At 60.0% G+C, this 57,671-nt stretch carries 52 protein-coding genes, 1 tRNA gene, 2 rRNA genes and 1 pseudogene (1 of these 56 running past the window's edge); 9 read left to right on the top strand and 47 right to left on the bottom strand.

Translation table 11 applies throughout. The annotated features are described in order from the left end of the window. The 34 genes from hisB to ACTQV4_RS02615 form a co-directional block, all read right to left on the bottom strand. Window positions 1-99: the 5' end (the start) of an imidazoleglycerol-phosphate dehydratase HisB gene (hisB, locus tag ACTQV4_RS02780; protein WP_427795451.1), read on the bottom strand. It extends 489 nt beyond the left edge of the window; the window shows 99 of its 588 coding nt (coding positions 1-99); it begins with the start codon at window positions 97-99; the stop codon falls past the left edge of the window. Continuing rightward, window positions 100-1,215: a histidinol-phosphate transaminase gene (hisC, locus tag ACTQV4_RS02775; protein ID WP_441540183.1), complete on the bottom strand. Its 1,116-nt coding sequence runs from the start codon at window positions 1,213-1,215 to the stop codon at window positions 100-102. Window position 1,216: 1 nt separating this feature from the next. Next, window positions 1,217-2,653, bottom strand: coding sequence for a histidinol dehydrogenase (hisD, locus tag ACTQV4_RS02770; protein ID WP_152067999.1), 1,437 nt, complete (start codon window positions 2,651-2,653; stop codon window positions 1,217-1,219). A 105-nt stretch (window positions 2,654-2,758) separates the two neighbouring features. Beyond that, entirely contained in the window at window positions 2,759-4,474 is a 1,716-nt protein-coding gene (hisG, locus tag ACTQV4_RS02765) for an ATP phosphoribosyltransferase (protein ID WP_441540182.1), read from the bottom strand. Window positions 4,475-4,938: 464 nt separating this feature from the next. Next, a complete protein-coding gene (locus ACTQV4_RS02760) occupies window positions 4,939-5,775 on the bottom strand; it encodes a sugar phosphate isomerase/epimerase family protein (protein ID WP_441062947.1) in 837 nt (278 codons plus the stop codon). Window positions 5,776-5,848: 73 nt separating this feature from the next. Beyond that, window positions 5,849-6,910: an SIS domain-containing protein gene (locus ACTQV4_RS02755; protein WP_441560743.1), complete on the bottom strand. Its 1,062-nt coding sequence runs from the start codon at window positions 6,908-6,910 to the stop codon at window positions 5,849-5,851. A gap of 170 nt (window positions 6,911-7,080) precedes the next feature. Continuing rightward, window positions 7,081-8,295 (bottom strand): MFS transporter, encoded by a 1,215-nt coding sequence (locus ACTQV4_RS02750; RefSeq protein WP_441540180.1) that lies wholly within the window; start codon window positions 8,293-8,295, stop codon window positions 7,081-7,083. Window positions 8,296-8,386: 91 nt separating this feature from the next. Further along, complete coding sequence (locus tag ACTQV4_RS02745; protein WP_427719852.1) at window positions 8,387-9,220, bottom strand: PTS system mannose/fructose/sorbose family transporter subunit IID; 834 nt, start codon at window positions 9,218-9,220, stop codon at window positions 8,387-8,389. Further along, the gene (locus tag ACTQV4_RS02740) at window positions 9,201-9,974 is read right to left on the bottom strand and encodes a PTS mannose/fructose/sorbose/N-acetylgalactosamine transporter subunit IIC (protein WP_035137735.1); all 774 of its coding nucleotides are present in this window, start codon (window positions 9,972-9,974) and stop codon (window positions 9,201-9,203) included. Before ACTQV4_RS02740 ends, ACTQV4_RS02745 begins: the two co-directional genes overlap by 20 nt. Window positions 9,975-10,199: 225 nt before the next feature. Continuing rightward, a complete protein-coding gene (locus tag ACTQV4_RS02735) occupies window positions 10,200-11,090 on the bottom strand; it encodes a DMT family transporter (RefSeq protein WP_427719853.1) in 891 nt (296 codons plus the stop codon). A gap of 88 nt (window positions 11,091-11,178) precedes the next feature. Beyond that, a complete protein-coding gene (locus ACTQV4_RS02730) occupies window positions 11,179-12,012 on the bottom strand; it encodes a PTS system mannose/fructose/sorbose family transporter subunit IID (RefSeq protein ID WP_427719852.1) in 834 nt (277 codons plus the stop codon). Beyond that, the gene (locus ACTQV4_RS02725) at window positions 11,993-12,766 is read right to left on the bottom strand and encodes a PTS mannose/fructose/sorbose/N-acetylgalactosamine transporter subunit IIC (protein WP_427794525.1); all 774 of its coding nucleotides are present in this window, start codon (window positions 12,764-12,766) and stop codon (window positions 11,993-11,995) included. The genes ACTQV4_RS02730 and ACTQV4_RS02725 overlap by 20 nt, the downstream gene beginning before the upstream one ends. Before the next feature lie 60 nt (window positions 12,767-12,826). Then, complete coding sequence (locus ACTQV4_RS02720) at window positions 12,827-13,309, bottom strand: PTS sugar transporter subunit IIB (RefSeq protein ID WP_427719850.1); 483 nt, start codon at window positions 13,307-13,309, stop codon at window positions 12,827-12,829. 57 nt (window positions 13,310-13,366) lie between these two features. After that, complete coding sequence (locus ACTQV4_RS02715) at window positions 13,367-13,786, bottom strand: PTS sugar transporter subunit IIA (protein ID WP_427719849.1); 420 nt, start codon at window positions 13,784-13,786, stop codon at window positions 13,367-13,369. Between the two features lie 46 nt (window positions 13,787-13,832). Further along, entirely contained in the window at window positions 13,833-14,894 is a 1,062-nt protein-coding gene (locus tag ACTQV4_RS02710) for an SIS domain-containing protein (RefSeq protein ID WP_441540179.1), read from the bottom strand. A gap of 60 nt (window positions 14,895-14,954) precedes the next feature. After that, window positions 14,955-16,070: an SIS domain-containing protein gene (locus ACTQV4_RS02705; RefSeq protein WP_441540178.1), complete on the bottom strand. Its 1,116-nt coding sequence runs from the start codon at window positions 16,068-16,070 to the stop codon at window positions 14,955-14,957. Between the two features lie 193 nt (window positions 16,071-16,263). Further along, a complete protein-coding gene (locus tag ACTQV4_RS02700) occupies window positions 16,264-16,977 on the bottom strand; it encodes a GntR family transcriptional regulator (RefSeq protein ID WP_427719867.1) in 714 nt (237 codons plus the stop codon). Next, window positions 16,962-17,729, bottom strand: coding sequence for a GntR family transcriptional regulator (locus ACTQV4_RS02695; protein WP_441055349.1), 768 nt, complete (start codon window positions 17,727-17,729; stop codon window positions 16,962-16,964). Before ACTQV4_RS02695 ends, ACTQV4_RS02700 begins: the two co-directional genes overlap by 16 nt. 38 nt (window positions 17,730-17,767) lie before the next feature. Then, on the bottom strand, window positions 17,768-18,256 hold the full coding sequence (locus tag ACTQV4_RS02690) for a hypothetical protein (RefSeq protein ID WP_441540177.1): 489 nt from the start codon (window positions 18,254-18,256) through the stop codon (window positions 17,768-17,770). A gap of 219 nt (window positions 18,257-18,475) precedes the next feature. Continuing rightward, a complete protein-coding gene (locus ACTQV4_RS02685; RefSeq protein ID WP_441560749.1) occupies window positions 18,476-19,150 on the bottom strand; it encodes an SGNH/GDSL hydrolase family protein in 675 nt (224 codons plus the stop codon). 53 nt (window positions 19,151-19,203) lie between these two features. Beyond that, window positions 19,204-20,733 (bottom strand): FGGY-family carbohydrate kinase, encoded by a 1,530-nt coding sequence (locus ACTQV4_RS02680; protein WP_441540175.1) that lies wholly within the window; start codon window positions 20,731-20,733, stop codon window positions 19,204-19,206. Window positions 20,734-20,744: 11 nt separating this feature from the next. Beyond that, window positions 20,745-21,554: a BtpA/SgcQ family protein gene (locus tag ACTQV4_RS02675; protein ID WP_441540174.1), complete on the bottom strand. Its 810-nt coding sequence runs from the start codon at window positions 21,552-21,554 to the stop codon at window positions 20,745-20,747. Window positions 21,555-21,630: 76 nt separating this feature from the next. Then, the gene (locus ACTQV4_RS02670; RefSeq protein WP_441540305.1) at window positions 21,631-22,059 is read right to left on the bottom strand and encodes a secondary thiamine-phosphate synthase enzyme YjbQ; all 429 of its coding nucleotides are present in this window, start codon (window positions 22,057-22,059) and stop codon (window positions 21,631-21,633) included. Beyond that, window positions 22,059-22,922, bottom strand: coding sequence for an amidohydrolase family protein (locus ACTQV4_RS02665; protein ID WP_441540173.1), 864 nt, complete (start codon window positions 22,920-22,922; stop codon window positions 22,059-22,061). The genes ACTQV4_RS02670 and ACTQV4_RS02665 overlap by 1 nt, the downstream gene beginning before the upstream one ends. A gap of 12 nt (window positions 22,923-22,934) precedes the next feature. Continuing rightward, window positions 22,935-23,735 carry a fructoselysine 6-kinase gene (frlD, locus tag ACTQV4_RS02660; RefSeq protein ID WP_441540172.1) on the bottom strand — a complete coding sequence of 267 codons (801 nt, stop codon included), beginning with the start codon at window positions 23,733-23,735 and terminating at the stop codon, window positions 22,935-22,937. 56 nt (window positions 23,736-23,791) lie between these two features. After that, the gene (locus ACTQV4_RS02655) at window positions 23,792-24,664 is read right to left on the bottom strand and encodes a PfkB family carbohydrate kinase (RefSeq protein WP_441540171.1); all 873 of its coding nucleotides are present in this window, start codon (window positions 24,662-24,664) and stop codon (window positions 23,792-23,794) included. A gap of 100 nt (window positions 24,665-24,764) precedes the next feature. After that, window positions 24,765-25,733, bottom strand: a complete 969-nt coding sequence (locus tag ACTQV4_RS02650; protein WP_441540170.1) for an SIS domain-containing protein — start codon at window positions 25,731-25,733, stop codon at window positions 24,765-24,767. Between the two features lie 101 nt (window positions 25,734-25,834). Further along, entirely contained in the window at window positions 25,835-26,692 is an 858-nt protein-coding gene (locus ACTQV4_RS02645; protein WP_441540169.1) for a sugar phosphate isomerase/epimerase family protein, read from the bottom strand. A gap of 17 nt (window positions 26,693-26,709) precedes the next feature. Continuing rightward, the gene (locus tag ACTQV4_RS02640; RefSeq protein ID WP_441540168.1) at window positions 26,710-28,272 is read right to left on the bottom strand and encodes an amidohydrolase; all 1,563 of its coding nucleotides are present in this window, start codon (window positions 28,270-28,272) and stop codon (window positions 26,710-26,712) included. Between the two features lie 10 nt (window positions 28,273-28,282). After that, complete coding sequence (locus tag ACTQV4_RS02635) at window positions 28,283-29,746, bottom strand: YfcC family protein (protein ID WP_441540167.1); 1,464 nt, start codon at window positions 29,744-29,746, stop codon at window positions 28,283-28,285. Window positions 29,747-30,042: 296 nt separating this feature from the next. Continuing rightward, window positions 30,043-30,777, bottom strand: a complete 735-nt coding sequence (locus ACTQV4_RS02630) for a GntR family transcriptional regulator (protein ID WP_441560753.1) — start codon at window positions 30,775-30,777, stop codon at window positions 30,043-30,045. 67 nt (window positions 30,778-30,844) lie between these two features. Continuing rightward, on the bottom strand, window positions 30,845-30,988 hold the full coding sequence (locus tag ACTQV4_RS02625) for a hypothetical protein (RefSeq protein ID WP_441540165.1): 144 nt from the start codon (window positions 30,986-30,988) through the stop codon (window positions 30,845-30,847). Window positions 30,989-31,181: 193 nt separating this feature from the next. After that, window positions 31,182-33,710: a phosphoketolase family protein gene (locus ACTQV4_RS02620; RefSeq protein WP_441540164.1), complete on the bottom strand. Its 2,529-nt coding sequence runs from the start codon at window positions 33,708-33,710 to the stop codon at window positions 31,182-31,184. 204 nt (window positions 33,711-33,914) lie between these two features. Further along, a complete protein-coding gene (locus ACTQV4_RS02615; RefSeq protein ID WP_118388843.1) occupies window positions 33,915-34,943 on the bottom strand; it encodes a LacI family DNA-binding transcriptional regulator in 1,029 nt (342 codons plus the stop codon). Window positions 34,944-35,126: 183 nt separating this feature from the next. Here ACTQV4_RS02615 and murB point away from each other — a divergent pair, with 183 nt between their 5' ends. Continuing rightward, on the top strand, window positions 35,127-36,089 hold the full coding sequence (murB, locus tag ACTQV4_RS02610) for a UDP-N-acetylmuramate dehydrogenase (RefSeq protein WP_441559433.1): 963 nt from the start codon (window positions 35,127-35,129) through the stop codon (window positions 36,087-36,089). Between the two features lie 218 nt (window positions 36,090-36,307). Here the strand turns inward: murB and ACTQV4_RS02605 are convergent, their stop codons facing one another. After that, entirely contained in the window at window positions 36,308-37,513 is a 1,206-nt protein-coding gene (locus tag ACTQV4_RS02605; protein WP_152067824.1) for a coiled-coil domain-containing protein, read from the bottom strand. A gap of 266 nt (window positions 37,514-37,779) precedes the next feature. On the opposite strand from ACTQV4_RS02605, the gene galE reads away from it, so the two are divergent. After that, on the top strand, window positions 37,780-38,841 hold the full coding sequence (gene galE / locus ACTQV4_RS02600; protein ID WP_441569244.1) for a UDP-glucose 4-epimerase GalE: 1,062 nt from the start codon (window positions 37,780-37,782) through the stop codon (window positions 38,839-38,841). Window positions 38,842-38,955: 114 nt separating this feature from the next. On the opposite strand, the pseudogene ACTQV4_RS02595 reads toward galE, so the two are convergent. Beyond that, window positions 38,956-39,804 (bottom strand): annotated as a pseudogene (locus tag ACTQV4_RS02595) (ABC transporter substrate-binding protein). A 274-nt stretch (window positions 39,805-40,078) separates the two neighbouring features. Further along, window positions 40,079-40,798: a GntR family transcriptional regulator gene (locus ACTQV4_RS02590; RefSeq protein WP_441031405.1), complete on the bottom strand. Its 720-nt coding sequence runs from the start codon at window positions 40,796-40,798 to the stop codon at window positions 40,079-40,081. Between the two features lie 224 nt (window positions 40,799-41,022). Here ACTQV4_RS02590 and ACTQV4_RS02585 point away from each other — a divergent pair, with 224 nt between their 5' ends. The 5 genes from ACTQV4_RS02585 to ACTQV4_RS02565 all read left to right on the top strand — a co-directional run bounded on the left by ACTQV4_RS02585 (window position 41,023) and on the right by ACTQV4_RS02565 (window position 44,081). Further along, window positions 41,023-41,238, top strand: coding sequence for a hypothetical protein (locus ACTQV4_RS02585; protein WP_441569243.1), 216 nt, complete (start codon window positions 41,023-41,025; stop codon window positions 41,236-41,238). 139 nt (window positions 41,239-41,377) lie between these two features. After that, a complete protein-coding gene (locus ACTQV4_RS02580; RefSeq protein ID WP_441569242.1) occupies window positions 41,378-41,782 on the top strand; it encodes an HAD family hydrolase in 405 nt (134 codons plus the stop codon). A 128-nt stretch (window positions 41,783-41,910) separates the two neighbouring features. Beyond that, window positions 41,911-42,924 carry a polyprenyl synthetase family protein gene (locus ACTQV4_RS02575; RefSeq protein WP_441031409.1) on the top strand — a complete coding sequence of 338 codons (1,014 nt, stop codon included), beginning with the start codon at window positions 41,911-41,913 and terminating at the stop codon, window positions 42,922-42,924. Between the two features lie 138 nt (window positions 42,925-43,062). Beyond that, window positions 43,063-43,968 (top strand): peptidoglycan-binding domain-containing protein, encoded by a 906-nt coding sequence (locus ACTQV4_RS02570; RefSeq protein ID WP_195838517.1) that lies wholly within the window; start codon window positions 43,063-43,065, stop codon window positions 43,966-43,968. Window positions 43,969-44,006: 38 nt separating this feature from the next. Beyond that, window positions 44,007-44,081: transfer RNA gene (locus ACTQV4_RS02565), tRNA-Gln, on the top strand. Between the two features lie 517 nt (window positions 44,082-44,598). Here the strand turns inward: ACTQV4_RS02565 and ACTQV4_RS02560 are convergent. Together ACTQV4_RS02560 and ACTQV4_RS02555 are read right to left on the bottom strand one after the other, a co-directional pair. Beyond that, entirely contained in the window at window positions 44,599-46,761 is a 2,163-nt protein-coding gene (locus ACTQV4_RS02560; RefSeq protein WP_441569241.1) for a hypothetical protein, read from the bottom strand. Between the two features lie 183 nt (window positions 46,762-46,944). Further along, entirely contained in the window at window positions 46,945-48,834 is a 1,890-nt protein-coding gene (locus tag ACTQV4_RS02555; RefSeq protein WP_441033601.1) for a carbon starvation CstA family protein, read from the bottom strand. A gap of 593 nt (window positions 48,835-49,427) precedes the next feature. On the opposite strand from ACTQV4_RS02555, the gene ACTQV4_RS02550 reads away from it, so the two are divergent. Both ACTQV4_RS02550 and ACTQV4_RS02545 read left to right on the top strand, forming a co-directional pair. Next, the gene (locus tag ACTQV4_RS02550) at window positions 49,428-49,703 is read left to right on the top strand and encodes a type II toxin-antitoxin system Phd/YefM family antitoxin (protein ID WP_441569240.1); all 276 of its coding nucleotides are present in this window, start codon (window positions 49,428-49,430) and stop codon (window positions 49,701-49,703) included. Next, window positions 49,594-50,085, top strand: coding sequence for a type II toxin-antitoxin system RelE/ParE family toxin (locus ACTQV4_RS02545; protein WP_441569239.1), 492 nt, complete (start codon window positions 49,594-49,596; stop codon window positions 50,083-50,085). The genes ACTQV4_RS02550 and ACTQV4_RS02545 overlap by 110 nt, the downstream gene beginning before the upstream one ends. A 164-nt stretch (window positions 50,086-50,249) precedes the next feature. On the opposite strand, the gene tsaD is transcribed toward ACTQV4_RS02545, so the two are convergent. From tsaD to ACTQV4_RS02505, 8 genes are all read right to left on the bottom strand, one after another. Beyond that, window positions 50,250-52,634 (bottom strand): tRNA (adenosine(37)-N6)-threonylcarbamoyltransferase complex transferase subunit TsaD, encoded by a 2,385-nt coding sequence (gene tsaD / locus ACTQV4_RS02540; protein WP_441569238.1) that lies wholly within the window; start codon window positions 52,632-52,634, stop codon window positions 50,250-50,252. Then, window positions 52,621-53,127 carry a tRNA (adenosine(37)-N6)-threonylcarbamoyltransferase complex ATPase subunit type 1 TsaE gene (tsaE, locus tag ACTQV4_RS02535; protein ID WP_427794389.1) on the bottom strand — a complete coding sequence of 169 codons (507 nt, stop codon included), beginning with the start codon at window positions 53,125-53,127 and terminating at the stop codon, window positions 52,621-52,623. The genes tsaD and tsaE overlap by 14 nt, the downstream gene beginning before the upstream one ends. A gap of 12 nt (window positions 53,128-53,139) precedes the next feature. Continuing rightward, window positions 53,140-53,760 carry a uracil-DNA glycosylase gene (locus ACTQV4_RS02530; protein ID WP_154515160.1) on the bottom strand — a complete coding sequence of 207 codons (621 nt, stop codon included), beginning with the start codon at window positions 53,758-53,760 and terminating at the stop codon, window positions 53,140-53,142. A gap of 8 nt (window positions 53,761-53,768) precedes the next feature. After that, window positions 53,769-54,914, bottom strand: a complete 1,146-nt coding sequence (gene alr, locus ACTQV4_RS02525; protein ID WP_441033609.1) for an alanine racemase — start codon at window positions 54,912-54,914, stop codon at window positions 53,769-53,771. A gap of 2 nt (window positions 54,915-54,916) precedes the next feature. Next, window positions 54,917-56,533: an NAD(P)H-hydrate dehydratase gene (locus ACTQV4_RS02520; protein WP_441033612.1), complete on the bottom strand. Its 1,617-nt coding sequence runs from the start codon at window positions 56,531-56,533 to the stop codon at window positions 54,917-54,919. Further along, entirely contained in the window at window positions 56,534-57,073 is a 540-nt protein-coding gene (acpS, locus tag ACTQV4_RS02515) for a holo-ACP synthase (protein ID WP_154515166.1), read from the bottom strand. 175 nt (window positions 57,074-57,248) lie between these two features. After that, window positions 57,249-57,364: ribosomal RNA gene (gene rrf / locus ACTQV4_RS02510) — 5S ribosomal RNA — on the bottom strand. A 145-nt stretch (window positions 57,365-57,509) separates the two neighbouring features. Next, window positions 57,510-57,671: ribosomal RNA gene (locus tag ACTQV4_RS02505) — 23S ribosomal RNA — on the bottom strand; the annotation flags it as partial.

Below are 57,671 nucleotides of genomic sequence, written 5' to 3'. Positions count from 1 at the left end.
TCCGGTCGAGATATCGCACACGCCGCATCCGTCCAGGTCGAGTTTGACAACAATATCGGTCTCCCCCGTCTTGCGGGTCACCTCGGCATAACGGCTCATCTACATCTCCTCCTTCACCAGCGCGGCAAACGCAGCCAGCACCTCATCGTTTTCCTGCGGGGTGCCCACGGTAATGCGCAGACAGTCCGCAAGCCCCGGCGCGTAGCTAAAGTCGCGCACCAAAATCGAATACTCGTCGCGCAGGCGCTCACGCACGCGCGTAGCATGCGGCGTGCGCACGAGCACAAAGTTCGCTGCACTCGGCCATGCCTCCACGGGCAGACCCCCGGCAGCCATTGCGCGCAGGGCACACAGTTCGCGCTCGCGCTCGGATGCGACCTGTGCCACCACGGGCGCATACGCATCGCGGGCGCGCACGCAGGCAAGCGCCGCCGCCTGGCTCAGCACGTTGACCGAATAGATCTGGCGAATCGCCGCGAACACGTCGATGACCTCGGGCGCCGCAATCACATAGCCCAGACGCGTGCCGGCGGCGCCAAACGCCTTGGACAGCGTATGCAGGATCACCAGGTTGGGATGCTCGGAGATAAGTCCCTGCGCTGTGGTGGCCGCGCCAAACGAATCATCGGCAAACTCCACGTAGGCCTCGTCGACCATCACCATGCCGGGGCACGCATCGCACAGGGCCGCGACAAAGTCGAGCGGCGCCACATCACCCGTGGGGTTATTGGGCGAGGTCACAATGGCCAAGTTGCACTCGGGCACCGCCGCGAGCACGGCAGCCTGGTCGAGCTCAAAGGTCGCCGGGTCGCGCCACACGTCGCGCACCTCGGTCTGGCAGAGCGACGCAAAGAACGCATACTCGCTAAAACACGGTGGGCAGTTGAGCAGGGTCCGCCCCGCGCCGCCAAACGCCAGCAGGTAGTTATAGAGCAGCTCGTCGCCGCCGTTGCCCACGCAGATATTCTCGCGCGCCACGCCATGCCAAGCGGCAAGCTCGTCGCGCAGGTCGTTCGACATGGGATCGGGGTAGCGGTTGAGCGGCGTGGCAGCCAGGGCGGCGTCGACCGCCTCGCGCACGCCAGCCGGCACGGGATAGGTGTTCTCGTTGGCCGAAAGGTTGATGCGCGTGGGCGTAAAGTTGGGGTTGTAGGGCTCAATGCCAGCCAAGTAGGGCTGGACGAGCTCCTTCATGCGAGACGTCAGCTCGGCCATATTAGGCCTCCTCGCCGGTCGCGCCAGCGCCATCCGCGCTTGCAGCCGCTAGGTCCACACCCTCGGCGACCGTCGCCACGGCGTCGCCCGGCCAGGCGACCTTGGTCAGGTCGGCCGCGGCCAGAGACTCAGCACTCACGGCACCCTCGCCCTGCTCCAGCACACGGCGACGCAGCGCGGCGGAAAGCGCGTGCGCCCACAGGCCCTCGGCCTCGGCCAGGCGCTGCGTCGCGGGAGCGTCCGAGAGCAGGCCCTCGGGCGTATAGCAAATGACGCTCGAGCGCTTGACGAATTCTTCGACCGAAAGCGGGTTGGAGAACATGGCCGTGCCGCCGGTCGGCAGCGTGTGGTTGGGGCCGGCAACATAATCGCCAAGCGGCTCGGAGCTCCAAGCGCCCACAAAGATGGCGCCGGCGTTGCGAATGCCGCCGAGCAGGCCCATCGCATCCTTGCAGTGCAGCTCCAGGTGTTCGGGCGCCACGGTGTTCACCGCCTCGACGGCAGCAGCCATATCGGCGGCCACCACGATGGTGCCCTCGTTGTCGAGCGAGGCGCGCGTGATCTCGGCACGCGGGGACTGTGCCACCAAAATGTCGATACCCGCCTCGACCTCGCGCGCAAACTGCTCGTCGCAGGTCACCAGATAGCAGGCTGCTAGCGGATCGTGCTCGGCCTGGGCCATCAGGTCGGCCGCGACCACCATGGGCTTGGCCGTGGCATCTGCCAGCACGCAGACCTCGGAGGGACCGGCGACCATGTCGATGCCCACGTCGCCCGAGACAATCTGCTTGGCCGCGGCAACAAAGGCGTTGCCCGGACCGGTGATTTTGTCGACGCGAGGAATGGTCTCGGTACCGTATGCCAGCGCGGCCACGGCCTGGGCGCCGCCCACCATATAGATTTCGTCCACGCCGCCGAGCTTTGCCGCCGCGAGCGTGTAGGGACTGATCAGGCCATCTTTTTGCGGCGGGGTCACCATGACCACGCGCTCGACGCCGGCGACCTTGGCGGGAATGGCATTCATGAGCACCGTGGAGGGATACTGCGCGCGACCGCCCGGCACGTAGATGCCGGCCGCCGCAAGCGGGGTCACCTTAACGCCGAGCATGGTGCCATCTGCACGCGTGGTAAACCAGCTCTGCTCGACCTCGCGCTGGTGGAACTCGCGAATCTGGCGCGCAGCCTTCTCGAGCGCCGCGACAAAGGCCGGATCGAGGCCCTCGAGCGCGGCATCGATCTGCTCTTGCGGCAGACGGAAGCTCTGCAGCTCAACACCATCAAAACGCTGGCAGTAGTCGCGCACCGCGGCATCGCCGTTGGCGCGCACGTTGGCCACGATATCGCGGGCGGCGTCGACGATGTTTTGCGGCAGCACGCCCTTACGGTTGAGCTGGTTGGTAACGAGACGCTCACCGGGAGCAAGCTTGATAGTCTTCATATCGGTATCCCCTATCGATCGAGGTTGTGTTCGAAAAACGAGAGGCCGGGCGGCGGCGCCCATCGGCCCGCAGCCCAGACGTTGGGGCGCCCGTGCGTGCTCGCGCTATTGTGCCGAGCCCGCAACAGGCTCAAAATGCTTATCCTTAACGGCCGCCGCCAAGCGATCTGCCAGATTGCGTACGCGCGGATCCAAGCGAGCGGCACCCGGGTTGACAAAAAAGCGCGCCGTGCAGTCCATAATGCGGCCGGTGATGACCAAATCGTTGTCGCGCAGCGTGGCACCCGTAGCGGTAATATCCACGATGCGATCGGTCATGCCGACGATGGGGCCCAGCTCGATGTTACCGTGCAGCGAGACGATATCGGCGTTCACACCGCGCTCGGCATACCAGGCACTCGCGATGCGCGGATATTTGGTAGCCACGCGAAGCGACCCGCGGCGGGCATAGTTGCGCTCGGCCTGACCGGCGCGCCACGCGGGCTCCGCCTCGATAAAGGTGCACAGGCCATAGCCCAAGTCGACCAGCTGCAGCAGGTTGAGGTCGGCCTCGATGAGCGAATCCCAGCCGCAGATGCCGCAATCGGCGCCACCGCAGCCCACAAAGGCGGGCGCATCGCTGGGTCGCACGATAACAAACTCGATATCGCCGACCGTGCCCTCACCGGCACGCGTGTCGCGACCGCGCACAATCAGGTGACGGCCGGGGTCACGCAACTCAGAGACGTCCAGGCCCGCGGCCTCGAGCACGTCGAGCGTGTCAGCCTTAAGCGAGCCCTTGGGCACGGCAATGCGCAGCGGACCCTCGGCGCCACGGCCCGCGGCGTGATCGCCGTCGGAAGCAGCGTCCTCTGCCGAGGTACGCGCGGCCTCCAAACGCTCGAGCGAAAAGGCGAAGCCCGCCGCCGGCACCTCGATGCCGCCGCCAAATGCACCGGTAAAGATGGAGTCGTAGCGTCCGCCCGAACCGACCGGATCGGGCAAGCCACCGGCATAGGCCTTAAAGACCAGGCCCGTGTAGTAATCGAAAGAGTTCATAATGGAGAAATCGAACGACAGCACCTGGGCGTCCTCGGGAGCCAAACCCTCGACCAGGGCACGCAGCTCGCGCGTCGGCGGCGCGGCGATACCGGCGGCCTCCAGCAGCGCGTCCACGCGGTCGAGCACCTCGGCACCACCGTGCAGGCGCGGCAGCTCGCTAATGGCGGCCTTGACGGCATCAGACTCGGTGCTGGCAGCCACGCGGGCATCGAGACCCACAAAGTCGTTGGCATGCACGCAGCGCAGGGCCTCGGCTGCCAGCTCGCGATCCTCGCACACCGCGAGCAGCTCCTTAAAAGGACGCACGCTACCTGCGATAATACGAGCATCGGGAAGCGCCAGCTTACGCACGGCCTCGGCCACCAGCGAAACAATCTCTACATCGCCCGCGGTATCGCCCGCACCGATAAGCTCAAAGCCCAGCTGCGTAAACTGACGCGAGCCACCGGCATTGCGCTGGCACTCGCGAACCACCGGCGCCTCGTAGCGAAGGCGCAGGGGCAGATCGGCCGCACGCATGCGGGTCGAAACCAGGCGCACGATCGGCAGCGTGTTGTCGGGACGGACCACCAGCAGGCGACCGTCGTCATCAAAGAGCTTAAACGGCGTGTCCGCAATGCGGCCGCCCTCCTCGAGCGAACCCTTGTCCTCGAGCAGCGGCGTCTCGACCGGAAGGTAATGATGCTCCCTTAAGCAGCCCTTCACCGTATACGCGATCTCCTCGCGTGCCTGAGCCTCCTCGGGCAATATGTCCCGGAATCCCCACGGTGTGGCCGTCATCTGGTGAGCCTCCTCATGCTGTGTTTCTTATAGAACAGAAGACCGGCATAGCTCCGCCGGTCTTCTGGGTACTTTAGCATACTAGAGTGCTTGCGGGGAGAACCGTCCCCCTCGGCTCACAGCGTATTCATTTGGAAACAATGGAGGAGGCACATCCCGCCCGCCGGCCAAAAACTGGGATGCGGTTTCCGGTTGAGACTTCTGGCGGAAACTGCGCCCCGAAATTACAGTCCAGAACGGGATGCGGTTTCCGGTTGAGGTCTTCAGCGGAAAGTGCGTCCCGGAATTTGGGCTTGGAATGGGATGTACTTTCCGGATAGGACCGCATACGGAAAGTACATCCCATTCTGGAGGCTCATTCCGGGACAGGCTTTCCGGTTGGGCTTCAAGCGGAAAGTCTGTCCCATTTCTCAGAGAGCGCCAAACTAAAATTCGCCAAACGCCAGCTCGGCGCCCTGTCCCACTTAGGCGCCAATCGCACGACGATACTCTGCCATTACCTGCGCATCGGCAGCTGCGGGGTCGGCAAAATAGCGCCAGTCATAGGTCTCGGCCGAAACAACTCCGCGATAGCCGCGCGCCACCAGCCTATCCAGGTCGGCGCGCATATCGCGGTCGCCGTCACCCCAGGCAAGATGCGTCGTGCCGTCTGCCGCAACATCGACAAAATGCACGTGGGCGACATCATCGCCAAGCAGATCGAAATAATCGTCGATGGTATCCCCTGCCACCGCCATAGCGCCCAAATCCAGACACGCCTTAAGTGCCGGATGATCAACTGCCTCGATCATGCGCTTCGTGTCGGCCGCCGAGTTCACGATCATCGACTCAACCGGCTGTAGGGCCTCGAGCACCAGTCGCACGCCGCGCTCTCCCGCATGCTCGCCAATCGCACGCAGCATCGAGGCGCTGCGACCCCACGCGTCCTCGATCGGCTCGTTCAAAAATGCCCAGCCGCTCGAGACCATGACCTGCTCGGCTCCAAGTTCCGTCGCGATATCCACAACGTTCTTAAAGTACGCGAGCGTGCGGGCGCGCGCCTCATTCCCGCGCGCCGCGATATTCCACGGCTTGGGGTTGTTCTGTTCGGGACAAAGCCCCACAATCCGAACCCCATACCGCTGTGATAGCTCCCGCACCTGCTCGAGCGAATCGTATCCATGGCAATCGACATACAGATGCATCGCCCCGGTCCAAAGCTCGCAACACGTGTAGCCCGAGGCCGCTGCCGAAGAAAAGAACTCCTCAAGGTCAAAATAACGATGGCTGATATTCATGGCGGCAAGCTGGGGATAGCTCATAATTACTCTCCAACCTAAGCGAGGCCCCGTTCCATATAGGAGCGAGGCCCAATTACACAAACGTTATTTGCTCTTAGTAGTCGAACTGGTGATAGTAGCGACGGTAGTTGAGGTTGTGCTTGGTGACCGTCTCGTAGTAAGCGGCAAGGCGATCGGTGATCAGCGAGGAGAGGATCCACGGAGACACGATGACGCGGAACTCGTCGTCAAGGCCGGGGATCGCGAACTCGGCGGTGTCGATGACGTTGACGTCGGTGTCGCCGGTCACGCCGCGGGTCAGGAAGGCGCGGACGCGCTCGTCGAGCTTGCGGTTCTCGTCCTCGCCCATGAACAGGAAGACCGGGACGCCGGGCTCCACGAGCTCGAGGGTGCCGTGGAAGAAGTCGGCCGAGGTGATGTAGCGGGTGCGCTTCCACTGCATCTCCTCGAGGATGCACATCGAGAAGAGGATGGTCTCGCCCCACAGGGCGCCGGAGCCGATGAACATGGTGTAGGGGGCCAGGGCGTACTTCTTGGCGAGCTCCTCGGCGCGCGGCTCGAAGCGCTTGCGGATATCGAGCATGTCCTTCCAGATGTCCTTGGTCTGCTCGATGAACAGGTCGAACTTGGGGAAGCAGCCGCGGCGGTTGAGCAGGCGCAGGCCGAAGCAGTCGGCGAGGTAGTAGCCCATCTCGCAGCCGCCGTTACCATGATCGGAAGCCATCTTGACGCAGTTCTCGGCACCCACAGCCTGGCCGATGGGGCCCTCGGGCTTGGTCATGGCGTAGACGCGCACGCCCATGCCCTTCATCTTCTTGACGGCCTCGAGGACCTCGGGGGTGGTTCCGGACTCGGAGGCGGTGAGCACGACGGACTTCTCGGTCATGCGCTTGTGGCCCATGACGTTCCACTCGGCGGCGTGGATCAGGTAGACCTCGAGGTCGCGGTCGCCGAACTTGTTCATGAGGTACTCGAGCTGCATGAGCTCGTCCCAGGTGCCGCCGACGCCCATCAGGAACACGGCGTCGTAGCCCTCGTCGGCGACCTTGTCGGCGAGCGCGGTCATCTTCTTGCCGGTCTCGTAGAGCGCCTTGCCGTCCTCGAGGTAGCCCTCCTGGTCGAAATGCATGATCTCGATCTTCTCGGTTTCCTTCATGGCTTTTCCTTTCTGTCCTGCACGCAACTCTATACATCGCGTTTATTTTCGATACCAATTATAGACATACACCTAACGTGTTTTTAATACCACTTATCAATCTGTTCCAATCATCGGTGAACGGTCGAAATTCTCTGGTGAGTGGTATTAAATTAGAATTGAATGTATAGCTAACGCCTCTGGCGCCTCCCTTGTGTGACAAAGAACAGCGTTCCTACCAGCGCAATAATGGTCGATGCTCCAAACAGTACCGTCTGGACGCCCAAAGCCTCCGCCAAAAACGGAGCCGCCAGCAGCGGCAGCACGCCGGCGCTCATCAGGCCAAAACGCACAAAGCCGGTAATGCGCCCCAGGTATTTGATGTCGGCGCGCTCCTGAATCAAGATCATCTGCAGCGGTTCCAGGAATCCCCAGGCCAGACCGTTAATCGCTTGACCGATAATCGCGACCCCCAGCATATCGGTGCCCACGTACACCATGGACCCAATGCCCACGGCCATGAGCGCGCCGAGCAACAATCGCAGGTTGACATGGCGAGCAGAAAGCTTGGTCAGGATGAACGCGCCCACCGAGGAAGTGAGGCCCACGACCGAGGACAGCCAGCCCAGCCAGACGATATCCACGTTGAGCACATCGCGGTAGAACAACGACTCCAGCGAATCGAACGCGCCAAACGCAAAGAAACCCAAAAAGCCCGAGATAAAGATGAGACGCAGATCGTGGTCGCGAAACGTAAGTCGCGCGCCCTCGGCCATGCCGCCCAGAATACCGCCCTTCGGCTTCTCCCCTTTTGCGGGAGCAACACACTCGTGACAGCCCAAGGAAAGCACGGCCGCCACACCCATCATGCCCGCCATAAGCAGATAGACCGATTGCGTGGCAAAACAGCTCACGATGGCACCACCGAGCAGCGGGCCAGCGGTATAGGCGATATTGCTGTAGAACACCATGAGGCCGTTCACGCGGGTACGGCCCTCGGTGGTCGACTCCAGGTATCCCGGAAACGCATGCGTGCAGGTGTTGATAAAGCCGCCCGCAAGTCCCAAGACGCACGCGGCAAACACAAGCCCGGGGACAGACAACGGCGCCAACCCCACGCCAAGCGATAGCACTGCCGTAATCACGCACGTCACAAACGACGTCCGGCGCGGTCCAAAGCGGTCGATGACCGAACCCGACACCATATTGCCCACCGACGTCATAAGATTGCGCGCGAGCGTAATGGCGGCAACCAAAAAGGCCGTGCCAGCCAGATCATACGTGGCCGCACCGATAAGCCCCAAAAAGTAGACCGCGTTGTTGGCGCACCACTGCAGGGACTCAATAAGAATCAGCCTGACCTCCGCCGGCTTCAGGCGCATTGCTTCGCGATCCTTCGCGAACATACGAACTCCTTTTACATAAAAAAGGGATGGAGGGCATAGGCCTGCTCCATCCCCTTTCCAGGTTGCAACGAAAATCTATGCAGCTGGGCCCTTACGCCAGCACGCCGAAGAACGCGCCGACGATGCCCACGGCCATGGTGGCCACGATCAGCACCATGGGGTTGATCTTCTTGGACAGCAGCCAGTAGTACAGCCAGAAGGCGAGCATGCCGAGCATGCCGGGCATGATGCCGTCCAGGATGTCCTGGAGGGTCTGGGCGTCCTCGCCCGAGCCGATGGCCACCGGGATGCTGGCCCAGAACATGTCCTTGCACATGGCGCCCACGACCATGACGCCCACGATTCCCACGCAGGTCATGATCTTCTGCATGAGGCCGGTCCTCTGGGCCTCGTCCAGGAAGCCCACGCCCAGCTCGTAGCCCTTGACGGCGCCCCAGATGCGCAGCGCGAAGCCGGGGACGTTGTAGATGAGCAGGAAGGCGATGGGGCCGAAGGGGTTGCCGGCCTGGCACAGGCTGATGCCCACCGCGGCGGCGACCACGCGCAGCGTCGACAGGAAGATGGAGTCGCCGATGCCCGACAGCGGGCCCATGAGGGCGGCCTTGACGTCGTTGACGCTCTCGGGCTCGATCTCGCCGCGGGCGACCTTCTCCTCCATGGCCATCGCGATGCCGCCGACGAACGGGGCGAACTGGACGGTGATGTTGAAGAACGCGCAGTGGCGGTGCAGGGCCTCGGCGTAGTCGTCGGGGCGGCCGGCGTAGATCTTCTTGAGCATGTTGGCGACCATCAGGCAGAAGGCGATGTTCATCTGCTTGTAGTAGGTCCAGGAGAACTCCATGCCCAGGGCGCCGGTGTTGACGGCGCTCTTGATGAGGTCGGAGCGCGTGATCTTGTTCTCGGGACTAGAAGTCATCGTCCTCATCCCCTTCCGCGGAGAGCTGGGGCTGGGCTCCGCCCAGGCCGAGCAGGTCGAACTTGTCGATGCCGATGATGATGGCGATCAGGGCGACGCCCAGGACGGGCACGTTGGCGTAGGAGCACAGCAGAAAGCCCAGGAAGTAGAAGGGCACGAGCTGCTTGGTGAGCACCAGGCGGCCGAGCATGGCGAAGCCCATGGCAGGCAGGATGTTGGCGGCAACGCCGCAACCGTCGATGATGAAGGGCGGGATGAAGTCGAGCAGGCCCTGGATGGCGTCGGAACCCAAATAGAAGGCGCCGCCGCACAGCAGGAAGTACTCGACGCAGCCCCAGATTCCAATTCCCCAATGAACGGCGTAGATGCCTTTGAGGTTTCCCTTGAGGGCGAACTTGTCTGCCATATCGACAAACACAGGGAACAAGGCATTGGTAATGTTGCCGATCGTCAGTGCAAGGACGGCGATGGGCATGGCGAGCGCGATGGCCGTCTCGGTACCCTGACCGAGCTGAATGGCAAACGCGCAGGCGAGCACGCCGCCGACGGTTTCGTTAGGCGGCACGTAGGCGCCGATGGAGATCGAGCCCATGAACAGCAACTCCAGGCTGGCGCCAACGGCAAGGCCAGTCTGCAGGTCCCCCAGCACCAGGCCCACGAGCGGGCACAGGACGATGGGGCGGAACGCGTAGAGGGTGCCGAGCTGGTAGTCGAGGCATCCAAACGCTCCGACTAAGCCGACGAGTATTGCTTGGACAAGCATAATTCCTCCCAATAAGGAATCTCGAACCGTCGTCACTCCCGTCGCGCGCGTTGTTGATATCAATTCCGGGAGTTCGATTCCACGGCTCGAAGCGTACCTGGTGTGCTGCTAACACCCATGCCAGGCACAAATGATTTGATACCAATTATAGGTATGCAGGTTCTTACTATTTAATACCACTCGCTCAGCGGAGTGTTTTTTACCGTAAACGGCAGACGTATCCCGTCAGGCGCGCTCTTTGTTTCGATGGAGGACAAGCGTCACCAGAAAGCCATCGCCAAAGGCATCGGATGCCAAGTTGGCCATAATCACCAAAACGATAATCGCTGCGCCCAAAAACTCGTTCCAGCGAAAGACCTCGCCAAAGAGGAGCGCCGACCAGCAGGGAGCGAGCACGACCTCACTCATGCAAACCAAGTTGGCCGCAAACGCGTTGGTGCGCGCAATCCCCTTGGCATACAGCACACTCGCAAGGCCGCTGCAAAAAAGGCCATGCACCAGCATAAGCCCCCACTCAAAGGGTTTCACGGAGCCTAGGTCGCCGGCAAAATAGACGATCGGAAGTATCGAGATGCCGCAGGAGATGAGCGAGGACACCATAGGCGACGCATCGGGGCGAGAGTTTAAAAAGAAACACAGCCCAAAGGTGGCGCCCGAAATGACGGCAAGCAGATTTCCGAGCATGCCCTCGGCACTCAAATCACCTAAAAAGAAAAGTCCCATACCCGTAAAAGCAACCACCACGGAGGCAATCTTCGCAGGCGAGGGCAACGTGCGAGTTGCGAGCGATTGATACACGATAACGAAAATCATCGAGGTGTACTGCAGAACGATCGCGTTGCCGACCGTCGTGAGCTGGTTGGCAAAGTTAAACGTGGTGCCCGTCACGAAGTTGCAGACGGCCACAAGGACAATAAGACGGCTGACGCGAAAGACGGGCCTGCCGACGAGCAGGATAAAGAGCGCCATAAATATTGCCGTAACGGCACCGATCAAAAGAGCTGACTGCGAATTGGCGCGAACGAGGATGCCGATAAAACTCCACAAGAGCGCCGTGCCAAATAGATACATCGCCCCGCTCACGCCATTATCGGGTGGATTGTCAGATCGAATCACGAAGCACCTCCAGCTAGCTTTCGGTAATAAAAAACGGCGACCGCAATGGGTCGCCGTTTCCCTTGGGGGCAGAATAGAACGCAGGAACCTACGCCAGCACGCCGAAGAACGCGCCGACGATGCCCACGGCCATGGTGGCCACGATCAGCACCATGGGGTTGATCTTCTTGGACAGCAGCCAGTAGTACAGCCAGAAGGCGAGCATGCCGAGCATGCCGGGCATGATGCCGTCCAGGATGTCCTGGAGGGTCTGGGCGTCCTCGCCCGAGCCGATGGCCACCGGGATGCTGGCCCAGAACATGTCCTTGCACATGGCGCCCACGACCATGACGCCCACGATTCCCACGCAGGTCATGATCTTCTGCATGAGGCCGGTCCTCTGGGCCTCGTCCAGGAAGCCCACGCCCAGCTCGTAGCCCTTGACGGCGCCCCAGATGCGCAGCGCGAAGCCGGGGACGTTGTAGATGAGCAGGAAGGCGATGGGGCCGAAGGGGTTGCCGGCCTGGCACAGGCTGATGCCCACCGCGGCGGCGACCACGCGCAGCGTCGACAGGAAGATGGAGTCGCCGATGCCCGACAGCGGGCCCATGAGGGCGGCCTTGACGTCGTTGACGCTCTCGGGCTCGATCTCGCCGCGGGCGACCTTCTCCTCCATGGCCATCGCGATGCCGCCGACGAACGGGGCGAACTGGACGGTGATGTTGAAGAACGCGCAGTGGCGGTGCAGGGCCTCGGCGTAGTCGTCGGGGCGGCCGGCGTAGATCTTCTTGAGCATGTTGGCGACCATCAGGCAGAAGGCGATGTTCATCTGCTTGTAGTAGGTCCAGGAGAACTCCATGCCCAGGGCGCCGGTGTTGACGGCGCTCTTGATGAGGTCGGAGCGCGTGATCTTGTTCTCGGGACTAGAAGTCATCGTCCTCATCCCCTTCCGCGGAGAGCTGGGGCTGGGCTCCGCCCAGGCCGAGCAGGTCGAACTTGTCGATGCCGATGATGATGGCGATCAGGGCGACGCCCAGGACGGGCACGTTGGCGTAGGAGCACAGCAGAAAGCCCAGGAAGTAGAAGGGCACGAGCTGCTTGGTGAGCACCAGGCGGCCGAGCATGGCGAAGCCCATGGCAGGCAGGATGTTGGCGGCAACGCCAAAGCCAGCAAGGACAAAGTCGGGGATAAAGTCGAGCACGCCCTGGATAGCGTCAGCACCCAGATAGAACGACAGCGAGCACAACAGGAACGCCATGATGATACCGGTGGAACCGATCAGGAAGTGCATCGCATAGACGCCCTTAAGGTTGCCCCGGGCAGAGAAAACATCGGCGCGGTCAACCAAAATCGGCAGGGCGGCGTTGAGGATGTTCTTGATGGCAAGGCACAGCGTGGCGATGGGCATAGCGAGCGCGATGGCTGCCTCGGTGCTCTGGCCCAGCTGGATAGCGAAGGCACAGGCGAGCACGCCGCCGATCGTCTCATCGGGCGGCACGTAGGCACCGATGGAGATTGAGCCCATGAACAGCAGCTCCAGGCTCGCACCGATCGCGAGGCCGGACTGCAGGTCCCCCAGCACCAGGCCCACGAGCGGGCACAGGACGATGGGGCGGAACGCATAGAGCGTACCGAGCTGGTAGTCGAACTTACCAAACGCGGCGATAAGTCCGATGAGGATTGCTTGGGTAAGCATACATCCCCCTTTCCTAATAGGACACTACGAAGAACCCGCAGGCTCTTCGAAATTAAACGCCTAGAGCACGCTTGCGCAGTCGACCTTGGGGTCGTCGGCCAGAGGACGAATCTCGACCTCGACGCCGCGGCTCAGCATCTCGCGCACATCGGCTTCCTCGGCCGCAGTCAGGAAGATCTGACGAGAGACCTGACGAGCATCGGGGCGCTTCTCGTCCTTGGGCTTGGTGTTGCCCAGGTTGACCGACTTGATCTGCGGGCAGCCCTCAACAAGCTGCTTTGCCTCAGCGATGGTGGCGACGCAGATAATCATCTTGTATTTGTCAGTCACACCCGAGTTAATGGCCTCGATGGCATTCGCCATATCCTTGATGACGAGCTTGCAGCCGGCAGGCTTGCCCATCTTGAGCGTCGTCTTCCACACCGGGTCGTTAGCGACCTTATCGCCCACGCAGAAGATGCAGTTGGAGCCGAGGCCCTGAACCCAGGAAACTGCGACCTGGCCATGAAGCAGGCGATGGTCGACGCGAAGTAGCTGAATCATAATGTGACCCCCCAAAGGTCTTGTGCCGTCTTACGGCGTGTCAGTAGGTGCTGCGGATTAGAACTCTTCTTCCTCGTCGTCATCGACCAAAAGATCGTTGACAAACTTCACGCGCGTATCGTCCGCAGCGACGATGGTGCGAATCGTCTCTTCAACCGGCACCGACTCGTCAGAGAACAGCAGCTGAATGAGCAGAGGAAGGTTCATGTTGGTAACGAGGTACGTGCGGGGGCGCGTCTGGACGATCTTGGTGAACTCGTTGTTGACGCTGCCGCCAAAGAGGTCGGTGCACACGACGACATCATCGTCGGCAGCCATGCCTGCCAGCAGTTTTTGGGCCTCCTCGGCCACGTCCATGCGGTCATCGACGAACATCGAAAGATCGTGGACGTTGTCGCGAGCGCCCGAGAGTAGCTCGATGCTCTCCTTGATGCCGGTAGCGAAGTGCGCATGGCTGGCGATGATGTACTGTCTCATTCTGTGTTCCTCTCAATAGCCCGGCGCGTTCCCGCACCCGTTTTCTTTAGTAGTCGAACTGGTGATAGTAGCGACGATACTTGAGGTTGTGCTTGGTGACCGTCTCGTAGTAGCGAGCCAGGCGGTCGGTAACGAGCACCGTCAGAATCCACGGGGACACGATGACGCGGAACTCGTCGTCAAGGCCGGGGATCGCGAACTCGGCGGTGTCGATGACGTTGACGTCGGTGTCGCCGGTCACGCCGCGGGTCAGGAAGGCGCGGACGCGCTCGTCGAGCTTGCGGTTCTCGTCCTCGCCCATGAACAGGAAGACCGGGACGCCGGGCTCCACGAGCTCGAGGGTGCCGTGGAAGAAGTCGGCCGAGGTGATGTAGCGGGTGCGCTTCCACTGCATCTCCTCGAGGATGCACATCGAGAAGAGGATGGTCTCGCCCCACAGGGCGCCGGAGCCGATGAACATGGTGTAGGGGGCCAGGGCGTACTTCTTGGCGAGCTCCTCGGCGCGCGGCTCGAAGCGCTTGCGGATGTCGAGCATGTCCTTCCAGATGTCCTTGGTCTGCTCGATGAACAGGTCGAACTTGGGGAAGCAGCCGCGGCGGTTGAGCAGGCGCAGGCCGAAGCAGTCGGCGAGGTAGTAGCCCTTCTCGCAGCCGCCCGAACCATGGTCGGAAGCCATGGCGACGCAGTTCTCGGCGCCGACGGCCTGGCCGATGGGGCCCTCGGGCTTGGTCATGGCGTAGACGCGCACGCCCATGTCCTTCATCTTCTTGACGGCCTCGAGGACCTCGGGGGTGGTGCCGGACTCGGAGGCGGTGAGCACGACGGACTTCTCGGTCATGCGCTTGTGGCCGGAGACGTTCCACTCGGCGGCGTGGATCAGGTAGACCTCGAGGTCGCGGTCGCCGAACTTGTTCATGAGGTACTCGAGCTGCATGAGCTCGTCCCAGGTGCCGCCGACGCCCATCAGGAACACGGCGTCGTAGCCCTCGTCGGCGACCTTGTCGGCGAGCGCGGTCATCTTCTTGCCGGTCTCGTAGAGCGCCTTGCCGTCCTCGAGGTAGCCCTCCTGGTCGAAATGCATGATCTCGATCTTCTCGGTTTCCTTCATTTGTCTCTCCTTTCTGGGGTTGTCTTCACATCCCCCATGCCAACGGGCATCAAAACCCGCTTACATTCCGTAACACTCAGCCGCTTTGGCCTTAAGCGCATTGACTGACTCTTCGTAGCCCTCTGCCTTGACCTCCATTTGCTTGGAGACGGCATCGAGATACGGGTGCACGTCCCATGACTTCAGACGCTCGGCGATCATGGCCGCAATCGTCTGGAAGAACACAAGATTGGGAATTGCGCTGAGCAGCGGAGCCACCTGAGGCACCACAACCTCGTGAGCCTTACCCTTGGGATGGGCCGTGAGCAGCACCGTTTTTGCCGTAACGTTCGATAGCGCATCGGCGATATTCGCAAGACGCTCCGACCCCTGCGGATCGTCGACGATAAACACCAGATAGCCCGGAACAATCTGCATCTCGGGACCGTGGACGAACTCCTCGCCTTCGTGGTGCATGGCAGGAATCTTGATGGTCTCGCTCAGCTTGAGCGCCGCCTCCTCGGCAACACCGTAGTTGGGTCCGTTGCCGACGACCATGGCGGGCGTGTGCTCAGAAAGATCGAGCATGTGGTCTTGGACATATGCCTCGGCGGTCTTGCACATCACGGCATTGGCATGGATAGCCTCGCGCAGGTCGTCAAGACGCTGGGCAACGCCCCTGGCGTCAATCGTTCCGCGCGCCTGACCGCCGTAAATACCAAAGAGCACCAGGTACTCAACGAGAACCTCAACGCCCAGAGTCACAAAGTCCACCGACTCGACGCCCACACCGTAGTCAAGAACGATGTCAGTGTGCTCCTTGATGGGTGCCTCGACGTTTGCCGTGAGCGCAACTGCAGCCATATCGTGTGCGCACATGTAATCGAGCGCCGCAATCGTATTGGTTGAATAGCCGCTCTGCGAGACGGCGATGTTGAGCGCATGCTGTGGATAGGTGTGTTCAAAATCGACGAAGGCCTCGGGCGTCACAACGGACACCTGCATCTGCAGCGCATCTTGCAGGTAATCGCGGGCGCAATCCGCAGCATGGCGCGACGAACCCGAAGCAACGATGCGCAGCGCGTCAAAAGAACCGGACTGGAAAATATCAACGAGCTGCGCTACCAGCTCAGACGAACGCTCGAGGTTCTCTCCCATACGCACATGGGCAAGCTGAACGTAATCGAGCATCTTCATCGTCTCACCTCGTAACAAATCATTAGTATTTGATACCAATCACAGTTACAGGTTACGGCTTTTTGATACCTCTTTGTCGATTAATTTATCCCCTTCGGCGAACGGTCGATTTTGAGCCATGTAAGGTTGTATATACAGTCGGTCAAATTGCCCAAACAGACCGGCTGTTACCGCGTGCGATGCAAAGCCCCAGCTAGTACGTATAGGTGTAGCCGCCCGCATCGCCACGATTGAAGGACTTTACATACTCGATAGCCTGACCGCTCGCGTCATAGCTCACGCATTCCAAAAGCAAAACAAGATCCCCTTGTTCCAAGCCAAGCAAGCCCGCGTCGCGTGCGCCCACCGCCTCGATATCGAGCTTCTCCTGAGCCATGACCGGCTTTCGGCCTAGCATCTCATAGGTCTCGTACAAGCTGAAGACCGACACGTCAATATCTTCGATTGTGGGAAACAGCCGGCACGGGATGAACGCCATCTCAATCGATACGGGATCGCCGTTGACGCAGTTCAAACGCCGAATCGAATACAACAAATCGTCCTCGGCAATGCCAAACAGGTTGGCATAATATGGGCCCGCATAACGCTTGGAACGCGCGAGGATACGGACGGACGGCTCGCCGCCCGAAGCACGAACCGACTCGCGAAAGCCTCCTGTTCGCTCGTAGGCAACGGGTACTTTCTGCGCCACAAACGCGCCCTTTCCGCGGACGCGTCGAATCTGCCCGCGCCGAACCAGCTCATCGACAGCGCTTCGGATGGTCAAGCGTGTCGTACCAAATTCCTCGGCGAGGTCTTTTTCGGACGGAATCATGGAACCCGTGGGATATATACCGCGCTCGATACGTTCCTCGATGCGGCGTCGAATGCGCATATAAACCGGGGTGGCATCTACTGTTTCAGCCATTGTTCACCTGCCACGCTTCTCATTCCGTTCTTTTCGCCGTTATCGGCAAAGCGGAACTTTGTGGGCAAAATCACCGATTTGCAATGCTCCACAAAACGCATGTCCTTATCAAATTCGATCGAGCTCTCATAGAACACCGGCGTTCCCTCTTCTTGCTGGAGCAGCTCGGCCTCCTCGACGTTCAAACGCGAGATGGAGATATGCTCACGTCCATGCTCAACACGCACGCCACCTTCTTTGAGCAAGACATCGTAAAGGCTCTCGCACTCAAAATCGTGCTCGGTAAGCGATGGGCACAGGGACAGGTTAACGTGAGCCGTCTCGATTGACGCCGGCTCGCCCTCAATAAGTCGAACGCGCTGCATGCGGAGCAAAGGAGCGCCTACAGACACCCCAAGCTTGTCGGCAAGCGCCTCATCCGCCTCGATGGTCCCGGTGGAAACCAGACGAGAAGAGGGGTGCAGGCCGGCAGTCCGCACAGCATCGGAGAAGTTATACGTTTCCTGGAAGATGTTCAGCGGCTTGGGAGGACACACATACGTACCCGATCCGCGACGGCTCTCGAGCGTTCCACAAGAGATGAGCCGCGTGATACCGGCGCGCAACGCTGTACGCGAAACGCCGATCTCTTCGCACAGCACGCGCTCGGCCGGCAGGCGATCGCCGCCGGCAAGCTGGTGGTGCTGGATATACCAAAGAATTCCCTCAACAGCACGATCTTTGGGGGGAATTGCATAAGATTCGCCTGCCATTGCACAGACTCCTCATTCAGAAACGTATGCCGCCAAAATTAGACCAGCCCTCCCATGGCATCAAATTCGGCCTTGATCTTCTCGGCAACATTCCGATACGACTTATATAGACTTGAATCGCGTTTGACTTCGTCGGTCATAACGGGAATCTCTAATTTGGAAACCTCGTCTTTTCCCGTCTGAACCGCCACAACAACGCCCATACCAAGACACATATTACGCTTGGCAGCGTTTATTTTCGCCGCCTTGGCAGGATTTGCCAGGATACGCTGGGCAAATTCCTGTTTTGAGACCACTTCCTCGGCCTCCGGATCGCCCGCCTCGGCCACTTCGCACTGCAAAACGTCCGCATAGTCAAAGATCTTCGGCTGCGCACCGCGCTGATGCACGGCCCACTTGCGACGCGTGGCATCCTGGTAGATGGCCGGCAAAAACGTAAACCGCGGCGGGTCCAAAATAGTATCCGTGATGGTAAACACATCGGGATCAAAGGCGTCCTGCGGGTTTTTCTTCTTGAACAGCCCCATATCAGCCTCCCGTACTAGCATTAAACAACTCAAGCCGAATATAGCACCAATTTCAAGCTGTTACTTTAGTTCATCGGTGCATGGCACGTAAAACTCGCCCAGCGGAAGAGTTTACAGACGAGGGCCGGGGCGGCATCAGCAAAGTCTCCATTACTTAAAAATAATCAGACCCCGCATATCGAAACGGTCGAGCGCGCCCGCCCCAAGCGCGGCATCCATCTATGGACGAAATAGCTCTTCCAGAGTGCCCTTGACAGCATGGGCAAGCGCCTCATGGCCCTCGGGAGTCAAGTGGATATGGTCGACGGGGCTTGGATCGCAGACGCCGGCGGCATCCAGGAACGCGCACGTCTGCTCTTCCGCAATCACGCGATAGGACCGCGCCACCTCATGCGAGACCCGAACCGAATGATCGCCAAACGACGAAAGGACCACCTTATCCACACCTTTGCCAACATGCGGCGGGGAGACGATCAAGACCTTGGGCGAGGGGCACCCCACCGCCCAAGGGAAACGTTTGACAGCGAGCACAAGCGACTCGATGCCGCGAGCGATATCGTTTGCGGATAGATTGAAGCAGGTCTTCATGTCGTTAGTCCCCAGCATCAAAACCACGCAATCGATGGGCTGCGCGCTGGCAAGCGCAACCGATATATCGTCCAAACCGCACAAACCGCCCTCGAACGGGTCGCGATGAACCGTGGTCCGGCCGCATAGGCCCTCTTCGACAATCAGCCACTCCGGTCCCAGCAACCCCTGCAGCACGCCCGGCCATCGCACATCGAACGGATAACGAAACCTCGTCCCGCTCGCAACGCCCTCGGGATCGTATCCATAGGTGTTGCTGTCACCAAAACACAATACCGTTCTCACGCTCATCGCGCCCTCTTCCATCTCTCGGGACCCCCGCTCACCGTGCCGCGACGCCCCGTTTGCGCTCTCCGCCATCATCCGACGCTCGCTCCAAGCTCGTGCATAAGGTCGCTGTTCCTTTGGTACAGCATATCGAACACCTTTCGGCGCTCCCGATAAAGCGCATGGACAGCCGGATCGGGTGCCACCACCCCGCCCGCACCGACACGCTCGACAAGCTCGTCCCAGTCCGCGCACGCGCCGTCAGCCAGCGCCGCCATCAGCGCGTCCCCAAAACATGCACCCATCGTCACGCGCGCGGTACGAACCTCTTTACCGCATGCGTCCGCGATCGCTTGCAGCCATACGGGATTCTTGGTACCGCCGCCCACCGCCATAAGACGTTTGATGGCAAGGCCGTGCTCCCGTTCCAAGATATCCACATGCGCCGCCACGGTGAAAGCGATACCCTCCAACGCCGCGCGTGCCACATGCCCGCGAGTATGCCCGACCGTGAGTCCAAACAATACGCCGCGCGCCAAGGGATCGTTCAAGGGGGTGCGCTCACCCGCAAAGTAGGGCAGGCAGATCAGACCATCCGCTCCAGGCGGAACCTCGGACGCCTCGCGCGCCATGACCTCGAATGCGTTCGGTCCCCCAGAAAGCTCATCGGCCAGCGCATCTCGGTAGAACTCGTCCCTAATCCACTTGGTCAGCGTGCCCGCGGTATTCGTTCCCGCGCAGATTCCATACGTACCGGGAATGATAAAGGTCCCGGGCCACAGCCTGGCATCTTCCACCATGCGATCGCTGATATAGATGAAATAACAGCTGCTTCCCATCTGAACCATCAGGTCTCCGGGCACCGCCACACCCGTTGAGATCGCCTCGGCGCCGGAATCCCCGGTTCCGACCAGCACCGGCGTCCCGGCGGCGAGCCCTGTCTCGGCGGCGGCCTGTGGCGTCACCGCGCCCGCGATATCCGTGGCGCTCATGACCTCCGCCATCTGATCGGGACGGCAAAACCCCTTACAGCCCTCATCATCCACTTCCCAGGTCTCCCGGTTATACAAGGGCAGGAAGTCCTCCGCAAGATATCGATCGATGCAGAATCGTCCGGTCAGCTTCGCGCAGAGATAGGACGATGCCGTCAGAAACTTAGCGGCGGCGGTGGCAATCTCGGGCATGTTGTCATAGAACCACATCACTTTAGGGGCTATGTCGGACGAGCAGGGATCGTGTCCCATCATCTCCCTCGCCCGCTCTTCGCCATACGCCGAAAGAATCTTTTCGATCTGGGGCTGGCTCCGCGCATCGACTCCATAGAGAATTGCCGGCGCGAGCGCGCGGCCCTCGCCATCCACCGATACGCAATCGCACCCCAGCGCCGAGAATCCCACGCAGCCGATAGATGAGGGCTCGATACCCATACGTGCGATGATCTCATGGGAGAGCTTGCAGAAATCCCCCCACCAGACCTGCTCAGCATCATGTTCGAACCAACCGGGACGGGGATTGCGGGTCTCGTGCGAGCACGCGACGGAGCACACCACGTTGCAGTCGGAATCTATGAGCACACCCTTCGATTCGCCCGTACCGATATCGATGCCCAAATAATACGTCATCGCCCGGCCCCCTATTCGCCGCGAGCCGCACGCGCAGCCGCCATAAAGGAGGCGACGCGGTCGGCATCGATAGGTGCGGAGAATACACCATCGCGTTTGAGACACGTTCCCACAAAGGCGCCGTCGCAGTGCGAGAGTACATCTGCCACCGTCTCGGCCCTGCAACCGGTGCCGCACACCACGGGAACCTCGGAAGCGGCATCGCGTACGGAACCGACCAGCTCCGAGGAGGGGCCGCGTCCGGGCGCCTCCCCTCCCACAACTAGGGCATCAGGCATGCAGTTAAACATGATGGAATCGGCGATCTGGGCCGTGGTGCGGTCGTTGAGATACACCTCTCCCTCGCTGGTGACAAAATGGAAGAGCTTGAGGTCATCTAGGCGCAAGGCGCTTTTGAGCCGCATGGTATGGGCGAAATCGCGATCGATGACGCCGAGGTCGCCCGCCCATGCACCGGTGAACATGCAGCGCGTAAACTGCGCGTCAACTGCCGCGCACAACTCGATTGTTGCGTCCCCGTCGTAAATCGCCTCCGCGCCCCAGGGCAGCGAAATATGATCGGACAGCGAGCCGATAACGCGCCCCATCGCGGCAAGCGTCACGGCCGACACGCGCTTTTGATACGGCATGCTGAACTCGTTGGTGATCAAGATGCCGTCGACCCCGCCTTCTTGCAGCGCATCGAGATCGCGCTTGGCGGCCTCCGCAACCGAAGCAATGGTTCCACCTGGATAGTACAAGGGGTCTCCGGGCAACGGTTTGAGGTGCAGCAACCCGATAATGGGCTTCTCGGTACCAAACAACTCGGTCAAAAATGACATGGCAACTCCCATCTAAACGTCGTTCCATGCACAACGGGACCGGCGGGATTTTAAATGCCGCCGGTCCCGAATCCGTCTACTCTCCCAAGACCTCAACGTAGATCTTCCTACGCTGAGGCCCATCGAACTCGACAAGGTAGATATTCTGCGCGCCGCCGCAGACCACCCTTCCGTCTTGGACGGGAAATAAGCAGCTGTTGCCGGTGATCATGCTCTTGATATGACCACAGGAATTATTGCCCGTCGCCCCGTAGCTGGGAAGGAAGTGGGCGTGGGCGTAGGGCATGTCCAGGGGCGCGATGCGATCGAGGGTTTCCGCAAGGTCGGTCTCGACGCAGGGAAGGCCCTCATTCACCACGATTCCGCAGGTGGTGTGCGACAAGATGATCGCCGCCAAGCCGTTGGTGACGCCACTTCGCTCGATCGCGGCATGCACATCGCTGGTGATATCTATAAACTGTTCGGGCTTATCGCTCAGATACGATAGGGTCTCAAGCGTAACCATCACAAGTCTCCGCCTTCCAGGAATCGAAGCGCCGTGCCGCCATATAGTCTCTCGCGCGCGTCCTCGCGCATGGGCACGGCATCAAGGGCGCGCTTCAATTTGAACGCACGGAACCGGGGCGTGTTGCTCGCGAACATCACCTGGTGCGACAGGCTCCTCTCGTACCACAGCGGACCCATGTCCTGAGTGAACAGGCGCATCATCATCTCTTCGGGTGAATCCAGATACGTGATCGAGGTCTCGGTGTAGCAGTTGGGATATTTGAGCATCATGGCCACCATTTCGCGAACCCATGGCCATGCGAAATGGGCGAGGCAAAACCTCACATGGGGATGCGTCATGATCACGCGTTCGAAAGCAAGCGGATGACAGGCGGAAAGCGGAGCGGAAGGCTCCCACGACAATCCGGCATCGAACATGACGGGCATGTTGTAATCTTCGCAGATACGATAGAGCCGCTGGGCACGAGGGTCGTTGGGGTCAAATCCCTGTTTCGCGGGATGCAGGAATAAACCCTTTGCCCCCAAATCCTTAAAGGCGCGTTCCAGGGATTCCGGCGCGTCGTCAAGCGCGGGATCCACGCTCGCAAATCCCCAGAGCCTGTCGGGATGCGCGGCGACCAGCGAAGAGATCTGCTCATTCGTCCCAAAATGGCCTCCCAGGGCGCTGGTGACATCCAAGGGCATGAGCACGCTCTTGTCCACGCTGCAGACGTCGAGCTCGACCTCGATCTCATCCCATTCCATAGGGCCCATGTGCCCCATGCCAAATTCTCGCTCCCAAAACGAGAACCCATCCGGCGCATCGCCCGGCGTATAGATCTCCTTGTACAGCATGGGGTGGACATGCATGTCGATTAACATCGCAAACGCCTCCTAGTAGGGCTCGAAGCGACCGATGACGCGCGATGAGAGCTCCGCGCCCTCGCTCATGCACTCATCAACGCCGCCACCGAGTATCAGTCCGTGGGTGAACCCGGCGATATAGGAATCCCCCGCCCCGACCGTGTTGACAACTTCTGCAGCTTCGACAATGCCGCACTCATGGAACCGCTCGCCATCGAACGCGACGCTTCCTCGTTCGCCAAGGGTCGCGACGGCTACACGCGGTCCGTAGCCCTGGACTTTTTCCAGCCACGCGCAAAGCTCCGGCGTATCCTCCTCAAACGACATAAAGGCGTAGTCAACAAACGGAAACAGTTCTTCGCAGCGATACTCGGGATCTTGGCTGAACACGGAAAAGTCCATTACCACCGTTTTGCCCGCGGCATGCCATTCTGGAAGGCGATCGAGGCAATTACCGAACAAATCGGTATGGATGATGTCGTGCTCGAGCACGAAAGCCTCGTCCTCATCTGTAAGGAAGTAATTCTCCATCACCCCGTCGATCGCCTCCAGATGCACGCGGTCGGTTCCGTTTTTGAGCGCCATGAGCATCACGCTGGTATCGCCCTGCTCGACTCGCAGGTGGGAGATATCTATCCCTTCTGCGGCGAGCGCCTCGCGCATCTTCTCGCCGTAGCGATCCTCGCCCACCACGGAAACGACCGAGACGGGTACGCCCATCCTCGAGAGGTGCACGCCCCAATCGACTCCGTTGCCCGTGGGATAGAAGACATCCAGGTTCTGGTAGACATCGGCGCAGCAAAACCCTACTGCGCAGGCACGAACGGTCATTTTGACTCCTAACGCAAGGCGGGGCGCCTCCAAGACACCCCGCCACGACAAACAGCCTAGTTCTCGTAGACCAGCGGGTGGCCCCAGCTGCCCTCGATCTTGCAGGTCTCCGCCGCAAAACCGGCAGCGAAGTCCAAGCTCTCGCGAATCGCGGCCTCGCCGCACTCGCCGGCCTTCTTCTTGGAAAGATAGGTGACCAAAAACGCCGTCAGCAGCGAATCGCCGGCCGCCATAGCGTCCTTGAGGTCCTCGGGCGCCACGGGCTTGATGCCCTGCTCGTAGAAGTTTTCGCCATCATAGGCGACGGAGCCCTTGCTCCCGCGCGACGCGCATACGATTTGGGGGCCAAGCGCCTTCACCCACTCGAGCTTCGTCTTGATATCCTCCAGGGAAGCGTCGCCCATGGACATAAAGGCGTACGTCACAAATGGCGCAATCTGCTCGAAGTACTCGTCGGTGGAGTCATCGGAGAAGTCGAAGCTGATCGGCACGCCGGCAGCCTTGATCTTGGGAAGCTCGCGCTCGGTGAAGCAGTAGTTGCCGCTGTGCACCAGGTCGAAGCCGCTGACGTATTCGGCGGCGAAGCGGTCTATCACATAGCGCATGTCGCCACGTATACCGCCTTCATTGGAACCGAGGAAGATGCGGTCCCCGGTTTCGTCAACGGTCACGCGAGCAGCGCCGTTGACGCCCAGGGCCTGCTGGCAGCGAAGAAGCTCGATGCCCTCGTCCTCAAGCGACGCGATAACGTGCTCTGCTTCCTGATCGGATCCGAAGATTCCCATGTAAGCGCTGCGGTCGACGCCGAGCTTCTTGGCGAAGACGGCGAAGTTCACCGCATTGCCGCCGGGGTACATGGTCTTGATGTGCTCGTACTTATCGACGACATTGTCTCCAAAGCCGAGCACGCTTATAGGATAGGCTGCCATGGTTAACTCCATTCGGGTATATCGCCGCGGTTACGGCGAGCAGCAGGGGTGCGAGGGATTCGCGCGGCTCAACGTGCCCGGCACCCCGCTTTAAAAGCCGTTAGTACTTCTCGATGCCCATGTAGCGACGGACGTCAGGATGATGGTCGAACACCTTGCCGCGAGCGGAGCGCAGCTCGCAGTTCATCGCGTAGAACAGGATTGGATCGAGGAACGCGCGGACGCTTGCCGGAATCTGGTCCATGCCGTACTCCATGGCATCGAGCACCATGAGGGTGTCGGTATGGGTCTCGAGGAACGCGAGGGCGCGCTCGTCCATAGCCCGGCACTCGCTGGAGGACATCTGCAGGAAGTAGAAGACTCCGGGCTCGGTCACCTCGAAGGGGCCGTGGAAGTACTCACCGGAGTGGATATAGGCGCAGCTCTGCCACTGCATCTCCATAAGCGAGCAGATAGCGAAGCCATAGGTCTGGCTAAACACGGGACCGGATCCCAAGATATACAGGAACTTGTGGTCCTGGCACAGGGCGGCGAAGCGGTCGCAAAGCTCGGCGTTGACCTTCTGGCGAGCTGCGGGCAGGATCTGATCCATCTTGGCGATGCCTTCGTACATGTCCGCAAGGTCGGCATAGCCCTCCTGCTGGTCCAAGACCTCGGCAGCAAGAGCCAGGGAGATGCCGGCGGGCACCTCCGCCTGCGGAACTCCCTCGCCCCACGGATACACCCAGCAGGTCCACTCGCCGTTATCGATGCCGGAGCCGGCGTTGTCGGTCTGGGCGATAACGGTTGCGCCCGCCGCCTTGGCAATCGTGCACGCGTCGATTACCTCGCGCGTGTTGCCGGAATGGCTGCAAGCGATAACAAGGGACTTTTCGCCCAAGCGCTTGGGGCGCATGATATCGAACTCGCGGGCGGTATACGCCTCGCTGGTAAACGTGGTCGCCTCGCGCTTCAGCAGCTCGTGAGCAGGCAGCAGGTCGATGAGGGAACCGCCGCAGGCGACCCAAAAGACGCTATCGAAACGGCCCTTTTTAGCGATTGCGTCGGCGATGAGATCATGTGCGTTCATTGTTGTTCTTCCTTTCGATACGGCGGACGAGTCCGCCAGCGTTTACTACAAGTCTTCACGTCGCGCGTGTTGATCGCCCCGCGCGAATGGGGAGCTACGCGCTAATCGACAAAATACTTCTCGAAGGCGTCCATGTTGCGCCGGTCCGCGGCGGCAGGATCATCGAAATACTTTCCATCGGTGATCTCCTGGCCAAGATAGCCCTCGAACCCATGCGCGTTGAGGACGCGTACGAAATCGTCCATGCTGTGCTTTCCATCGCCCCAAACCAGATGGCCGTATGGGTCGCCATCAATGAAGTGCATGTTCTTTATGGCACCGTCGCCAAACTCGGCAAACCACTCTTCAAGGCTCTCGCCGGCGACTCCCATAGCGGTAGTGTCCACCATTGGGGTAAGGTGCGGGCTGGCTACCTGGTCGAGCATGCGCCTAGCGTCTGCGAGCGTAACCACCAAGTTGCTCTCTTCCGGCCGCAAACTCTCCATGCAGAGAGTCACGCCGTGCTCGCCGGCATAGTCCGCAAGAATCGCCAAGTGCTCGGCAGAGCGCTTCCAAGCCTCCTCGCGGTCCTCGTCCCAGTCGCCCCAACCGGAGTTGATGGACATATACGGGGCGCCGAGCACCTCGGCGAGCTCGATGCCGTGCTTGAAGTACGCAAGGCTCCGCTGCGCGTGGAGGGGCTTTCTAGCAGCGTACTGCCACGGATACACCACGTTCTCCGGGCACAGGGAGCTCACGGAGAGGCCGCGGGACTCGATCTTGTGGCGGAGCTCGTCGGCCTCGAAATACCCCGTGTGGTCCAGCGTCACATGCGGCTCTGCCGCCCACAGCTCGATGGTTTTGAAGCCAAGGCGCTGCTGGACATCAAGGAAGTAATCGAGCGACCACATGATGTAGTGAATGTTCATGCCGGCGACCTGCTCGCGATGCAGACGGGGCACAGAAGCGTTTAAATCCATGTTAGGCATCTCCTCTCCTAGCAATCTTCGTACACGACCCGGCCATCGCTCAGCGTGAGCGAGACCCGGATGTCTCGGGCATCTTTGGGGTCTACCGCAAACACATCGCGGTCGAGAACGCAGATGTCCGCGAGCTTGCCCGCCTCGAGCGTACCGAAATCGTCCTCGCGAACCAGATCGTAGGAACCCCCGGCAGTCCATGCCCGCAGCAGCTCGGCAACGCTGACGGTATTTTGCGGGTTGACGTCCAATCCGTCGGCGAAATACCCTCCGCAGGCGCTGTAGATCGAATCTCCCAGATGCGGGATAAGAAGGGGGAGGTCGGTGCCGCAGCACAGCACGCATCCACTATCCACCATGGCGCGACGGTTCCAGCTGCGGGAAAGCCTCTTCTCTCCTATCTGGCGGCGCATGGTCGAAAGGCAATCCTCGCGCTTATCAAGGGTGAGGATCTGGGGGTAGACCTCACAGATTCCGCCGATGGCGCCCATGCGCGCCAGATCGATCGGATCGGAGTTCTCAAGGTCCGTAATCGAATGCCTGCGAGCGAGCCTTCCCGACTCGTCGCGCGGCAGGCGCTCATACAGGTCGATTGTCTTGCGAACGGCCCCATCCCCCTGACAATGAAGGGAGTAACGGAATCCTTGGGCATCGATCTTAGACAGCTCGCGAGAAATGAGGTCCCATTCGGGCTCCTCGACCACGGTCTTTCCGCCGGCGCCCGCATCGGCCCCCTCCTCGTAGGGATCGATCATCTCGGCCAGGCCGCACCACACGCCGCGATCGGTCATGCGATTGAAGCCGGAGAACCTGACGAAGTCTCCTTGGAAGCGATTGCGCGCCGAGCAGGCGTAATCAAGATCGGCTCCGCGCCCGACGGGCTGGCTCATCATGTCGACTCGAACCGTGAGCTCGCCTTCCTGCTCGCGGCGATACATCTCGTCCGCAAACCCGTAATAATCGTCGAAGCACATCTCCTTGATGGCGGTGACGCCACGGGAGTTGAGCATGGCCATATAGTCGCCATATGCATCACGAACCTCCCGAAGGGGCAGGTAGTCGCGCATAAGACGCCAAATCATCTCGGCATAGCAGGCTTCGGGCGTGAACCCGTAGCGCTCGGAAGCGGCAGAGTTGAGCACGCAGGTCTCCGCGCCGGCAGTAAAGGCGACGGCAGGCGTGGATGAGAACTTCTCGTCCAGCATATCGACCAGGTCGTCACCCATGAGAGCGTCTGGAAGGTTCATGCCCAACGCCATAGGGGCCTGGGGCCGCTCCTCCTTCCAATTCGACATCGCGGTGAGAACATCATCTGCCGAGGCCACATCGATAAGATCGGCGCCGATGCGACGAAGCACCCAGCCGGTAAAGAACGTGTGCACGTCGACAAGGCCTGCCATGACGGTTCTGGAGCCAAGGTCGCGAACCTCGTCCGCATGCTTAATATATTCGGCAGCCCGATCAGAGGCACCCACGGATTCGATGCGATTACCGCGAATCGAGACATATCCGTCGATCGGTTCATCAGAAAGGCCGGTAAAGATGCTGCGGGACAGCAATACGAGCGAACGATCAGACACTGGGCACCTCCTACATCGGCAGCAGGCCGGAGATCGTAGTCGCGACCAATCCGAACAGAACCATGAAGATAAAGAACTTCCAGATGGTCTTCCACCATTGCCCAAAGGAAATCTTCGCTACGGCGAGACCCGCGACGGTCATGCCCGCAACGGGGCTGATGGTGTTGATGGTCTGGTTCGCGAACTGCAGAGCGGTGACGGCGGCCTCGGGATTGAGACCCATAAGCTCGGTCAGCGGGCCCATGACGGGCATGGTGAGTGCAGCGAGGCCGGAGCTGGAAGGAACGAGCAGCGAAAGCAGGCCAAGGACGATGTACATGAACGTGGTATAGATGAAGGACGGAGCGCCCGCAAGGAGTCCGGCAAGCCCGTTAAGAATAGAGTCGATGATCATTCCGCCCTCTGCGACGACCAGGATGCCGCGGGCGATACCGATGATGCAGGCTGCGTAGGCGAAGTCAGCGATTCCGCGGACGAACTCCTCCGCAATGGTCTTCTCGTCCAAACCGCCGAGAATGCCAGCGAGAAGGCCCATGGCCAGGAACACCATAGAGATCTCGTTCATATACCAGCCCTGGGTAACGAGGCCCCACACGATAACGCCCATGCCGACCGCGAAATCAATGAGGACGAGCTTGTGGCGAAGCGTGAACTCCTCTTCGACAGAGGCGTCGGTGACGGAGAACTCGATGCGCTTCTGCTTATCATCCTCATAGGTGATGGAAGACTTAGGATTGAGCTTGACGCGGTGCGCGTAGCGCATGGCCCAGAAAATGCCCGCGGCGGTGAAAATGACCCACAGGATGGCGCGGAGCCACAGCTGGGGATTTCCCTCGATGCCGATAACACCCTGGGCGATCAGCACGTTGAAGGGATCGATGGTGGATGCGCAGTAACCAAGGTTGGGACCGAGGAAGCAGATGATGAACGCGGTCATGGAGTCATACCCGATGCCCAGCATGATGGGGATGAAGATCGCGTAGAACGGCAGCGCCTCCTCGGACATGCCGAACGTGGAACCGCAGATCGAGAGCAGGATCATGGTGATGGGAATGATCAAGATGTCCTTGTTCTTCAACTTCTTGATCACGCGGCTCATACCGGCGTTTAGGGCGTTGGTCTTGGTGACGATGGCGAACGATCCGCCGATCAGCAGGACGAACGCGACGACATCGGCCGCAGCCTGGATGCCCTGGGTGGGAGCCTGCAGAACGGCATCGATGCCCTGTCGCAAATCGACGGTCTCCCCCGTCTCCGGATCGGTGTAGACCTTATCGACCTCTTGGTACGTTCCAGCTACAGCGACTTCTCGCTCGCCCGCAGCCGTCTGAATGATCTGACGGTCGAACTGACCCGATGGAACGACCCATGTGAGCACCGCGAAGAATACGATCAGCATGAACGCGATGGTGTACACATGGGGAAGCTGGAGGCGGAATCTGCGCTTGGGCTTCTCCTTTTTGGTATCCGACATTCTTGACCTCCTGTCAGAACAACGATGCTTGCCATAAATCCTCATGTATAAGCAAACATCTTAGGTTGTCCTATGTATAACCTGCATGAAGGTGCCGGTCAAGAAACATATTAGATTGTTCTATAAACGGTTGCTTTTACGCGCTAAACGGACCCGTTGCAGCGATGGTGAGGGCGGCGCGGCACAAGAAGGCAGGGAGGCTCGATAAGGGATGCTCCCGAGAAGCCTCGCGCGTTCCGGTTATGCATAAAGGGATGCAAGGCTCCAAGAGGCGGGAGCAGCCTCCACGGGACTCGCTAGATATCGAAGCTGTAGCGTGAACCCACGTAGTACTGTCTGCCGTAGCAGAAGGGTTCTCCGTTGGAATCGAGAAAGCCCACGTTCATGAAGAAGAGCGGCTCCCCTACTGGGACCTTGAGCTCGCGGGCGGTATCGATTCCCGCACGGGCAATCTCCAACCTGCAGGGATCGGACGAACAGGGATACCTGCCCGTACGCTCCCCCACAGTCTCGAATATCGAACAATTGGAGAGACTGATATCTTTGAGAAATTCGAATCCCTCGACAGGATAGTAGTTGTTCTCGAACAGGACCGGCACGCCGTCTGCGGTACGCACGCGTGAGACCAAGATGAGGTCAGAGCCTTCATCCAGGCCCAAGAAAGAAGCGAGGTCGCGATCGGCGGCAACGACCCTGCGGGCGACAACGCGAGCGCCCGCCTTCTGGCCGTTTTCAGCGCATGCTTGGGTAAAACTCTGAACATCGTCCTTCTGATGCACCTTGCGAATTATCTTGGTCGCGGTCACAAACGTACCACGCCCCTGCCGCTTGGTGAGATACCCCTCGTCCACAAGCCCCTCTATAGCGCGGCGAACCGTGACCCTTCCCACGCCGTACATCTTAGAAAGCTCAAGTTCCGTTGGGATCTGCGAATCAACGGGATATGTCCCCTGCTCGATATCGCTCTTAAGCAAATCGAGCACCTGTTGATACAGCGGGGCGGAAGAGCCCCCATCCAGATGCGCATCCACAAAAACTCTCCCTTTACGGCGTTCCTGATCTCATAGACTTCATTCTACCGCACATGGGAAAATGGGGCTAAACATATAGGAGCTCTGCATGTTTGAGCAGATCGGGAATCTGGTCGATGATTTCGTCCGCGCTTACTTGCGAAAAACCAAAACGCTCCTCGCGCTTGGCGAACCCGCCCGGAGGCGGCCCCAGCGCGAGACCGTCCAGCACAAGCACCCCCGAGCTGCCGCTCGCCGCTGGTTGAGCAAAAGTCAGCGAGCGGGTTCCAAGTGCCCCAGGTCGCCGTGAAAGAGGAGCGACGCGTACTTCTGTACGCGAGCGACGGTTTGAACGGCGAGATGGGGTGCTTGGAACCCGCGCAGCGTCGAGCCTTTACGCGGTTTGGTAAAACCGCGTAACAAAGTTACTCGTTGTCGCCCGCGGTCATTTGGGTTGCGGAGAGTACGCCGTCGGCAGCGGTTGCGGCTGCGGCGTCGGGCCAGACCCAGTCGGTAAAGGCCGGGTGATCGAAGCCCTCGTCGCACGCGAACTCAAAGGCCTCGGTGCGGAAGGCCTCCCACTCATCAATCTGCTCGGCAAACTTATCGGCGTCAACCATGCGCAGCACGTCGGCGGCCAGGGCCCAGCGGTCCATGTTGTTCAGGCGCAGCATGTCAAACGGCGTGGTCGTGGAGCCCTTCTCCTCGTAGCCGTGGACGCGGAAGGCATCGTGGCCGGGACGGTTCCAGATCAGGCGGCGAATCGTGCCGGCATAGGCGTGGAATGCGAAGAGCACGGGCTTCTCGCCGCGGCCAAACAGCTCAGCCCAGCGCTCATCGCTGATGGCTTGGTCGTTCTCGCAGACGTTCTGGATCTTGAGCAGATCGACTACGTTGACAAACCAGACCTTGATGCCCAGCCCGCGCAGCATATCGGTTGCGGCCAGTGCCTCGAGCGTCGGCACGTCACCGCAAGTAGCGACCACGACGTCGGCCTCGGCGAGCGAGTCGGCAGTCGATGCCCACTCCCAGGTCGCTACGCCCTCGGCGAGCTCAGACTTGGCCTCGTCGACCGTCTGGAAGGTGGGGGCGGGCTGCTTGCCACAGAAGATGGCATTGACGCAGTCGGTGGACTGGTAGACGCGCTCGGCCACAGCAAGGGCCATATTGGCATCGGCCGGATAATAAGCATTCACGACATGCGTGTCGTTGGCCTTGTTGAGCAGCAGGTCGATAAAGCCGGGGTCCTGGTGCGAAAAGCCGTTGTGGTCCTGGCGCCAGACATGGCTCGACAGCAAAATATTGAGGCCGCTGATAGGAGCACGCCACGGAATCTCGCGCTTGGTCGCTTCGAGCCATTTGCAGTGCTGGTTGACCATGGAATCGACCACGTGGACAAAGCTCTCGTAGGAGCTCCACACACCGGAGCGGCCGGTGAGCACGTAGGCCTCGAGGAAGCCCTCGCACTGGTGCTCGGACAGCTGCTCGACAACCTTACCGGAACCGGCCAGCAGCTCGTCGTTGGCGTCGTCCTCGTAGAAACCGGCATCCCACTGCTTCTTGGTCACCTTATAGGCAGCCTGCAGGCGGTTGGACGCGGTCTCGTCGGGACCGAAGATGCGGAAATCATCCATGTTCTTGGCCAGAACATCGGCAGTGTACTCACCAAAGACGCGGGCGGCCTCGGTGGAGCCCCAGCCGTGGCCCTTACTTGCGATGGGGATCTCGTGAGCGTGAATATCGGGAAGCTCGAGCTCGCGGCGTACCTTGCCGCCGTTCGCGTTGGGATTGGCGCCGATACGCAGCTCGCCGGTCGGCATAAAGGCCGTCACCTCGGGGCGCACCTGGCCCTCGGGCGTAAAGAGCTCCTCGGGCTTGTAGGAGCGCAGCCACTCGCGCAGCACGCGGAAGTGCTCGTGGGTATCTTTGGCGCTCGCGAGCGGCACCTGATGGGCGCGCCAGGAGTCCTCGGTCTTCTTGCCATCAATCTGCTTGGGGCAGGTCCAACCCTTGGGCGTACGGAACACGATCATGGGATAGGCCGGACGGACCACGGTCTCGCCCGCAGTGGCCTGAGCCATAGCGGTGGCCTTGATGTCGCAGATCTCATCGAAGACCTGCTCGAACAGGGCGGCGAAACGCGCATGAATGCTCGCATGGCTCTCGTCGTCAAAGCCGGCGACAAAGAAATGCGGCTTATAGCCCATGCCCTCAAAGAACTTGGTGAGCTCCTCGTCGGACACGCGGGCAAGAATGGTGGGGTTGGCGATCTTGTAGCCGTTGAGGTGCAGGATCGGCAGGACGATACCATCGGTTGCCGGGTTCACGAGCTTATTAGACTGCCAAGAGGTCGCGAGCGGACCGGTCTCGGACTCGCCGTCGCCCACCACAGCCACGGCCAGCAGGCTCGGGTTATCCATGACGGCACCGTAGGCGTGGCTGAGCGTGTAGCCGAGCTCGCCGCCCTCGTGGATGGAGCCAGGCGTCTCGGGCGCAAAATGGCTCGGAATACCGCCGGGGTAGGAAAACTGGCGGAAGAACTTCTGCAGGCCGGCCTCGTCATTGGTAATGTCGGGGCGAATCTCGCGGTAGGTACCATCGAGCAACGACTGGGCGGTGCCAGCGGGGCCACCGTGACCCGGGCCCATCAAGAAGATCGCGTTCTGGTTGTGATCGGCGATGAGGCGGTTGACATGACCGAACAGAAAGTTGATGCCGGGCGTGGTGCCCCAGTGACCGACCAGGCGGTGCTTAACGTCCGGGCGACCAAAGTCGCGCACCTCGCCGGTTTTCTCATCGACAAAGTCGGGGCGCATGAGCGGGTTAGAGCGAAGGTAGATCTGACCGACGGACAGATAATTCGATGCACGCCAATACAGGTCGACGCCCTCGAGCTCGGAAGCCGGCACCTCGTGGCCCAGCTTTTTCCACGGCGTCCCCAGTGTTTTAGCCATTGTTTATGTCCCTCCGCTGTGCGGTCGCCCTCCAATACGGCAACCATTCGTTGGGACTAGTATATTTGCTAAAACGTTTTATCATGGTGAAAAAACGTTTTATCACCCTTATCAATCACATCGATCAACAAAACGCGACATTCACCTGCGGCATTGTCTGCCACAGGTGCTCCACATTCGGTCTCTGCAAATTGATAAACGTGTTTAGTTGTGTTTAGTAAGCTCGAGCACGCTGCCCTTAACGATAAGCGCCGGCTCCAGGACGACCTCTTCGGCACGCCTACCGCCCCTACCGGCAAGACGCTTGGACATGCAGCCAAAAGCATGTTCCGCGAGGACACCAGGATCCTGCTCAATGGCGGTCAGCGCCGGCTCAAAGAGAACGTCGGCCGCCGAGTTGTCATAGCTCACCACCGAAATATCGCCCGGGATGCTCTTCCCCATCTCGTGCAAACGCTTGAGCAAACCGAGGGCAATGTTGTCCGAGCTCGCGAATACGGCAGTGGCATCGGTTGCGAGCACCGCCTCCGAGGCCTCGTAGGCGCTCGGAATGTAGTACTCGCTCTCAAACTCCAAACGCGCGTCGATAGGCAGGCCAACCTCGCGCAGCGCGCGCTCATAGCCGGCAAGTCGCTTGCGACCCGTATTGGAACGACGCGCATTAACCAAGCAGGCAATACGACGGTGGCCCTGCTCGATCAGATAGCGGGTAGCCATATAGCCACCCATCTCGTGGTCGAACATCACCTTGTCGCACTCGAGCCCCTCAATGGCGCGGTCGACCATCACGGCAGGGATGGGTAGATGGCTGACCTCTTCGCGCAGGGCACGGTCGTCCGAGAACTCGTCGCCTACCACCAGGAAGACACCATCGACGCCGCGCGTCACCAGCTGGCGCAGCAGTTCCAGGTCGTCGTCGGCGCTTCCGCCCGAGCTGGTAATAAAGAGCGCATAGCCGTCCTCGCGGCAGCGCTTTTCCAAGCTACCGGCAAGTGAGGCAAAAAATCGGCTCTCGATGTTGGGGACGATAAGACCCAGGGTGCGTGACTCGCGCATGACCAGGCTGCGCGCAATCTGGTTGGGAACATAGTGGTTGCGCGCCGCGACCTCCTTGATGAGCTTGCGGTTTTCTTCCGAGATGCGACAAGGCCGATTGTTGAGAACAAGCGAGACCGACGAGGGGGAAAGCCCCACCTCCTGGGCGATCTGCTTGAGGGTGACTTTGTTGGCCATCTCGCTCCTTCCAGGTTTACGCGCAATCTCTTGAAAGTATAGCGACTGCCCCTCTACCTCGATGATAAACACTTTACCAATCCGGTAGACGGCTGTTTTATTGCCGCCAGCGTACCAAATACGTCCAGGTGGGGTATATTGCAATCGATTGATGACAACGACCACCAAAAGGCGGATATTCGGATGCACGAGAACGACTTTTTTAACGAGGACCTGCTGTGCGCGCTCGCTGGCGTTGCCGGCGAGGACAACGTGTTGATGAGCGAGCCCATGCGCGAGCACACCACGTTTAAGATTGGCGGCCCGGCCGACGTCTTTGTCACGCCCGACACCGAGCAGGGCCTCGTCGCCACGCTCGATACCTGCTATCGCTGCGATCTGCCACTCACCATCGTGGGCAACGGCTCCGACCTACTCGTCGGCGACAAGGGCATACGCGGCGTCGTCGTAGCGCTAGGCGAGGGCCTCTCCGCCATTACCGTCGACGGCACGCACGTTACGGCAGCAGCCGGTGCGCTGCTTTCGGATGTTGCGGCCACGGCAGCCGAAGCCTGCCTCACCGGCATGGAGCCCATCTCGGGCATCCCCGGATCGGTCGGCGGCGCCTGCTACATGAACGCCGGCGCCTACGGTGCCTGCATGGCCGATGTTTTGGAGTCCGTGCGCGTCTATAAGCCCGCCCGCGCGCTCGACGACGGCACCCGCGGTAGCGGCAGCATCATCGAGTTCGATGTCGACGAGCTCAATCTGGGCTATCGCAAGAGCCGCATCGCCGACGACGGCTTCATCGTGCTTTCGGCCACCTTCAATCTCGCCCCGGGCAACGCCGCGATGATCAAGGCCGACATGGACGACTACCGCCAACGCCGCGAGGACAAGCAGCCGCTCGACATGCCGAGCGCCGGCTCCACTTTCAAGCGCCCCGAGGGCCACTTTGCCGGCAAGCTCATCATGGACGCCGGGCTGCGCGGCCACGCTGTCGGCGGCGCCCAGGTGAGCGAAAAGCACTGCGGCTTTATCGTCAACGCCGACCACGCCACCGCCGCCGACGTCGACGAACTCATCCGCCACATCCAAGCAACCGTCAAAGACCAATTCGGCGTAGACCTAGAACCCGAAGTCCACCGAGTAGGCGAATTTTTATAAAAGGAAGGCCCCGAAAGGGGCCTTCACTTTCTTTAATTCAGACAACCAGTCCGGTGTGTCGCGCCTTGAGCCCGGAAGGTCCGGGACTGCGGGCGAGGCATAAGGTTGATCGCGAGTTCCGCACGCAAAGAAGGCCACTTAATGTGGCCTTCGTCTTGCGCAGGACTGCCCGAGCAGGCAACCTTATGCCTCGCCCGCAGTCCCGGACCAAGCCGCAGCTACGACAGCGCAATACCGCCAAGCCAGCCCCAGCGCACGCCAGAGCCAGTACCGTAAAAGCTAATGAACGAGTCAAGCGACCTCGACGTGATGGCGCCCTCGTTACTCATAACGATGCCGCCGCCAACATAGATGCCCACATGTCCGTACAGCAGACCCGGCATACCGGTGCCACTGTGCGACGAGTCGGCCACGATCATGCCCACCTGCAGCGCCGAACGATCGGAGCTGTAGCACCAGGCGTTAAACATGTCGCACGCGTTGCCGCCAAAGTAGCCCACGCCGGCGTTGCGGAAGACGTTGGTGACCCAGGCGGCGCACCAGTTCAGGCCAGGCGAAGGCGTGGAGTAGCATGCGTTGACGACAGCCTGCTGCTTGCCCGAGCCGGCATTCTGTTGCGGATTTCCGGGCGCATACGATCCGCCACCCGAGCTCGAACCACCCGAGTAGGAATTGTTCTTGTTTGCGGCAGCCGCAGCAGCGGCAGCCTTCTTGGCAGCCTCCTCAGCCTGGGCGGCAGCGAGAATCTCGGAATCGCGCTGGGCCATGAGCTCCTTGACATCGTCGGAGAGGCCGTTCAGAACCGTCTGGACCTCCTGCTGCTTGGCCTGCATGTCCTGCATCTGGGCAGTCTGCTGGTCCTTAAGCTTCTCCAAGTCGGCTTTTTGCGACTCGAGCTCGGACTTCTGCGTATCGAGCTCTTTCTGGATGGTCTGGATATCCTCGATGGCGTCGCGGTCGCTCTTGTTGATCTTCTCAACATAGTGCGCATTGGCGACGAGCTCCTCAAACGAGCCCGAGGCGAGCAGCAGCGACAGGATGTTGGTGCCGCCCGACTTATAGCTGGCGGAAACGCGATCGGAAAGATCGCCGCGCTTCTTTTTGAGCTCGGCCTTCTTTTCGTCAATCTGCGCCTGCGTGCTGTCAATCTGGCCCTGTACGCTCTCGATATCGTTGAGGGTCTGGGCGTTCTTGTTGGCCAGCGCCGCGTATTCATTTGCGATGCTGTCGAGCTGGGCCTGGACCTCGTCAAGCTGAGCCTGGGCCGCATTGAGCTTGTCAGTGGTTTCCTTGGTGGCCTCCGCAGCATGGGCGCGAGCGGGCAGACCAAAAAGAACGGCTGCAGAAGCGGCGCCGAACAAGGCCTTGAGGGCAGTGCGACGCGAAAGCTCCTGGGAAAGGATGGAATCGCTGTTTGGTGACATATCTACTCCGTTACATGTTTATTTATATGTCGCTCAACTCATACATATTAGCGTACATCCGACGCGTCCCAACGATTTCCACGAACGGCAGCAAACCGCATGGTCGGCGGCTCGTATGCAAACGTCAAAGTCAAGGTTATACCCACGCCAAACATTTCCATGAGTACGTTAGCATGTTCGTCTGCTTTTCCTGCCCTGCACGTTTTGGGTGCCCCTGCCTGCGCTATACTCCCTCAGGAAGTGTTCCTGATTCGATAGGAGACTACATGTCCAAAGCACTCGACCCCAAAGACACCTGCGTCCTCGTAACCGGTGGCGCCGGCTTTATCGGCTCGCACACCGTCGTTCAGCTGCTCGAGGGTGGCTACCAGGTCATCATCGTCGACGACCTCTCCAACTCCAGCGCCGTCGCCGTCGACCGTGTCAAGACCATCGTGGGCGACAAGGCCGCCAAGAACCTCACCTTCTACGAGGCCAACGTGCTCGACCGCGATGCCATGAACAAGATCTTCGATACCCATCAGATCGACCGCGTCATCCACTTCGCCGGCTTTAAGGCCGTCGGCGAGTCGGTGAGCAAGCCCGTCGAGTACTACCACAACAACATCGAGAACACCCTGGTGCTCGTCGACGTTATGCGCAACCATGGCTGCAAGTCCATCATCTTCTCGAGCTCCTCGACCGTCTACGGCGATCCGGATAACCCGCCCGTCACCGAGGAAGACCCCAAGAAGCCCGCGACCAACCCCTATGGCTGGACCAAGTGGATGATTGAGCAGATCCTTATGGACGTTCACACCGCCGACCCCGAGTGGAACGTTGTGCTGCTCCGCTACTTCAACCCCATCGGCGCCCATCCGTCGGGCCTGATCGGTGAGGACCCCAAGGGCATCCCCAACAACCTGGTGCCTTATGTCGCGCAGGTTGCCGTGGGCAAGCTCGAGGCCGTTCAGGTCTTTGGCAACGACTACCCCACCCCCGACGGCACCGGCGTGCGCGATTACATCCATGTGTGCGACCTGGCATCGGGCCATGTGGCCGCCCTCAACTGGATGAACGGCAAGACCGGCGTCGAGATCTTCAACCTGGGCACCGGCACCGGCACCTCGGTGCTCGAGGTCGTCGCCGCCTTCTCCAAGGCCTGCGGCAAGGAGCTGCCCTACGTGATTCGCGAGCGCCGTGCCGGCGATATCGCCGCCAACTGGTGCGACGCTTCCAAGGCCGAGCGCATGATGGGTTGGAAGGCACAGTACGACATCGCGGACATGTGCCGCGATAGCTGGAACTGGCAGAGCCACAACCCCAACGGCTTCGCCGACGCCGAGTAGCAAAAACCTACATACCGTTCTTGCCCCGATCTCACGATGTGAGACCGGGGCTTTTTCATGGCATGTAACCATTCGCCGAAAATCGACCAACTTTTTTATCTTGCCTATACATGTTTAAACAACATGTATACAATAGGTGTATCGAATCAGGACATCGGAGGCGGACTGCACACCCATCGGCAGGCCGACCCCACAACAAGAAGGATAGAAGACGGCCTTGCCGGTTGCGAACTCGTTGGTGGCGTCGTCGCCGGTCTTGGAGACAAGCTGCGAAGGATCGCAGGTGGAGTCGGTGATGTACAGGTCGAAGATCTGCTTAAAGTTGTCGAGATACTCGCCCTTAATCTCGTCATCCTCCTGGTTGTGCTCCTTCTCAAACTCGTAGTAGAGCGGGAGGTTGGCGGGGTGGGTGGTGTAGCGCCAGCTGGAGGAGTCATCCATGCCGGCGGAAGTGAAGGCACCGTCAACGCCAAGCTCGTCCTTGCGGGCCTGAATGTCATCGGCGCAAGCCTTCAGCTTGTCGAAGGAGTTGATGTCCTCGGCCTTGTAGCCGGCCTTCTCGAGGAGCTGCTTGTTGTAGATGATGCCGTAGCTCTCCTGGACCCAGTCGATACCTAGATCCTTGCCGTCGGACTGCAGAGCCAGGGAGTCGTCGACGAGCTCACCGCGGACCTTGGTATCGGACAGGTCGGCGCAGTAGTCCTTTCAGTTCTTAAGACCGGTGGGCCCGTTGACCTGGAACAGGGTCGGAGCGGAGCTCTTGGACATCTCGGACTTGAGCTTCTCCTCGTAGGTGTTGGAGGCGGCGGTCACGATCTTGACCTCGACGCCCTTCTCCTCCTTGTACGCCTTGGCGATCTCCTTCCACTCCTTGTCGACCTCGGGCTTGAATTGGAGGAAGTAGACCTCGGCAGCGTCACCAGAAGCAGAGGAGCCGGAGCCGGCGGAGCCACCGCAGCCCACGAGACCCAGGCCAAAGACCGTGGCGGCGCCCTTTGCCGCCGCCTTCGGAGATTGGTTCGGGGACTTTGCCCCTTTTTCTGATTTGTGCAATACGCTGTTTGCCTAGTTGTCTGAACAAGTATTAATAGAGCGGTAGAAAAACTTCGGTGAACGGTTCTTGATACATTCGTACTTGACAAATATTGTCTAAACAATTAAAGCGCCTCGTGCGGCCGATATCCCATCGACCGCACGGGGCGCTTCATATCGAAACGCAAGCTTATGCGTCTGTTACCTATCGCTTGGAATTGACGCGGTAATGGAAGATCTCGGGGTGTGTGCGAGCATGCGTCACCTCGAACAAGATGCCATCCGATGTGTACGACTGACTCTCCATGACGGCAACGCAGTTGTATTTGCCGAGGTCAAGATAGCTGCAGTCTTCATCGTTGGCGAGCTCGACACTCACCATGCGGCGACTCGCCATCACTTTGATGCCGCGCTTGTGCTCCAGATAGTCGTAGATAGATTCTGCCGCGATCTCGGGGGTCAGACCCTTGGCAATCGACTCCAAAAAGTAGCCATGGTCCACTTGGCGCGCGCTGCCGTTGAGGCTTCGGACACGCACTACGCGAATCAGCTCCTCGCCCACCTTAAAGCCCAGGCGACGAGAGAGCTGCTCGGTGCAGACCAGATGTTCAAAGGACTTAACGTCCGTCGATGCAACGGCATTGTTGCGCTTTGCAAATTCGCCAAACGACTCGACTTCCTCGAGTGCGCCCAACATGTCGGTTTCGCCCTTGAGCCAAATAACGCGCACGCCCTTGCCGTGTATGGGCTGCACAAACATCTCGTCGGCCAGCATGCTCAAGGCGCGGCGGACGGTATTGCGCGTGCAGCCAAATTCCGCAGTCAGCTCGGCTTCGGTTGGCAGCATCTCCTGAAACGCATAGGTCCCGTCAATGATGCGCGAACGGATCTCGCGGTAGATTCCTTCGTAAATCGCTTTTGGCATGGCTTCACCTCTAATGAATATGTATGGCTAGGCACGATAGCATTTCTTGGGGTTGTTTAAACCGTCTATCGGCAAAGCACGGATTATTTACCGTCGACGGTTCCCCCGGCACCCAAATCGGACCGAACCAAAACCGTCAATGCGGCAAGCAGCCAGTCCTCTACAATGAGTTCATTGTTTAAACGTTCTTGCTCGCACAGCATGTTGCATCCGGAAGGCATATTATGCTGCAGAAAATCCAACGCTTTGGCGGGGCAATGTTCGCGCCCGCCATGCTGTTTTCCATATCGGGCCTTATGGTCGGCGTCTCCGCCCTCGCAACGTCTGCGGTCATCGTCGGCAACCTCGCCGTATACGGAACCCCTTGGTATGTTTTTGGGCTATCATCCAGCGCGGCTCGTGGACGGTCTTTAAACGCCTCCCGCTGCTTTTTGCCGTAGCGCTGCCCATCGGCCTTGTCCAAAAGCAACCGGCGCGCTGCTGCTTCGAGGCACTCGTGGCCTATTTTGCCTATTGCTTTTTTTAAGCGAGATCATTAAGCTGAGCGGCGACAACCTTGGACTTAAGTACCCGTCGTCTTTGACCTCCGCCAGCGGCATCACCATCATCGACGGCATCAAGACGCTCGACACCGGCATTAAAATTCTTATGTCCACACCGCTCGCCAACCGCATCGCCCAAGATGAAGAGCTTGGGCCTCTGCTCTGCCTCAACGAGCTCGAACTCGAGGTCACGGAAATCTCGCCTCGCGAGTGCACCAAACGGGCCGGAATCAAGGCCGTGCTTGACGCCCTGGGGCCAGATCACGGCACTGTGTACGGCATCGGCGACGCAAGCAACGACATCGCCCTCATGGAGGCGGTCGATGTTGGCGTCGCCATGGGCAACGCGCCGGACTTCCTCAAGGAAAAGGCCGACTACGTCACCGACAGCTTCGACCACGACGGCGTCGTCACCGCGCTCGAGCACTTTGGACTTATCTAGCCGCGCCTCTTGCCGCATTTGCGACAACATGGCTCAATCGTCTTCAACCGCCGCGCTCGATGCCCTAATGTGGCAATATGTTGTCTGCATAACGCAACGATGCAACCTAAGAAAGAATGCGAGAACCCGTGTCCAGTCCGTTTACCAGCTTTTTAGCCCAGCATTTTGACCAGATTAACGACTATCTGGCCACGTTCTTTGACGGACAGGCGACCTCTGCCGATATCGAGCGCTACCTGTATGGCCCGCTCTCGGCATTTACGGCCAATGCCGGCAAGCGCCACCGCCCGCTCATCTGCATGCTCGCCGCCACCGCGGTAGGCGGCAGCTTTGAGAGCGCCCGAAGCGCGGCGGCGGCCATCGAGCACTTTCAGTCGGGAGCGCTTATCCATGACGACATCGCCGACAACGGCCAGCTGCGCCGCGGCAAGCCCTGTATGCACCTTACCGAGGGTACGGGACTTGCCATCAACTGCGGCGACCTAGCGCTCACCATGGTTACCAAGACGGTTCTCGACGACCCCACGCTCGAGGCAGACGTGAAGCTCCGCGTGCTCCACGAGCTCACCGAGATGATCGTTCGCACCATCGAGGGTCAGGCGCTCGACCTGGGCTGGGTCCGCGATGGGCGCTTTGACATCTCGGTCGACGATTATCTGGACATGGCGACGCACAAGACCGCGTACTACAGCGGAGCCACGCCACTTGCCGCCGGAGCCATTATCGGTGGCGGCAGCGAAGACCAGATTGAGGCGCTGCGTGCCTTTGGCCTGCACACGGGCCTTGCCTTTCAGATCCAAGATGATCTGCTCAACCTTATTGGCGCCAAGGAGGCCGCCAACAAGGACTTCCGCACCGATATCACAGAGGGCAAGCGCACGCTCGTCGCCGTGCATGCCCTGTCAGACGAGCGTTATCACGACGAAGTCGAGGCAATCCTTTCCTCGGGCACCGAGGACCCCGCGCAACTCGCACGCGCCGTGGAGATCTTCCAGCAGACCGGCTCTGTCGATTTCGCCCATAACTACGCACTCAACCTGACTGCCAAGGCCAAGGCCGCTATCGAAGGCGCCGAGCTCGACCCGCATGCACGCGAGCTGTTCGACTCTATGGCAGATTTCTTTGTGGAGCGCCTTAACTAGCGGGGGTTATAAAACCTGTCAGCAGCGCATTTGGGTACAACTTGCTACACTGTTGAGTGCATGTTTATGCAACCCTTTGCGTTGTCTATCCGACACACGCTTAAATAGTACGAATGGTACGCCGAAAGGGGCTCGTTCATGGAACCTATCACAACGGGCATGCAGGGAGCAGCCGTCGAGGACGTCCAGTCCCGCCTTCTGCAGCTCGGCTATACAATCGATGACGCCGAGGTCGCCGATAAGCGCTTTGGCACCACCACCGAGCAGGCTGTTGGCACCTTTAGGCTCGACAGCGGCCTTGCCGCTGGCTACGCCGTCGATATCCCCTGTTGGAGCGCCCTGGTAGACGCCTCGTATAAGCTGGGCGACCGCACGCTTTATCTGCGCATGCCCAATTTCCATGGTGCCGACGTTCGGGCCCTGCAGAGGGCACTCAACGTTTTGGGTTTTGCCTGCGGTGAGGACGACGGCTACTTTGGCCCGCACACCGAGGCGGCCTTGCAGCAGTTCCAAGAAAATGTCGGCCTGTTTGCCGACGGCATGGCATTCCAGGATACCTACGCCTATATCAACCGTCTGCATCACGTGTGGGAGGGCAAACCCTCGGTTACCGAGGCCGAGTCGCGCATCGGCTTTGCCCGCGCCGCCAACGTGCTCGAGCGCTTCCAGATTGCCGTTATCGGTGAGGACCCCATCGCACGCAGCGTTGCATCGCGCATGTGGAACATCGCCACGGCGACGACCGACAACAGCGGCATGATGCTTTGCGATTCCGAGGTTCCGACCGACGTGGACCTGGTACTCGAGATCGCAAGCGATGAGCTGCCCGCAGATGCAGCGCCGCGCGCCACGATCGCCCTTGCCGAATGTCACAACCTGGCGCAGCGCATCCGCACTGCCAATATCGCCGCGCAACAAAAGCCCGCGCGCATCCGCATTGAGCTCACGGGCATGACGCGCTACAACGGAACCTTCACCGCAAGCGATGCACAGACACTCGCCGTACGCCTGCTCGATGGCGTTTGCGATGCCCTCGCAGATTAGGTAAACTAGACAAGCTGCTTTTGGGCAGCACCACACATTGGGACGTAGTTCAACGGTAGAACTCCGGTTTTTGGTGCCGGCTGTTGGGGGTTCGAATCCCTCCGTCCCAGCCAAGGTAACTGAGCGCCCCGGGCTTTCATCAGCCCGGGGCGCTTTCTTGTGGGCATGCGGAGGGATTCGAACCCGCAAGGGTGCGGAGCTGAGGAAACGCGAAGCGTTTTCCAGCGCAGCACGCAAGGAGCGGAGCGACGCAGCGGGGCGCGGCCGCCGGCAGGCGGACGCGGAATCCCTCCGTCCCATATCAACAACGGGCTCTCCGTATCTCAACCGGCACTTGGGGACGTTCCCAAAGTGCCGGCACTAAAGGAACGTCCCCAAGTGCCGGCTCATCCACCCTCAAAAGACAGACACCCCAAGCCCGAAAGGACCAAGAGCGCCTTACATCAAGAAATATCAGCCCCGTTCCGAAAAGCGAGCCGTCATCTACAAAATGGCGCGTGGCCCCGGCGGGCCGGGCATTAAGTTTGTCGCGAGTTCCGCACGCAAAGAAGGCCACTTAATGTGGCCTTCGTCTTGCGCAGGACTGTAGAGCAGCAAACTTAATGCCCGGCCCGCCGGGGCCACGCGTCCCTAATTGTTCAGCATGCGGTCGAAGCTTCCCGAGTCGCCATCCCGATAGTCGGCGGTCATCAGAATCTCCTGAGGAATGCGACCTCCCTCGCGCAGCACATTGCGGAACTGTACGCGCGTGACCATAGGCAGATCCTTGATCGTCGCCGCCAAATTCTGCGGCACACCCTGATTGGCAGCCGCAGGCTCGCACTCGCCGCCAGCTTTCACGCGACGCTTGTGCTCGGCGAGCATGGCACGATACATGCCGGCATGCAAGCGAATCTCAACCACATTGGCATTGCGGGCCTGCTCGACGATGCGCGCACCCTCTCGGTCGATATCGCCCACGTAGTAGACATAGTTAAAGCGATAGCCGATCTCGGCCAGATAATCATCCAGTGCGTGCGAGACGCTCGCCTTGCAGCCACCGCCAAAGATCACGCCACCCACCTTGGTGCCAAAAAGCTTAGCGTGCTTGCGGCCGCGCAAGAGCTTGACGATCTCGTCATAGGTGTCTAGGTTCTCGACCATAATGAACGGCTTGTCGGCGCCCAGCGTAAAGAAACCCGTAAAGTGCACGGGGCGGTTGGGGGCGACCTTAATCGCCTGCATGCTGATACCCTTTTCGGTCATACGCCGAATCAAGCGCTCGCCGTGCTTGCCGTCAAAGGCCTTCTCATCGTTAAAAATCTGGTAGGCGCGCTGGCGACGCGAGGCGACCGGCGTGTCGGCGCCGCGATTCTGCTCAATCCAAGCCTGGATGGTCGCAATCTCCTCGGCAATCTTGCGGTTGGAAATCTCGTTGTGCTGAGTGCGCTGCGAAACCTTTTTGCCGTCCTTGCCCTCAACCTTAACGATTTGAGTCTGTTGCTCCTTAATCTTGGAGAGTGCAGCAGGCGTGGGAACGACCTTGAGCAGCTGCCTGCCCAGGACACGGGCCAGAGCAAACGCCGAAACCTCGCCATGAGCGGTCGACTCAGGCTGCTGGGCGGTCGCATCGTTTGCAGTCGGTTTGGGCTGCGTCTGGGATTTGCACTTGGAATCTGTCCGAGTATTGCGCTCTTGCTTTGGCGCGGACGAGCCCTTTTGCGAACGCTCAGGCTTGCCCCCCTTTACTGGCTGGCGCTTGGGCTGCTCCGCCGGGATCTCAGCCTTCGCATCCTTGTTTTGCCCCGCTGCCTGCTCGGCCACGGATTCGGCATTTGAGCCACGGCCGCCACGGTGACGACGACGGCGAGGCTTGCTCGAAGCGCTCTCCCCCGCTTTCTCGCCCGCAGACTGCTGGCCTCGGGGCTCGACATCGCCCGCAGGCCGCGGCTCAACAGGCTTCTGTTCACGGACCATCGACTCGGCAGCCTTCTCAGCCTTCTCCGCTGGTGCAGCGGGAGCCTGGTCGGTCTTTTCTTGACGCCTTGCGGGATACGCACGGCCCATAAAGCCGCGTCCGGGACGGCATGAACCCGGAGCCTTCTTGACGGGCTCCTCGGGTGCACCAGCAGCCTCGACGGACTCCTGAACGTCGCACACAACACCTCCCTGCTCGGCCTTAAAGTGAGCACCGCGGCGACGCTTGGGCTCCTGGACCTCAGCGGCGCACTGCGGCTCGGCAACAGCCTCATCCTCGACGAGCTCGACATCCGTAGCATCCTTTTGAGCCACGGCGCGACGGAAGCGCTCCTGCTGGGCACGGCGCTGCGCATCGCGTTTACCGCCCCCGCCAAAACCGCCGCGGCCCGCCTTGGCCGTAAAGGCGCGAACGACGCTCTCGTCAAGCAGCTCATCGGTGTCGACGTTCTCGCGCGGAGCCGTTTCCACCGCAGCAGGCGCCTCGACAACGTCCTCGACGGCCTCTTCGGCAGCCTCGGCAGGCTGCTCCTGGACATCGCGAATCTCGGCATTAATGGTATAGAACGCTGGGCGCCCGTTAATGCCGCTGCCCTCGATCTTGGTAACAATCTTTGCCGCGATAAGCTCATCGCGCATCGCCTTGGTGTCACATTCCTTATCGACGGAACGGAAAATCTGTGCCAGCGCGCTCGACTTGATCTTGAGCGCCTTGCGGCAGAGCAGGTCGTAGGCAACCAGCTTGGCACGCTCGGCAGAAAGCGACGTCTGGCTGCTCAGACGCTCAGCCAGGGCATCGACGTTGTTTTGGTTATCGGAATATACCGTCTTGGCCACGGGGCCCCTTTCATATGTACACATATACGTCTATATGGTACAACGCACGCCCCTATCCACGCAAAACATCTGCGAGAACACCCGGGCACACTAGCTTTTGCAAGGAAAAAAGGCCGAGCCCGCGCAGTTGCGGACCCGGCCTTTCCGAGTCATATAGATGTGACGTTCAATCCCTTAGGTCGATTAGGCCTTGGCGGCCTCGGCGCCTGCGGGAGCCTCAGCAGCAGCCGCGCGACCATACTCGGCCTTGCCCATCTCGGACCACTCGGGCTCCTCGTCGGGCATGGAACCGGCCTCCTTGCCGAAGAGTTCCTTGAGGCAGTTGACGGCAACGATGAGGCCCAGGACCATCAGCAGGACGGCAAAGACGAGCTGCAGGCCCTTGGTGGCGGCGACGGAGACTGCGGCCGTAGTGGCGGTAGCCGGGATGGTACCGAAGAAGCCGTAGGCCTGGACGGCGGTCATGCAGCCCATAGCACTCTGGACCAGCGAGGTGAAGGTGCAGCAGAGCAGGAAGGCGACGGGCACGTAGAGCATCCAGCCCTTGCGACCGGTGCACTTGCAGAACACGGCAAGGGTGATCATGGTCATACCGCCGAGCAGCTGGTTGGAAGCACCAAAGAGCGGCCAGATGTTGGCATAGCCGCCAAAGGCGAGGGCGAGGCCGGGGAGCAGGGTGATAACCGTGGCGAACCAGGGGTTGCCGAGGACCTTCATGTAACCGGCCTTGGACTCGATGGCCAGGGCGTCGTTGGTCTGGGCAAAGAACTCGGAGAACGAGGTGCGGGCGATGCGGGCGACGGCGTCGAGCGAGGTCAGGGCCAGAGCGGAGACGTTCATGGTCATAAAGACGGTAGCAAGCGTGCCGTCAACGCCGAAGGCCTGCATACCGCGAGAAATGCCAGCAGCGAAGATCTGGAACGGGGTGGAAGCGACGCCGGCGTTGAGGGCGCCGGTACCGGCAGTGTTCATGTCGGAGAACATGATGCCGGCGACGATGATGGCGAGGATGCCGACAAAGGACTCGACGATCATGGCGCCAAAACCGACCTTGACGGCGTCCTGCTCCTTCTCGACCTGCTTGGAAGAGGTGCCCGAAGAAACGAGGCTGTGGAAACCGGAGAGAGCGCCGCAGGCAACGGAGACAAACAGGACCGGGAACATCATGCCCGAGGCATTGCTAAAGCCGGTGAAAACCGGAGCGGTGATGGTGGCCTGGCCGTTAACGCCCAGGACGACGATGCCGAGGACAGCACAGACAATCATGACGATCATCATGATGGAAGTGAGGTAGTCGCGAGGGGTCTTGAGCATCTGGATGGGCATGGCACCGGCAAAGACCAGGTAGACCATGACGACGGCGAACCACTGGAACTTGTCCAGGTAAACCGGGAACTGCATACCGACGGCGAACATGAGGACCATGAGCACCACGCCGGTGACGAACTCGGCAGCGCCGGTGAGGTTGAACTTCTTCTGAGCCCAACCAAAGGCCATGGCGACGAAGGTGAACAGGATGGAGATGGTGCCAGCGCAGCCAGCGGCATAGGACTTGGTGAAGTCGATGGCACCGGTGGCAGCGCCAGAGGCGTCAACGACCGGGGTGAACATGAACGTCTTGCAGACCATGTCGGTAAAAGCGGCGATGACGATGATGCAGAACAGCCAGCAGAACAGCAGGAACAGGCGACGGCCGGTCTTGCCGATGTACTTCTCGATGAGCTGAGCCAAGGACTTGCCGTTGTTCTTCATCGAAGCGTACAGGGCGCCAAAGTCGTGAACGGCGCCAAAGAAGATGCCGCCGACGAGGACCCAGAGCACGACGGGCAGCCAGCCGAAGGCCATGGCGACGATCGTACCCGTAACAGGGCCAGCACCGCAGATCGAGCTGAACTGATGCGAGAACGCGGTGAAGGCGGAGACGGGCGAGAAGCTCTTGCCGTCCTTCATGCGCTTGGCAGGCGTGAGAGCCTCTTTATCAACGCCCCACTTGTTAGCCAGCCAGCGGCCGTAGCCCAGATAGCCGCAGGTGAGCACCGCTGCGGCCACAACCATGAGCAAAACTCCGTTCATTACATTTCCTCCTCTAAAAAGAACTTCCTAGACATAAAAAATGAGGGCCGTCGGTTGCGCTCGACGGCCCTCATCTTCATCAGCCGCCCGTTATCGTACGGGCTAGCTGTATGTGCTAACCCGCATCAGATAATTACTACGCTGATAATGTTTAGCTGATGCGTGAACATGTCTAAGAAATCCTCTTCAATCATGATGCGAACGATCCGTGCGTGTTCACATCCCCCAGTGGATGAAAAGGAGTATGAAACTTTAGTTGCCTAAAGTCAACGCAAATATGTAATGAATTTTCAACTTTATTTGAATTTCTCGGTATAAAACGTCACTGACCTCGGACTTTACCGAACGACAGTTTTTGCTTGAGAGATGCTCCTCGGGGGCGGGGCGGGCGCCTGCCGCCATATGTGAACTTTCCTGCTCGGACAGTCCTGCTCACGACGGAGGCCACATTAAGTGGCCTCCTGTTCGTGCGGAACTCGCGATAAAGTTCACATATGGCGGCAGGCGCCCGCCCCGCCCCCGAGGAGTTCCCATCCCAAATCTCAACTCTGTTATCATAATTACGATAATATCCTGATAGCTCAGGAGGTACTGTGAATATTAGGCCAGTCTCAGATCTTAGAAATCACTACCCGGATGTTGAACGCGAAGTCGAACAGGAGGGTCCGGTTTTTCTAACTAAAAACGGGCGGGGCTCTATGGTCGTCATGAGCTTTGAGCAGTACAAGTCACTGAGCAATACAATCGAGAGCGCACTTGATGCCGCTGATCGTCAGGCTGCCAGCATGCAACTTCGCTATACACACGACGATGTCTTTGGCTCTGTCAGAAAAATGCTCGACGGCGGTCTCGCTGAACAGGCACTATAAGCTCCGCTATCTTCCCCTATTTTGGAAGGACCTCAGCCAAGCAGCGTCATATATCGCCTTTGATCTCAATAACCCCGCTGCAGCACATAGGCTTGTCGACAATGTTGAAGCAGGCATACTCGAGCATCTCAAGAATCCAACCATGTCACCAACACACCCTTCGATAAGAAGACGGTTGCACCCGTATTACCGCTTCTACGTTGGCAACTACATGTTTTTTATGTCGTCATCGACGACGTCATGGAAGTCCGCCGACTGCTATATAAAAGCCGAGATATTGAGTCGATTATCAGGTAGGTTTCTTTCAGCTAAAGCACGCCGTAAATTCGACGCAGGCCGGCTAACCTTGCTGGACGTTGTCGACGCCGATCCAGCTCAGTAGCTGCATCGATACAGAAAGGTCCCCGACCGGAGGGGCCGGATATAAGGTTTATCGCGAGTTCCGCACGCAAAGAAGGCCACTTAATGTGGCCTTCGTCTTGCGCAGGACTGTAGAGCAGGAAACCTTATATCCGGCCCCTCCGGTCGGGGACCGCACCCATACGACTACAGCGTCATGTTTGGATCGGCGTCGACGTCGAACGGCGAGATTTCACCTCGGTCGAATATGCGGCGAGCGACCTCCGCAATCATGGCGGCGTTGTCAGTACAGGCCGAGAGAGGCGGCACCGTTACGCGAATCCCCTGACGCCCGAGTTTCTTAATCATCATCTCGCGCAGATGCGGGTTGGCCGAGACGCCGCCGCCGATGCAATACTCCTTGCACCCGGTGGCGTGCAGGGCGTTCTTGGCCTTCTTGTACTGCACGTCAAAGACCGCCGCCTCAAACGAGGCCGCAAGGTCGGGCAGGTGAATCGTGCGCCCAGCCTTGGTCTCCTGCTCAATATAGAGCGTCACCGCCGTCTTGAGGCCCGAAAGCGAGAATCGATAGTCTCCCCTGCTGTTAAGCGCACGGGGAAAATCGATCGCGCGGGGATTGCCCGTCTCGGCGAGCTTGGAGATGATGGGACCGCCGGGATAGCCCAGGCCCAGCGCCTTGGCAACCTTGTCGAAGGCTTCGCCCACGGCGTCGTCCAGCGTCTCGCCAAGCACCTCGTAGTCGCCCCATGCCTTTACGTGCACGAGCATGGTGTGCCCACCCGAGACAAGCGTAAAGATAAACGGCGGCTTAAGGTCGGGCTGCGCCAGCAGGTTGGCGAACAGGTGACCCTCCAGATGATTGACGCACACGAGCGGTTTACCGGCAGCATACGCAAAGCCCTTGGCAAAGGCGACGCCCACCACCAGGGCACCCACCAGGCCCGGGCCCTGCGTCACACCCACGGCGGCAAGCTCACTTGGCGCAATCGCTCCGCCCTCAAGGCCAAGCGATACCGCGGCATCTTCAAGCGCCGCATCTACGACACTCACAATCACCTCGACATGCTTGCGCGAGGCGATCTCGGGCACCACGCCACCAAAGCGAGCATGAAAATCAATCTGCGTCGACACCTGGTTGGCCAGCATATTGCCGTCCGCATCGATAATCGCCACAGCCGTCTCGTCGCAAGAGCTCTCGATGGCAAGAACTAGGCGACGGCGCTCGATTTCGGCACGCTCCTCGGCGGTGCGCTCGGGCTCAGGCAGCGGCCAGACGCGCTGCTCGGCAGCCGTTGGCTCGGGCGAGGCATTGTCGAGAGGAAGCACCAGGGGCAGCGACGCCGTCATGACGATGGCATCCTTGCCGACGCCGTAGTAGCCACGGCGACGACCCGCCTCGGTAAAGCCCAAGGCGCTATAGAGCGCAATCGCACCCTCGTTGCCGTCCTCAACCTCAAGCGAAGCAGTGGTGCAGCCGAGCATCTGGGCGTCATAGCTCACGTGCGACATCAGCTTGCGGGCGATGCCCTCGCGACGATGAGCAGGATCAACCGCGACGTCCATAATCTGAACGTCACCGTCGACGACCATGCCGCCGGCAAGTCCCAGCAGCTGACCGTCGTCGTGCGCCACCCACCAGCTACGCGGCGCGGCAACGCCCTCGCCCAGCTCGGACAGGAACATGCCCGGCGTCCACGCCTCGTGTCCGGCGCCTTCAAAGCAGGCGGCCTCCAATGCGCTCGCGCCCTCGGCATCCGCCGCGCCCATGGGACGGAACTGCAGATGGCGGCCGGCGAGCTCCTCGGCAACACCCGTAATCTCGCTCTGGGCGCTCTCGGCAAGCCCAAGGCGCTTGCGCTCATTTTCCTCGGCATCCGAAAGACGCGTGTAGATCGGCAAAACGCGAGCCGGATTACCGTCGCCCGCGGCGTGCGCCATCAGAAGGCCCTCGCCCGAGGGCCACCACAGGTCTCGCTCCACGCAGCGCGCAGTCTCGTCCTCACTCAGCAGCTTGCCATAACGTACGAGACCGTCACCAGTCAGCTTAACCTGGCTCCAGTCCGCGGCCTGGCGCCACTCATCAAGCGCCACGGCGGCTTTGACCACGTGTTCGCGTTCAAACAGACGCTCGGGACCTTCGTCCCCCAGCACGTACAGAGCCGGATACACCTCGCCACGCATGGCGTCGGCAAGAACACCAAGCTTGCCGCGCACGCCAGCCTTCCACGCCGTCCAGGCGCAAGCGTCAAGTGTCGACACGCCCAGCAACGGCACGTTGGCACCGCGCGCCAGACCCTTAGCGGTCGAGATGCCAATGCGAACGCCCGTAAACGAACCCGGGCCGCGTCCAACCACATAACAGCCGACATCGCCGCGATTCAGCCCGGCCTGCGCCAACACGTCATCGACGGTATTCACAAGTTCCACGTTGGCATGGCGACGACACAGATGGTCCCCGCTCACCAGCTTCGCCTCGCCCGTCTGCTCATCAATCCAGCTTGCCGCGCAGGCAAGCATGTCGGTCGAAGTATCGAGCGCCACTACCAGCGCGTTGTCGTTATGCAAGCTCATCTTGTACAGCCTTATCAATCAAATCGAAAAGCTCCGTCGCACGCTCGCCGTGCGCCTCGAGCGCGATCGTTCGCACGTCGCTATCGTCCTCATCGCGCCTAAGCGTCACCGAGAGATACTCATCCGTCAGCTCGTCCTGAAACTGCTCGCCCCATTCCAACAGGCAAGCGCCCTCATAGCCGAGCACGTCAAAAATGCCCGTATCCTCGAGCTCGTAGGCATGCTCCAAGCGGTACAGATCAAAATGGAACAGCGGAATACGCCCCTGGTCGTGAACGGCCATGAGCGCGAACGTAGGACTCGTGACCATATGCTCATCGCCCAAGCCGCGCGAGACGCCCTTGGTAAAGTGGGTCTTTCCCACGCCCAAGCCGCCGGTCAGTATCAGCACATCGCCATTTTCTAGACACGGTGCGACCAACTCGCCAAAATGCTCCGTATCGGCAGTACGAGCCGTTTTGTAGGTACCTAGCCCCAGGCGCTCCAGGGACATATACGCTCCTTATTATTCCGAGGCGCCCTCTGGCGCGGGGTGTCGCACCAGATAGTCGCCCAGCATCTTAAAGTCTTCCTCCAGCAACTCCTGCCACGCCGGATTGCGCAGCGCCGCCGCGGGATGAAACGTCGGCATCACCACAAAGTGCCCCATCTGATGGAACCTGCCGCGCAGCTTGGTAATGCCAATCTCGGTCTTGAGCACAAAGTGCGTTGCGGGATTGCCGAGCGTCACGATGATATCGGGCCAGATGCTTCGAATCTGCTCGCGCAAAAACGGTGAGCAAGCAAGCACTTCCTCGGGACGCGGATTGCGGTTTCCCGGCGGGCGACATTTAAGCACATTGGCGATATAGACATCTTCACGCTTAAGGCCCGCCAGGGACAGAATGCCGTTGAGGTCTTCACCCGCCGCCCCCACAAAGGGCTCGCCCTGTAAATCCTCGTTACGGCCCGGCGCTTCACCAATAAACATCACGCGAGCGCGGGGGTTTCCCACCCCAAACACGATATTGTGGCGCGACTGGTAAAGCTGGCAAAGGCGGCAATCACCCAGGACGGCCTCGATCTCCTCGAGTGCAACTTCGCGCGGCGCCTGATGGCTATGGCCGGGGATGTGCATAACGCCCATAGCGGCCCCTACACGTAGACCTTGTCGAGACGCATGCCAAAGCCGCAGGCGACCTCGTAGTTAATCGTGCCGCGCAGGCGCGCCATCTCATCCATGCTAATCTCGGCATCGCCATCGCGACCGATAATTATCATCTCGTCGCCATGTTCGGCCTCGGGAATCTCGTGAGCCGGGTTGGACTGAATGGCAACCATAAACTGATCCATGCAGATATTTCCGACCTGACGCACGCGCTCACCGCGATACAGCACGTCCATACGATTGGAAAGCGTGCGCGAAAGGCCGTCGGCATATCCGATCGGCAGCGTGCAGATCTGAACGCGTGTGCGCGGTACGCGGTAGGTAAAACCGTAGCCTACGCCCTCGCCCATCGCAGGATGCGCCACGCGCGTCACGCGCGCATGAACGCTCATAACGGGATCAAGCTGCATCACGCGGCCGCTCAGCTCGCACGGCTGCATGCCATACAAGCCAACGCCAGCGCGAATCATATCAAAATGCATCGAGGGGTCGAGCATCGAGGACGGCGTGTTGGCACAGTGCACGATACCGCACTCAAAACCCGCATCCTTAATGGCCTGAACGGCCTCGATAAAGCGCTGGCACTGCAGCTTGTAGTCCCAACCCGATGGTTCGTCGGCCGTGGCAAAGTGCGTAAATACGCCGTCGCACTGAATACCGCGATGGAAATTAATACCGCGGACAAAGTCGAGCACTTGCGTGTAGTGAACGCCGATGCGGTTCATACCCGTCTCGATGGCAAGATGATACTTGCCCACCTTGCCCGCCGCGACGGCACATTCACCATACGCAAGAGCAAAATCGGACGTATAGACCGAGGGCATGATATCGAACTCGAGCAATGAAGGAATAGCCTCGATGGGAGGCTCGCTTAGAATCAGGATGGGCTTGGTGATTCCGCCCTGGCGCAACTCAATACCCTCGCTGACCGTCGCCACGGCAAACATGTCGGCACCGGCCGAATACATGATCTTGGCGCACTCGACGGCTCCATGACCATAAGCATCGGCTTTAACCACGCAGCACAGGCGCTGACGCGGATCTAGCAAGTTCTTATAGGCCCTCGTATTGCGGCGGAGCGCCCCGCGGTCGATCTCGACCCAGGACCAACGCGTCAAATCGGCTTTATTCATGATTAGTCATCCGACCCTTCGTCCATGATTCCCAGATCGTCGAGCGCATCCTTTGCCGCCAATTCCATGGCGGGACCGATCAAGTCGATAAGATCGGTCGCGATAACGCTCTTCTCGCCATACTCCGTCGCCGCAGCAAAGCCGGCATAGCTGTGGAGTGCGACGGCATACGAGTACAGCAGCTCCCAACGGTCCATCTCGTCACGCATGGTCGCAAGCGTTCCTGCAAGGATACCTGCGAGGACATCACCCGAGCCAGCGGTCGCCAACGACGCCGGGCCCGAAAGCGGCAGCAGCACGCGCTCGACGCCGCAAATGGCCGTCGTCGGGCCCTTAGCGATAACAACGAGATTATCGGAACCGGCAGCCCAGACAATCTTTTGAGCAGCGGCAATCGCAGTGCCAAGATCATTGACCTCGTCGCCGGCAACGAGACGCGAAAGCTCGCGATAATGCGGCGTCATAACGAGCGGCTGCTCGCGACGGTACATTTCGGGATTACTGTCGATGCCGTCGATTGCAATCTTGGCAAGGCAGTTGAGCGCATCTGCATCTAGGATAAGCGGCACATCGAGCTCAAGCAGGCCCGAAACGACTTGCATCGATCCGGCAGACGTCGTCATGCCAGGCCCGCACACAACGCAGCTGTACTTCTTAGCAATCTCGCACACTGTCATACGCGCAGCGGCACCAAAAGATCCACGGGAATCAGACGGAATGGCGAAAACGGGAATCGACGGGAGCGCCATACGAATAAGGTTGGCGCACGCATCGGGCGTCGCAACGGCCACATAACCGGCACCAGCACGAGCGGCAGACTTTGCGGCCATGATGGCGGCACCAGGATATTGTGCCGACCCGGCAACGATGAGCGCAGAGCCGCGCGAATACTTATCGATATTCGTGGGCAGCGGGGCAAAGAAGTCCACCAGATCACCGGGCTCAACGATCTCGGCAGCATGATCGACATCATCGATGACTTCGTCGAGGCGGTCGTACAGACCGCCACACACCAGGTCGCCAGCATACTCCGGACCGTCAGCGCTGTAGAGGCCGATCTTAGGGGCAATCATCGTCACGGTACGCTCGGCACGGATGCAGTCGTCATCCACAACGCCCGTCTCGGCATTCAGGCCCGAGGGAACATCGATAGAAACAACGTGATCGGCGCACTCGTTAACCGTAGGAATCCAAATAGAAAACGGCGCACGAAGGTTGCCGTGAAAACCGGTACCAAAAATAGCATCGACCACGACATCCGCTTTGTTAATGAGAACCTCTAGCTCGTCTCGCGAAGGCCCAACGCACACATGAACGTCGCGACCGGCGGTGCGACGGGCAACGTGACGAGCAAGGGCAGCAGGAATCTCATCCGGCTCAACTGGAGAAACGATATCAACATCAACGCCCTTATGGGTCAGGATATCCGCAGCGACCCAACCATCACCGCCGTTATTGCCAAAGCCGACCAGCACAAGAACGCGATCAGGGTTGAGCTTTAAAATCTCGTTGGCGGCAAATTCACCTGCCAACTCCATGAGCTCGGCCTTCGAGGTGCCCTCGCGCTCGATGATATCCTCGAGGCGAACGACTTCCTCGGTACTCAAAACCGGTTTCATCTATGCTCCTTGCGTATCTTGCGGATTATCAATCAAATGCTCCGACAAAGCAGATTGTTGCAGCTGTTCAAGCTCATCCAATACAGAACGAGCCTCTTTAAATGTCTGGGCAACGCGCTCCTTGGTGCTCATTTTTTCTTCCTTAGGCTTAGGTCGAGCATCCTCGGTGATCGCGATGGCATTAGCGACAGCCAAGTCACCCGTAAGGGTAATAGAAAGAGCAACCTCGACAACACCCAAATCCTGGGCGATTTCGAGAGCGCGACCAGAAAGCAGAGCCTTTGGCTTGCCGAGCCTATCGCGTGTTACGGAAACGTCCTTACGTCCAACGCCCTGACTAAACCCCGTTCCAAGTGCCTTAAGTACCGCTTCGCGAGAGGCAAAGCGGCTGGCATAATGAGCGGCAGGGCGAGACGACGCATCGCAATACGCACGCTCTTCATCGGTAAACACGCGCCGGGCAAACGAGGGCGTCTTCTCAAGGATTGATTTCATTCGGGAAATCTCGACGATATCAACGCCGATACCAGCTTCAGCCATGTTCACCTCCATGCTACACAGACTACGATATTGTAGCCCGTTCAAAGAAGATGCGACAAACGAGGGTTATAAAACACAGCTACTATGTGAGACAAATTGCCTGAGAAACGAAAAAGGGGGAGGCCGCGAGGCCTCCCCCTTCTCAGTCCAAGCGCACGGCTCGGTGCCGTCCACCGGTCAGCGGCGCCCTGGCCTCCCACGGGCTGGCCCCGCAGTACTCTCGGCGCGATGGGGCTTAGCTTCCGGGTTCGGAACGGGACCGGGCGTGCCCCCCATGCTCTGGCCGCTGACCGGTGGGCGGCGCCCACCGTTACGGTGCCCGGGTGTCTCATACACGTGCCCTGGGGGCCGCATGGCGCATAGGGGGGAGTGACTCGGGGGCATCCTCGTGCCCGGACCGCGCGTGAGCGCTCAGTCCCGCGGGCCGCGAGGTGCGGTTCCGGAAGAGCTCGGGCGATTAGTGCGGCTCGGCTGAGGGCGTCGCCGCCCTTGCACCTGCCGTCTATCGACCAGGTAGTCTACCTGGGCCCTTACCGGAAGGAGAACTAATCCCTGGAACGGCTTCCCGCTTAGATGCCTTCAGCGGTTATCCGCGCCG

Source organism: Collinsella sp. LCP19S3_B11 (assembly GCF_052121915.1).
Taxonomy (GTDB): domain Bacteria; phylum Actinomycetota; class Coriobacteriia; order Coriobacteriales; family Coriobacteriaceae; genus Collinsella.
This window is presented reverse-complemented; position numbering and strand designations above follow the sequence as displayed.

Coding starts and splice junctions, on each gene's coding strand:
- hisC (WP_441540183.1), bottom strand. CDS start 1,215: ATGGCCGAGCTGACGTCTCGCATGAAGGAGCTCGTCCAGCCCTACTTG.
- hisD (WP_152067999.1), bottom strand. CDS start 2,653: ATGAAGACTATCAAGCTTGCTCCCGGTGAGCGTCTCGTTACCAACCAG.
- hisG (WP_441540182.1), bottom strand. CDS start 4,474: ATGACGGCCACACCGTGGGGATTCCGGGACATATTGCCCGAGGAGGCT.
- ACTQV4_RS02760 (WP_441062947.1), bottom strand. CDS start 5,775: ATGAGCTATCCCCAGCTTGCCGCCATGAATATCAGCCATCGTTATTTT.
- ACTQV4_RS02755 (WP_441560743.1), bottom strand. CDS start 6,910: ATGAAGGAAACCGAGAAGATCGAGATCATGCATTTCGACCAGGAGGGC.
- ACTQV4_RS02750 (WP_441540180.1), bottom strand. CDS start 8,295: ATGTTCGCGAAGGATCGCGAAGCAATGCGCCTGAAGCCGGCGGAGGTC.
- ACTQV4_RS02745 (WP_427719852.1), bottom strand. CDS start 9,220: ATGAGGACGATGACTTCTAGTCCCGAGAACAAGATCACGCGCTCCGAC.
- ACTQV4_RS02740 (WP_035137735.1), bottom strand. CDS start 9,974: ATGCTTGTCCAAGCAATACTCGTCGGCTTAGTCGGAGCGTTTGGATGC.
- ACTQV4_RS02730 (WP_427719852.1), bottom strand. CDS start 12,012: ATGAGGACGATGACTTCTAGTCCCGAGAACAAGATCACGCGCTCCGAC.
- ACTQV4_RS02725 (WP_427794525.1), bottom strand. CDS start 12,766: ATGCTTACCCAAGCAATCCTCATCGGACTTATCGCCGCGTTTGGTAAG.
- ACTQV4_RS02720 (WP_427719850.1), bottom strand. CDS start 13,309: ATGATTCAGCTACTTCGCGTCGACCATCGCCTGCTTCATGGCCAGGTC.
- ACTQV4_RS02715 (WP_427719849.1), bottom strand. CDS start 13,786: ATGAGACAGTACATCATCGCCAGCCATGCGCACTTCGCTACCGGCATC.
- ACTQV4_RS02710 (WP_441540179.1), bottom strand. CDS start 14,894: ATGAAGGAAACCGAGAAGATCGAGATCATGCATTTCGACCAGGAGGGC.
- ACTQV4_RS02705 (WP_441540178.1), bottom strand. CDS start 16,070: ATGAAGATGCTCGATTACGTTCAGCTTGCCCATGTGCGTATGGGAGAG.
- ACTQV4_RS02700 (WP_427719867.1), bottom strand. CDS start 16,977: ATGGCTGAAACAGTAGATGCCACCCCGGTTTATATGCGCATTCGACGC.
- ACTQV4_RS02695 (WP_441055349.1), bottom strand. CDS start 17,729: ATGGCAGGCGAATCTTATGCAATTCCCCCCAAAGATCGTGCTGTTGAG.
- ACTQV4_RS02690 (WP_441540177.1), bottom strand. CDS start 18,256: ATGGGGCTGTTCAAGAAGAAAAACCCGCAGGACGCCTTTGATCCCGAT.
- ACTQV4_RS02685 (WP_441560749.1), bottom strand. CDS start 19,150: ATGGAAGAGGGCGCGATGAGCGTGAGAACGGTATTGTGTTTTGGTGAC.
- ACTQV4_RS02680 (WP_441540175.1), bottom strand. CDS start 20,733: ATGACGTATTATTTGGGCATCGATATCGGTACGGGCGAATCGAAGGGT.
- ACTQV4_RS02675 (WP_441540174.1), bottom strand. CDS start 21,554: ATGTCATTTTTGACCGAGTTGTTTGGTACCGAGAAGCCCATTATCGGG.
- ACTQV4_RS02670 (WP_441540305.1), bottom strand. CDS start 22,059: ATGGTTACGCTTGAGACCCTATCGTATCTGAGCGATAAGCCCGAACAG.
- ACTQV4_RS02665 (WP_441540173.1), bottom strand. CDS start 22,922: ATGTTAATCGACATGCATGTCCACCCCATGCTGTACAAGGAGATCTAT.
- frlD (WP_441540172.1), bottom strand. CDS start 23,735: ATGACCGTTCGTGCCTGCGCAGTAGGGTTTTGCTGCGCCGATGTCTAC.
- ACTQV4_RS02655 (WP_441540171.1), bottom strand. CDS start 24,664: ATGGCAGCCTATCCTATAAGCGTGCTCGGCTTTGGAGACAATGTCGTC.
- ACTQV4_RS02650 (WP_441540170.1), bottom strand. CDS start 25,733: ATGAACGCACATGATCTCATCGCCGACGCAATCGCTAAAAAGGGCCGT.
- ACTQV4_RS02645 (WP_441540169.1), bottom strand. CDS start 26,692: ATGGATTTAAACGCTTCTGTGCCCCGTCTGCATCGCGAGCAGGTCGCC.
- ACTQV4_RS02635 (WP_441540167.1), bottom strand. CDS start 29,746: ATGTCGGATACCAAAAAGGAGAAGCCCAAGCGCAGATTCCGCCTCCAG.
- ACTQV4_RS02620 (WP_441540164.1), bottom strand. CDS start 33,710: ATGGCTAAAACACTGGGGACGCCGTGGAAAAAGCTGGGCCACGAGGTG.
- ACTQV4_RS02615 (WP_118388843.1), bottom strand. CDS start 34,943: ATGGCCAACAAAGTCACCCTCAAGCAGATCGCCCAGGAGGTGGGGCTT.
- murB (WP_441559433.1), top strand. CDS start 35,127: ATGCACGAGAACGACTTTTTTAACGAGGACCTGCTGTGCGCGCTCGCT.
- ACTQV4_RS02605 (WP_152067824.1), bottom strand. CDS start 37,513: ATGTCACCAAACAGCGATTCCATCCTTTCCCAGGAGCTTTCGCGTCGC.
- galE (WP_441569244.1), top strand. CDS start 37,780: ATGTCCAAAGCACTCGACCCCAAAGACACCTGCGTCCTCGTAACCGGT.
- ACTQV4_RS02590 (WP_441031405.1), bottom strand. CDS start 40,798: ATGCCAAAAGCGATTTACGAAGGAATCTACCGCGAGATCCGTTCGCGC.
- ACTQV4_RS02585 (WP_441569243.1), top strand. CDS start 41,023: ATGCTGCAGAAAATCCAACGCTTTGGCGGGGCAATGTTCGCGCCCGCC.
- ACTQV4_RS02570 (WP_195838517.1), top strand. CDS start 43,063: ATGGAACCTATCACAACGGGCATGCAGGGAGCAGCCGTCGAGGACGTC.
- ACTQV4_RS02555 (WP_441033601.1), bottom strand. CDS start 48,834: ATGAACGGAGTTTTGCTCATGGTTGTGGCCGCAGCGGTGCTCACCTGC.
- ACTQV4_RS02545 (WP_441569239.1), top strand. CDS start 49,594: ATGCCGCTGATCGTCAGGCTGCCAGCATGCAACTTCGCTATACACACG.
- tsaD (WP_441569238.1), bottom strand. CDS start 52,634: ATGAGCTTGCATAACGACAACGCGCTGGTAGTGGCGCTCGATACTTCG.
- tsaE (WP_427794389.1), bottom strand. CDS start 53,127: ATGTCCCTGGAGCGCCTGGGGCTAGGTACCTACAAAACGGCTCGTACT.
- ACTQV4_RS02530 (WP_154515160.1), bottom strand. CDS start 53,760: ATGGGCGTTATGCACATCCCCGGCCATAGCCATCAGGCGCCGCGCGAA.
- alr (WP_441033609.1), bottom strand. CDS start 54,914: ATGAATAAAGCCGATTTGACGCGTTGGTCCTGGGTCGAGATCGACCGC.
- ACTQV4_RS02520 (WP_441033612.1), bottom strand. CDS start 56,533: ATGAAACCGGTTTTGAGTACCGAGGAAGTCGTTCGCCTCGAGGATATC.
- acpS (WP_154515166.1), bottom strand. CDS start 57,073: ATGGCTGAAGCTGGTATCGGCGTTGATATCGTCGAGATTTCCCGAATG.